This window comes from Lacrimispora indolis DSM 755, from assembly GCF_000526995.1.
In the GTDB taxonomy this organism is placed as follows: Bacteria; Bacillota; Clostridia; order Lachnospirales; family Lachnospiraceae; genus Lacrimispora; species Lacrimispora indolis.
The window spans coordinates 461372-519042 of sequence record NZ_AZUI01000001.1 but is presented as its reverse complement, the minus strand read 5'-3'; the positions used below and the strand labels follow the sequence as shown (position 1 = coordinate 519042).

General features: G+C 46.1%; 56 protein-coding genes and 1 riboswitch (2 of these 57 running past the window's edge). Of the genes, 43 read left to right on the top strand and 13 right to left on the bottom strand.

Annotated features, from left to right (window positions below; genetic code table 11):
- Window positions 1-283, top strand: partial view of an aspartate kinase gene (locus K401_RS0102485; protein ID WP_024291488.1) — the final stretch only. 1037 nt of this gene lie to the left of the window's left edge; only the last 283 of its 1320 coding nucleotides appear in the window; the start codon falls outside the window, past its left edge; the stop codon is at window positions 281-283.
- Between the two features lie 108 nt (window positions 284-391).
- Here the strand turns inward: K401_RS0102485 and K401_RS0102480 are convergent, their stop codons facing one another.
- The 6 genes from K401_RS0102480 to K401_RS0102455 all read right to left on the bottom strand — a co-directional run bounded on the left by K401_RS0102480 (window position 392) and on the right by K401_RS0102455 (window position 8503).
- Window positions 392-2014: an alpha,alpha-phosphotrehalase gene (locus K401_RS0102480; protein ID WP_024291487.1), complete on the bottom strand. Its 1623-nt coding sequence runs from the start codon at window positions 2012-2014 to the stop codon at window positions 392-394.
- A 16-nt stretch (window positions 2015-2030) separates the two neighbouring features.
- The gene (locus tag K401_RS0102475; protein ID WP_024291486.1) at window positions 2031-2861 is read right to left on the bottom strand and encodes a carbohydrate ABC transporter permease; all 831 of its coding nucleotides are present in this window, start codon (window positions 2859-2861) and stop codon (window positions 2031-2033) included.
- Entirely contained in the window at window positions 2861-3739 is an 879-nt protein-coding gene (locus K401_RS0102470) for a carbohydrate ABC transporter permease (protein ID WP_024291485.1), read from the bottom strand. Before K401_RS0102470 ends, K401_RS0102475 begins: the two co-directional genes overlap by 1 nt.
- A gap of 24 nt (window positions 3740-3763) precedes the next feature.
- Complete coding sequence (locus tag K401_RS0102465; protein WP_242837895.1) at window positions 3764-5041, bottom strand: ABC transporter substrate-binding protein; 1278 nt, start codon at window positions 5039-5041, stop codon at window positions 3764-3766.
- A 107-nt stretch (window positions 5042-5148) separates the two neighbouring features.
- Window positions 5149-6684, bottom strand: coding sequence for a helix-turn-helix domain-containing protein (locus tag K401_RS0102460; RefSeq protein WP_024291483.1), 1536 nt, complete (start codon window positions 6682-6684; stop codon window positions 5149-5151).
- A gap of 1 nt (window position 6685) precedes the next feature.
- Window positions 6686-8503: a sensor histidine kinase gene (locus tag K401_RS0102455; protein ID WP_024291482.1), complete on the bottom strand. Its 1818-nt coding sequence runs from the start codon at window positions 8501-8503 to the stop codon at window positions 6686-6688.
- 216 nt (window positions 8504-8719) lie between these two features.
- On the opposite strand from K401_RS0102455, the gene K401_RS0102450 reads away from it, so the two are divergent.
- The 24 genes from K401_RS0102450 to K401_RS0102330 all read left to right on the top strand — a co-directional run bounded on the left by K401_RS0102450 (window position 8720) and on the right by K401_RS0102330 (window position 32688).
- Window positions 8720-9634, top strand: coding sequence for a helix-turn-helix transcriptional regulator (locus K401_RS0102450; RefSeq protein WP_024291481.1), 915 nt, complete (start codon window positions 8720-8722; stop codon window positions 9632-9634).
- Window positions 9635-9719: 85 nt separating this feature from the next.
- The gene (locus K401_RS0102445; RefSeq protein WP_024291480.1) at window positions 9720-11384 is read left to right on the top strand and encodes an alpha-glucosidase; all 1665 of its coding nucleotides are present in this window, start codon (window positions 9720-9722) and stop codon (window positions 11382-11384) included.
- Window positions 11385-11433: 49 nt separating this feature from the next.
- The gene (locus K401_RS0102440) at window positions 11434-12045 is read left to right on the top strand and encodes a sugar O-acetyltransferase (RefSeq protein WP_024291479.1); all 612 of its coding nucleotides are present in this window, start codon (window positions 11434-11436) and stop codon (window positions 12043-12045) included.
- A 282-nt stretch (window positions 12046-12327) separates the two neighbouring features.
- Window positions 12328-13443: an aldo/keto reductase gene (locus tag K401_RS0102435; protein WP_024291478.1), complete on the top strand. Its 1116-nt coding sequence runs from the start codon at window positions 12328-12330 to the stop codon at window positions 13441-13443.
- Between the two features lie 32 nt (window positions 13444-13475).
- The gene (gene pap, locus K401_RS0102430) at window positions 13476-14972 is read left to right on the top strand and encodes a polyphosphate:AMP phosphotransferase (RefSeq protein WP_024291477.1); all 1497 of its coding nucleotides are present in this window, start codon (window positions 13476-13478) and stop codon (window positions 14970-14972) included.
- Between the two features lie 144 nt (window positions 14973-15116).
- Entirely contained in the window at window positions 15117-16373 is a 1257-nt protein-coding gene (locus tag K401_RS0102425; RefSeq protein ID WP_024291476.1) for a BaiN/RdsA family NAD(P)/FAD-dependent oxidoreductase, read from the top strand.
- Window positions 16370-17050, top strand: a complete 681-nt coding sequence (gene cmk / locus K401_RS0102420; protein WP_024291475.1) for a (d)CMP kinase — start codon at window positions 16370-16372, stop codon at window positions 17048-17050. Before K401_RS0102425 ends, cmk begins: the two co-directional genes overlap by 4 nt.
- A 49-nt stretch (window positions 17051-17099) precedes the next feature.
- Window positions 17100-17951, top strand: coding sequence for a 4-hydroxy-3-methylbut-2-enyl diphosphate reductase (gene ispH, locus K401_RS0102415; RefSeq protein ID WP_024291474.1), 852 nt, complete (start codon window positions 17100-17102; stop codon window positions 17949-17951).
- Window positions 17932-19032 carry a 30S ribosomal protein S1 gene (rpsA, locus tag K401_RS0102410; protein ID WP_024291473.1) on the top strand — a complete coding sequence of 367 codons (1101 nt, stop codon included), beginning with the start codon at window positions 17932-17934 and terminating at the stop codon, window positions 19030-19032. Before ispH ends, rpsA begins: the two co-directional genes overlap by 20 nt.
- A gap of 95 nt (window positions 19033-19127) precedes the next feature.
- Window positions 19128-21167, top strand: coding sequence for a M13 family metallopeptidase (locus K401_RS0102405; RefSeq protein ID WP_024291472.1), 2040 nt, complete (start codon window positions 19128-19130; stop codon window positions 21165-21167).
- 254 nt (window positions 21168-21421) lie between these two features.
- A complete protein-coding gene (locus K401_RS0102395; protein WP_024291471.1) occupies window positions 21422-21637 on the top strand; it encodes a FeoA family protein in 216 nt (71 codons plus the stop codon).
- A gap of 17 nt (window positions 21638-21654) precedes the next feature.
- The gene (locus K401_RS0102390; RefSeq protein WP_024291470.1) at window positions 21655-21873 is read left to right on the top strand and encodes a FeoA family protein; all 219 of its coding nucleotides are present in this window, start codon (window positions 21655-21657) and stop codon (window positions 21871-21873) included.
- A gap of 69 nt (window positions 21874-21942) precedes the next feature.
- Window positions 21943-24126, top strand: coding sequence for a ferrous iron transport protein B (gene feoB / locus K401_RS0102385; RefSeq protein ID WP_024291469.1), 2184 nt, complete (start codon window positions 21943-21945; stop codon window positions 24124-24126).
- Between the two features lie 62 nt (window positions 24127-24188).
- Window positions 24189-24326: a FeoB-associated Cys-rich membrane protein gene (locus K401_RS30935; RefSeq protein ID WP_034620006.1), complete on the top strand. Its 138-nt coding sequence runs from the start codon at window positions 24189-24191 to the stop codon at window positions 24324-24326.
- A 151-nt stretch (window positions 24327-24477) separates the two neighbouring features.
- Window positions 24478-24933: a transcriptional repressor gene (locus K401_RS0102375; protein WP_027352209.1), complete on the top strand. Its 456-nt coding sequence runs from the start codon at window positions 24478-24480 to the stop codon at window positions 24931-24933.
- 44 nt (window positions 24934-24977) lie between these two features.
- On the top strand, window positions 24978-25592 hold the full coding sequence (locus K401_RS0102370; RefSeq protein WP_024291467.1) for an HD-GYP domain-containing protein: 615 nt from the start codon (window positions 24978-24980) through the stop codon (window positions 25590-25592).
- 104 nt (window positions 25593-25696) lie between these two features.
- Window positions 25697-25987 carry a DUF6110 family protein gene (locus K401_RS0102365; RefSeq protein WP_024291466.1) on the top strand — a complete coding sequence of 97 codons (291 nt, stop codon included), beginning with the start codon at window positions 25697-25699 and terminating at the stop codon, window positions 25985-25987.
- Between the two features lie 73 nt (window positions 25988-26060).
- Window positions 26061-28136 carry a heavy metal translocating P-type ATPase gene (locus K401_RS0102360; protein WP_024291465.1) on the top strand — a complete coding sequence of 692 codons (2076 nt, stop codon included), beginning with the start codon at window positions 26061-26063 and terminating at the stop codon, window positions 28134-28136.
- Window positions 28137-28181: 45 nt separating this feature from the next.
- Window positions 28182-28292: riboswitch (TPP riboswitch) on the top strand.
- Window positions 28293-28357: 65 nt separating this feature from the next.
- A complete protein-coding gene (locus K401_RS0102355; protein ID WP_024291464.1) occupies window positions 28358-28654 on the top strand; it encodes a thiamine-binding protein in 297 nt (98 codons plus the stop codon).
- A complete protein-coding gene (locus K401_RS0102350) occupies window positions 28623-29381 on the top strand; it encodes an ABC transporter permease (protein WP_024291463.1) in 759 nt (252 codons plus the stop codon). The genes K401_RS0102355 and K401_RS0102350 overlap by 32 nt, the downstream gene beginning before the upstream one ends.
- 67 nt (window positions 29382-29448) lie before the next feature.
- On the top strand, window positions 29449-30459 hold the full coding sequence (locus K401_RS0102345; RefSeq protein WP_024291462.1) for an ABC transporter substrate-binding protein: 1011 nt from the start codon (window positions 29449-29451) through the stop codon (window positions 30457-30459).
- Between the two features lie 107 nt (window positions 30460-30566).
- Window positions 30567-31310 (top strand): ABC transporter ATP-binding protein, encoded by a 744-nt coding sequence (locus tag K401_RS0102340; protein ID WP_024291461.1) that lies wholly within the window; start codon window positions 30567-30569, stop codon window positions 31308-31310.
- A gap of 210 nt (window positions 31311-31520) precedes the next feature.
- The gene (locus K401_RS0102335) at window positions 31521-31841 is read left to right on the top strand and encodes a hypothetical protein (RefSeq protein ID WP_024291460.1); all 321 of its coding nucleotides are present in this window, start codon (window positions 31521-31523) and stop codon (window positions 31839-31841) included.
- A 124-nt stretch (window positions 31842-31965) separates the two neighbouring features.
- Window positions 31966-32688, top strand: coding sequence for a DUF5131 family protein (locus K401_RS0102330; protein ID WP_024291459.1), 723 nt, complete (start codon window positions 31966-31968; stop codon window positions 32686-32688).
- Window positions 32689-32840: 152 nt separating this feature from the next.
- On the opposite strand, the gene K401_RS0102325 is transcribed toward K401_RS0102330, so the two are convergent.
- Both K401_RS0102325 and K401_RS0102320 read right to left on the bottom strand, forming a co-directional pair.
- Window positions 32841-34328, bottom strand: coding sequence for a HAMP domain-containing sensor histidine kinase (locus K401_RS0102325; protein WP_024291458.1), 1488 nt, complete (start codon window positions 34326-34328; stop codon window positions 32841-32843).
- Between the two features lie 4 nt (window positions 34329-34332).
- The gene (locus K401_RS0102320) at window positions 34333-35031 is read right to left on the bottom strand and encodes a response regulator transcription factor (protein WP_024291457.1); all 699 of its coding nucleotides are present in this window, start codon (window positions 35029-35031) and stop codon (window positions 34333-34335) included.
- A 205-nt stretch (window positions 35032-35236) separates the two neighbouring features.
- Between K401_RS0102320 and K401_RS0102315 the strand changes: the two genes are divergently transcribed.
- From K401_RS0102315 to K401_RS0102235, 15 genes are all read left to right on the top strand, one after another.
- Window positions 35237-36775 carry an ABC transporter substrate-binding protein gene (locus K401_RS0102315; RefSeq protein ID WP_024291456.1) on the top strand — a complete coding sequence of 513 codons (1539 nt, stop codon included), beginning with the start codon at window positions 35237-35239 and terminating at the stop codon, window positions 36773-36775.
- A gap of 13 nt (window positions 36776-36788) precedes the next feature.
- Window positions 36789-37724, top strand: a complete 936-nt coding sequence (locus K401_RS0102310) for an ABC transporter permease (RefSeq protein ID WP_024291455.1) — start codon at window positions 36789-36791, stop codon at window positions 37722-37724.
- Window positions 37725-37728: 4 nt separating this feature from the next.
- Complete coding sequence (locus tag K401_RS33365; protein ID WP_024291454.1) at window positions 37729-38598, top strand: ABC transporter permease; 870 nt, start codon at window positions 37729-37731, stop codon at window positions 38596-38598.
- Window positions 38599-38601: 3 nt separating this feature from the next.
- On the top strand, window positions 38602-39612 hold the full coding sequence (locus tag K401_RS33360) for an ABC transporter ATP-binding protein (protein WP_024291453.1): 1011 nt from the start codon (window positions 38602-38604) through the stop codon (window positions 39610-39612).
- Window positions 39599-40564: an ABC transporter ATP-binding protein gene (locus K401_RS0102295; RefSeq protein ID WP_024291452.1), complete on the top strand. Its 966-nt coding sequence runs from the start codon at window positions 39599-39601 to the stop codon at window positions 40562-40564. Before K401_RS33360 ends, K401_RS0102295 begins: the two co-directional genes overlap by 14 nt.
- A gap of 182 nt (window positions 40565-40746) precedes the next feature.
- Window positions 40747-41601 (top strand): MerR family transcriptional regulator, encoded by an 855-nt coding sequence (locus tag K401_RS0102290; protein WP_024291451.1) that lies wholly within the window; start codon window positions 40747-40749, stop codon window positions 41599-41601.
- Between the two features lie 107 nt (window positions 41602-41708).
- Entirely contained in the window at window positions 41709-42749 is a 1041-nt protein-coding gene (locus tag K401_RS0102285) for an NAD(P)H-dependent amine dehydrogenase family protein (RefSeq protein ID WP_024291450.1), read from the top strand.
- 238 nt (window positions 42750-42987) lie between these two features.
- Window positions 42988-43185, top strand: a complete 198-nt coding sequence (locus K401_RS0102275) for a DUF4177 domain-containing protein (RefSeq protein ID WP_024291449.1) — start codon at window positions 42988-42990, stop codon at window positions 43183-43185.
- Window positions 43186-43441: 256 nt separating this feature from the next.
- Window positions 43442-44326, top strand: a complete 885-nt coding sequence (locus K401_RS0102270; protein WP_024291448.1) for a DMT family transporter — start codon at window positions 43442-43444, stop codon at window positions 44324-44326.
- 82 nt (window positions 44327-44408) lie between these two features.
- On the top strand, window positions 44409-45818 hold the full coding sequence (locus tag K401_RS0102265; protein WP_024291447.1) for a L,D-transpeptidase family protein: 1410 nt from the start codon (window positions 44409-44411) through the stop codon (window positions 45816-45818).
- Between the two features lie 258 nt (window positions 45819-46076).
- Complete coding sequence (locus tag K401_RS0102255) at window positions 46077-46517, top strand: ASCH domain-containing protein (RefSeq protein WP_024291446.1); 441 nt, start codon at window positions 46077-46079, stop codon at window positions 46515-46517.
- Between the two features lie 115 nt (window positions 46518-46632).
- Window positions 46633-47115, top strand: coding sequence for a MarR family transcriptional regulator (locus K401_RS0102250; protein ID WP_024291445.1), 483 nt, complete (start codon window positions 46633-46635; stop codon window positions 47113-47115).
- Between the two features lie 146 nt (window positions 47116-47261).
- Window positions 47262-48506: an MFS transporter gene (locus K401_RS0102245; protein ID WP_024291444.1), complete on the top strand. Its 1245-nt coding sequence runs from the start codon at window positions 47262-47264 to the stop codon at window positions 48504-48506.
- Between the two features lie 131 nt (window positions 48507-48637).
- Window positions 48638-48952, top strand: a complete 315-nt coding sequence (locus tag K401_RS0102240) for an SRPBCC family protein (protein ID WP_084492768.1) — start codon at window positions 48638-48640, stop codon at window positions 48950-48952.
- Between the two features lie 82 nt (window positions 48953-49034).
- Window positions 49035-49481 (top strand): VOC family protein, encoded by a 447-nt coding sequence (locus K401_RS0102235; RefSeq protein ID WP_024291442.1) that lies wholly within the window; start codon window positions 49035-49037, stop codon window positions 49479-49481.
- A 134-nt stretch (window positions 49482-49615) separates the two neighbouring features.
- Here K401_RS0102235 and K401_RS0102230 read toward each other — a convergent pair whose 3' ends face one another.
- The 3 genes from K401_RS0102230 to K401_RS0102220 form a co-directional block, all read right to left on the bottom strand.
- Entirely contained in the window at window positions 49616-50353 is a 738-nt protein-coding gene (locus tag K401_RS0102230) for a MerR family transcriptional regulator (protein ID WP_024291441.1), read from the bottom strand.
- Window positions 50354-50522: 169 nt separating this feature from the next.
- The gene (locus K401_RS0102225; RefSeq protein ID WP_024291440.1) at window positions 50523-50975 is read right to left on the bottom strand and encodes a GyrI-like domain-containing protein; all 453 of its coding nucleotides are present in this window, start codon (window positions 50973-50975) and stop codon (window positions 50523-50525) included.
- 38 nt (window positions 50976-51013) lie between these two features.
- Window positions 51014-51847 carry a MerR family transcriptional regulator gene (locus tag K401_RS0102220; protein ID WP_024291439.1) on the bottom strand — a complete coding sequence of 278 codons (834 nt, stop codon included), beginning with the start codon at window positions 51845-51847 and terminating at the stop codon, window positions 51014-51016.
- Window positions 51848-52141: 294 nt separating this feature from the next.
- Here K401_RS0102220 and K401_RS0102215 point away from each other — a divergent pair, with 294 nt between their 5' ends.
- Together K401_RS0102215 and K401_RS0102210 are read left to right on the top strand one after the other, a co-directional pair.
- Window positions 52142-53467 carry a 6-phospho-alpha-glucosidase gene (locus K401_RS0102215; RefSeq protein WP_024291438.1) on the top strand — a complete coding sequence of 442 codons (1326 nt, stop codon included), beginning with the start codon at window positions 52142-52144 and terminating at the stop codon, window positions 53465-53467.
- A 120-nt stretch (window positions 53468-53587) separates the two neighbouring features.
- Window positions 53588-55111: a PTS transporter subunit EIIC gene (locus K401_RS0102210; protein WP_029695336.1), complete on the top strand. Its 1524-nt coding sequence runs from the start codon at window positions 53588-53590 to the stop codon at window positions 55109-55111.
- Window positions 55112-55165: 54 nt separating this feature from the next.
- On the opposite strand, the gene K401_RS0102205 is transcribed toward K401_RS0102210, so the two are convergent.
- Both K401_RS0102205 and K401_RS0102200 read right to left on the bottom strand, forming a co-directional pair.
- A complete protein-coding gene (locus K401_RS0102205; protein ID WP_024291436.1) occupies window positions 55166-55951 on the bottom strand; it encodes a MurR/RpiR family transcriptional regulator in 786 nt (261 codons plus the stop codon).
- Window positions 55935-56759 (bottom strand): MurR/RpiR family transcriptional regulator, encoded by an 825-nt coding sequence (locus K401_RS0102200; RefSeq protein WP_024291435.1) that lies wholly within the window; start codon window positions 56757-56759, stop codon window positions 55935-55937. The genes K401_RS0102205 and K401_RS0102200 overlap by 17 nt, the downstream gene beginning before the upstream one ends.
- 186 nt (window positions 56760-56945) lie before the next feature.
- Between K401_RS0102200 and K401_RS0102190 the strand changes: the two genes are divergently transcribed.
- Window positions 56946-57671 carry the 5' portion of a nucleoside phosphorylase gene (locus tag K401_RS0102190; protein WP_024291434.1) on the top strand. It continues 15 nt past the right edge of the window, so the window shows 726 of its 741 coding nt (coding positions 1-726); it begins with the start codon at window positions 56946-56948; its stop codon lies beyond the right edge, outside the window.

Here is a 57671-nt window from a genome sequence, read left to right as displayed (position 1 = left end):
AGAGTATGAGCAGTCCGTTATAGCAGGGATCCACAGGGCGGTAGAGCCTGATTTCCTTGAGATGGAATCAGACCTTGCGTTGGTTGCAGTGGTGGGCCGGGGCATGAAGGCCACCAGAGGGACTGCCGGAAGAATCTTTTCTGCCCTTGCCCATGCCAGGGTAAACGTGAAGATGATCGACCAGGGCTCCAGTGAGCTTAATATCATCATTGGTGTGAAAAACGCAGACTTTGAAGAAGCCATTAAGGCGATTTATGATATATTTATTACCACCGAGGTTTAAGACAGAAAGACAGGCTGAAAGGAAGTACTTAACAGCCTGTCTTTTTCTCTTCTGTTCCCCTGGCAGAGCTGCAGAAAAATGGGGAAATTGCTCTATCTCTTTATTTTCCTATGGCCGGATCAGATACATCCTGGCTTCATATGGCTTAAGCACATCTGCCGGGCCTTCATCCCTATAAGAACTGGCCAGCAGCTTTTTCTCACGGTCAAATTCTTCAGGAAGCTGCAGCCGCACCGTATTGCCATAAAAGTTGCAAATGACAAGCAAGACTGTTTCTTTCCGTGTGCGGGTATAGGCAAAGATGTCAGGATCCTCCGGCAGCAGGAGCCGGTATTTTCCGTCTGCGAATACATCATAGGTTTTCCTTAGCTCAATCAGCTTCTGGTAAAGGTAAAAAACAGAAGTTTCATCTGCAAGTGCAGCCTCTGCATTAATTTCCTTATAGTTTGGATTCACCTTGATCCAGGGAGAACCCTCCGTAAATCCAGCTTCCCTGCCTTTTGTCCACTGCATGGGCGTTCTGGCGTTGTCCCTGCCTTTTGCATAGACAGACTCCATAATATCCTCTTCTTTGTATCCTGCCCCAATTCTTTCCCGGTACATATTTAAAATCTCTATATCCCGGTAGTCTTCCATGTCATACCTTACATTGGTCATTCCAAGTTCTTCACCCTGATAGATATAAGGGGTGCCTTGCATTCCGTGAAGGAGTATTGCAAGCATCTTGGCCGATTCCACCCGGTATTCCTTGTCATTTCCCCATCGGGATACAATTCTCGGCAGATCATGGTTGTTCCAGAACAGGCTGTTCCAGCCCTTGCAGAAAAGTGCTTCCTGCCAGGTGGATAAGACACGTTTTAATTCCAGGAATGGGAGAGGAGCTAAGTCCCATTTTTCACCGCCTCTTTTCTGGTCAAGGCAGATGTGCTCAAACTGGAATACCATGGAAAGCTCCCTTCCATCCGGGCTGCTGTAAAGCAGGGCATTTTCCGGATTTGCACTCCATGCTTCACCTACTGTGACAAGATCCCCTTTCTGAAAGGTTTCTCTGCTTAACTCCTGTATAAAGTCATGGAGCATTGGCCCATCCGCCGTGATCAGCCGGTCCGGATCCTTTGCCACACAGTCGATGACATCCAGCCGGAATCCGCCTGCCCCTTTCTCCATCCACCAAAGGATCATATCCCGGATTTCCCGGCGCACCTTTGGGTTTTCCCAGTTAAGGTCCGGCTGCTTCACTGAAAACTGATGGAAATAGTATTGTCCCAGTTCCGGAACCCACTGCCAGGCAGGGCCACCAAAAGCAGCCCTTAATCCATTTGGAACGATTCCTTCCACCCCATCCCTCCACACATAATAATCATGATAAGGGTTTTCCTTGCTTTTTATCGCTTCTTTAAACCATGGATGTTCATCGGAAGTATGATTTAAAACAAGATCCATGATGATGCGGATTCCCCGTTTGCCTGCTTTTTCAATCAGTTCCTCCATGTCTTCCAGGTTTCCGAACATGGGATCAATATCCTGATAATCGGATATATCATACCCATTGTCATCCTGAGGGGAACAATATACGGGGGAAAGCCAGAGAGCATCTGCCCCCAGCTTTTCCAGATAATCAAGCCTGGAAATAATCCCCTGAAGGTCTCCGATCCCGTCACCGTTGCTGTCCTGAAAGCTTTTGGGATAAATCTGATATATGACTGCTTGTTTCCACCATTTTCTGTCCATTTTCTTTTTCCTTCCGTCAAGCTTTTACAGAACCGCTGGTCACTCCTGCGATGATCCATTTCTGACAAAAAACATATACCGCTAAAATTGGCAGCAGAACCATTAAATACGAGGCAAAGGCAAGATTATACTGGGTGGAGAACTGGCCTTTAAACACATACTGGGCAAGCTGCAGGGTCTGCTGGCTGGCATCGCTCAGCAAAACCAGGGGCATGAGAAAATCATTCCAGGTCCACATAAAGGACAGGATCGCCACTGTAGCGCTCATTGGCTTAAGCAGGGGAAATATAATCCGCCAAAAGGTCTGGAACGTATTTGCCCCGTCAATCCTTGCCGCCTCCTCCAATGCATGGGGCAGGGATTTGATGTACCCTGAATAAAGAAATGTATTCATGGGAAGTCCGAAAATAATATAAATCAGTGTGATGCCGTAAATGTTATCCAAATGAAAAGAGGAGGCCTGTTTGACCAGGGGAAGCATAATCACATTAAAAGGGATAAACATGGCGCTGATAAAATAATAATACATGAGATTGAAAAACCTGCTTTTATCCTTGTTTCGTATAATGGCATAGGCTGCCATGGAATTGGTCAGGATGGTAAACACCAGATTAATGTCTGTGATAAAAAATGTATTGAGGAATTTCCTTGGATAATCGGTCAGCTCCCATGCCTTTGAAAAATTCTCAAAGTGAAGGGAAGACGGAAGCGCCAGTATATGTTCCATATCTGACGGTGATTTCAAGGCAATCACAACAGTAATATAAAGGGGGCCCAGGATAACTAAAACAGCGATTGCGGCCAAAAGGACTGTCAGGGGCCAATTGATCTTTTCTTTTCCTGTCATCAGTTTATTTTCGCCTCCCTTTTTTCCAATATCTTCAGCTGGAGTACGGAAATCGCCGCCACAACCAGAAATAAAATAACAGCATTGGCTGACTGGTAGGCAAACTGTCCGCCGTCAAATCCCCTCTTATAGATCAGCATGGAAATCGTAGTGGTTGCGGTTCCTGGCCCTCCCCCTGTCATTGCCATGATCTGGTCAAAGGCCATGAGAAAGCTTTTGACGCTTAATACCATATTTATGGTAAAGAAGGGGGCGATCAATGGGAAAGTGATCCAAACAAACCGCTGGAGGCCAACGGCACCGTCTACGGATGCTGCGTCATAAATATCCTTATCCACTGTCTGAAGGCCGGAGAGATATATCATGGTGTTAAAGGCCATGGCCTGCCAGACAGTAACAAATAAAACACCCAGCCATGCTTTGCCGGTTCCAAGGATATTTACGCTTAAGCCGGGGATTCCTGCCATTTTCCCAAACCCTGGAAGGATATTGCCGAAGATAAAGTTAAATACAAAGCCAATGATTAAGGTTCCCAGCATATACGGCAGGAAATAGAGTGCCTTTAAAAGATTCTTACCCAGAATTTTTCCATTGAGCCCGCATGCCAGAGCCAGGCTTAAAACGTTGACAAGGACTGTAGCGGAAAGTGCAAACTGAAAGGTAAAGCCATAGGCCTGCTTAATGGAAGGATCCGTAAAAAACTGCAGGAAGTTTTTAAACCCGATAAATTCCCAGCTCCCGTAGCCCTTCCAGTTGGTAAAGCTGTAAAAAATACCCTTTAAAAAGGGGACCGTATGGAATAGAAAGAATAGTACTGCCATGGGAACTACCATAAGATAGAACGCCGGGCTGATATGGTTATTTCTATGTTTTTTCAACGTCTTATCCTCCTTTTGCCTGGTTTACCGGGTATTGAGGATATCGTATTGTTCATCGCATTTTTTCAGTGTTGCGGCAATATTTTCGCTTTCATCCATACCGTTTGCCCTGTTTAAAAAGAACTCAGATAAAATTGCTGACAGATTATAGCCGTTGGGGTAATAATGGTCTACAAAATCCGTAACCTTTCCATCGGCAATGTCCTTGGCCAGACCGGCAACGGAAGGTTCCTTTTGCACAACGCCTTCCACCGGAGAGAATGCAAACTGCTCATCTATGTATAGCTGGCTGTTTTCCGGCTCCAGCAAAAATGCCACAAAACGTTTGGCTGCTTCCGGGTTTTTGCACTGGTTTGTCACCATAAGCATAACGTCAATGCCGGATACAACCTTGTTTTTACTCTTATCATTGGTTGCGGGATAAGCAAACATATCCAGATTAATGGATTCATTGGTTTTCTTGATTTCCGGTACGGTCCACACGCCGTTGATCAGCATGGCGGCTTCCCCATTGGCAAAGCTGCGGTTGCCGTCATCATAGGAAGTTCCCATAAAATCCGTCTGGGCATAATCCACCAGCTTGCTGTATTTTTCCAAAACTTCCTCGTGGGTGCCCAAAAAGGTTGCTGTTCCTTCTTTCTTTGCATCTAAAAACCCATCAGGCTGTGTTGCCGGTGCCAGGGAGTTCCAGGAGGGAAGGATGGTCCAGTTGTCTTTAAAGCTTAATTCAAAGGGCTGGATTCCGGCTGCAGACAGCTTTTCACATGCCTCCATCAGCTCATCCCAGGTTTCAGGAACCGATATGCCTGCTTTCTGAAACAGATCTGTATTGCAGATAATTCCGGAAGCATTGGCAGCAAATGGGATGCCGTATGCCTTTTCTTCTTTATCCCCATTGATATCATAAACCATCTGCATGTAAGAACTGTTTATGGTCTTTAAAACCTCCTGGTCGCTTAAATCCAGTAAGATTCCAGCCTCTGTAAGCTCCGTATAGGTGTTGTCACCGCCATAGGCGATGAGATCCGGCAAATCATCTTTGGTCATCCTGGTCTTTAATACGGTTCCTGCATCTGCCGGGGAATTGAGGGTAACCTGGACATCGGTGTTTTGTGAGTTGAATTTGTCTACAAGCTTTTGCATGGTGGATACATTTTCCATTTTTGAAGAAAAAAATTCCAGCTGTGTCACTCCGGAATCAGAACTTTTGCCTGAGGTTTTGCCTGCCTCGCTGCATCCTGCAGCCATCACCGCTGCTAAGGAGCAGGTTAAACCAACTGCCAACATTCTTTTCATTTTCATATACATCATCTCGCCCTTTCTGTTTCCTTGTTATTTGGTAGTACCAGTATACAAAACAAATTACAGCCTTCTGTATAAGGTATCTGAGATGTTTTGTAAAACTTTTTTTACCTTTTTTCTTCCTGGGCGCGATATTGCTCGGGGGTCATCTGGTAAAGGCGTTTGAAGGTGTGGATAAAATAGGAGGTGTCATTATAGCCTACATAACCGGCAATTTCGTTTATTTTAAAAACCGTATTCTTTAAAAGCTCCTTTGCCCGTTCCATGCGGCAGTTGATTAAGTATTTGGAAAAATTCATCCCTGTCTCTGATTTAAACAGACGGCTTAAATAGCTGGAATTCATAAAATACTTGTGGGCCGCCAATTCATTTAAGGAGATTTCGTACCGGAAGTTAAGGGATACGTAATTTTTGATTTCCTCAATGATGCTTCCTTTTTCCTCCTGAGAACCGCAGGTGTTTTCCAGGATTTTAAACATATACCGCTCAAGCTCCTGTCTGGTCCGGAACTGATAAAGGTCAGATTTAAAGGAAAATAAAAGATACCGGTTTACCTCTTCTGATTCAGAAGAGGCCTCCCTGCTGCAATAGGCCCTGCTGATAACAGAAAAGATCTGCATGATACCGCTGTATAGGGAATATACATTCCAACTGGCCTTTTCACATTTTTCAAAAAACTGACGGAGGGCAGACTCTGCCTGTGGGCAGCTGCCTTTTATCACGCTTTCGTAAATAGCCAGTTCCTCCTGCTGGGTCAGGATCTGTTCCATGGTAAGCTCCGGTTCGTATTCAAACACTCTGGTCTTTTCGTCAAGCAATCTTCCGTTGATGGCATAGACACAGTCCCTGTAAGCGTCTCCAAGCTGCTCTTCCTCTTTATAAACTCTGCTGATTCCACAGGTGATTTCCACATCCCATTGAGACAGCGCCTGTTTTAACCGGCGTATAAGCCTTTGATCCGGAAGCTCCTCCTGATTGTCAAACTTCATGGCAATCATCTCGTCCGGCTGCTGGAAATAAAAGACCTGGATATTTCCGTAATCAGATGAGGTTTCCAGGAATTCTGACAGCTTTTTTGCTTCCTCCCTGCTCATGCGCTGCTTTCCCTGAAATAAGAACATCTGATAGGAGCGTTCCTTTAGCTGTCCGCCGCATAAATCACGGAAGGTATCCATCAAAGCCCTGTTTGCCAGAAGGCCGGAGATATTCACATATTGGAGGGATTCCTGCAGCAGCCTCCGGTCCACCTGCTTCTCAAGCAGCCTTTTCTTCTCTTCTCTGGCCTTTGTAATATCCCATATGGCCTTTTCCAGCTCCTCCGGTTTTACCGGCTTGGTAAGGTAATACCGGACTCCATATTTCATGGCTTCCCTGGCGTAATTAAAATCCGAATAGCCGCTTACTATTATTACATCCGTTGCCGGACAGTTTTCTTCCGCATATTTTGCAAGGGACAGTCCGTCCATCTCCGGCATGCGGATATCGGTGATCACAAGATCTGCGTCCCCGGCGGCAAGATAATCTGCCGCCTGTTTTCCTGTTTCGGCTTCCAGACAAACGGTTATATCCATATTGATGCTGGTTAAAAGTTTAACGAGCATTTTCTTTGCATAATATTCATCTTCCGCAATGATGACCTTCATTTTATCTCTCCTTATTTCGCCTGATCCGCATATGAATGCAGGTAAAGCTTCCGTACCGGCTTTCCACCACAATTCCGCAATCTTCCCCATAATAGTTTTTAAGCCTTGCATTTACATTGGCTAACCCGATGCCTGATCCGTCTTCCCCCAGCAGGGCGTTGGCTTTTGTACTCCGTAACGTCTGGTTTAATTCCGCTATCTTCTCATCCGTCATGCCGCATCCGTCATCGTACACGGAGATCATAAGATAATCTTCTAAATACGGTGATAGGGAGATCTTTAAACAGTCCTTGTCCCGTTTTGCCTTAAATGCATGTTGAATGGAGTTTTCCACAATGGGCTGAAGGATGAATTTGATCACTCCATTATTTTCGTATTGGACGGGAATATCATATTCCACCGCAAAACGCCCAGGAAACCGGATGGACTGGATGCGGATATAGTTCTTTACCTGAATCACTTCATCCTTTATGGTTACAAAGTCAGTCCCTTTGATGTTATAGCGGAACATATCTGACAGACTTTCCGTGATTGCCGGGATTTCTTCAATATCTTCCAGACGGGCTATGGCTGTGACCGTGTTTAAGGCATTGTATAGAAAATGGGGATTGATCTGGAACTGAAGCATTTTAAGCTCTGCCTGCTTTTGGTTTAACTGCATAATATACAGCTTGGTAATGCTGTCATTGATCCTCTTTCCCATTTCATTGTAGATTTCAATCAGGTTGCCGATCTCATCCTCCCTTGGCTTTAATCCATGTAAAAGCTTTACTTCTCCCTGCCTCGCCTGGCTCATGGTTTGTGCCAGGGCCTTAATGGGCCGGCTGACCTGCTTGGATAATATGAAGCTTAAGATCCCGGCTGCAGTCAGGATCAGCATCACCCATGCCATGACATTGAGCATACTTTCCATGCTGGTGTTGATCAGCAGGTGTTTTGGGATATACTGGACCAGATACCAGCCGGTGGATTCATTTTTTAAGACAGCGGCAATGCAGAGGGTATCATGAAGATAAAGCTCCCCGGATCTCTTTCCCGAAGCCTCGATCTGTTCCAGCTGAGGGAAGGCTTCCTGTTTTTCCTTTTCTGAAAGGCCGGTCTCCAGATTGATGTGAGCGTTTCTGGAGTTATAGATGACCTGGTTTTTGTATACAATGGCAAAGGAGGAGGCCAGACCGTCGGCTGCATCCGTGGAATTAAAATCTTTTGCAATGGATCCGAAATCTAAATCTGCCAGGAGATATCCATAGGCTCTGTACTGGCCGATATCTGAAAGCTGGTGGCAGACTGTTACCAGGGAATAGCCGGTATTACCTATTTTCTGGGGATAAGGGATTGTGTAGTATTTCTGGCTCTTGGTTTTCCAATCAACACCTTTGATTGTTTTCCAAGCGCTTTCTATGTAATCCTCTGATATGTTGTTGATGCTGCAATAGATGTCTCCTGAAGCGGTCAGTATGGTGGTTCTTTGAACATGGGGGTTGATGACCGTGAGCATTTTAAGAACGGTCTGCATGTAATAGTCTCTTTCATAACGGTCTTTTGGAGACATATTGCTGGCTTTTTCATGGAGTATGACATTGACCTTGGGATCGATCAGATGAAGAAGGTTTAAGGAGCTGTTATTTCCCATGGCAATATCTAAGTTCATGTTTTTTTGCTGGTTGGACTGTTTCATGTATTCAATATTGTAGGTAAGAGCCGAAGAGACTCCTTGTATATAGCAGATGGCGAAAATAACAACAGTAAAAAGAAGTAATAGTAAATAAGTAAGAAGTATTTTGAACTGAAAGGATAATCTTCGGAAACGTCTGAGCATAGTATTCCTCCTGATATTCTGGCTTGGGTTACGTTTCTAAGTGTACTATAAACACAACCGCTTGAACAGTATGCTTTTACTTGAATCCCCTTACCTCCCTGTGTTATGATACACGTAAAATACCGTATTTTTAACCGAATCAAGTAAGCAGCGAAGCGGATTGAGAATATCCGCTTGACTTCAAGGCGTAAAAGCAGCCGGGAAATGAGGATAATCATGAATCCAGAGATAAAATCCAGATTAAAAGAGGGACGTCCCCACGGCACCAGTTCCTTCCCCTGCGGGATCTACCGGACACAGTCAGTTCAAAAGGGTATGATAGTAAAGCATCACTGGCACGAGGAAATTGAAATGATCCACTTTATTAAGGGACATTTTCGTTTACTGGTCAATATGGAATCCTATGAAATCCATGATGAATGTATTTTTTTTATCAATCCAGGGGAGCTTCATGGGATCATCAGCGAATCCAAAAGTTTTAATGAGGAGCACGCCATCGTGTTCCAGCCGGGACTTCTCAGCTTTGAAGCTTATGACTCCGCTCAGATGTACTTGATCAATCCTTTAAAAAACCAGGAGCTGTCCTTTCCAAGATGCCTTTACCCGGATCATCCGTCTTATGCTTCCATCCTGGATTGTTTTACCGATGTGACTGATTCCTTTGGAGGAGAGGAAGGCTTAGAGCAGCAGGGAGATGTTGCAGGTGCGGTTATCTCCCAGCTTCAGATAAAGGCCGCCCTTCTTAAAATGCTTGCTACGCTGTTCCGATTCCACCTTTATTCCGATTCTCACCGCAGCACAGACACGAGGGTAGAACTGATCAAAGCCTCCATTACCTTTATCAGAAACCATTACAGAGAAAAGATCTATATCCGTGATCTCGCTTCCCTTGCCAATATGAACGAACAGTATTTCTGCCGTTTTTTTAAAAGGGCTATTGGCAGGACGCCCACGGAATACATCAATGATTACCGGATCCGGAAGGCAATTTCCCTTCTGGAAACCACGAATCTCCCGGTCATGAGCATATGCCTGGACTCCGGTTTTTTTAACCTTGGAAACTTCTTGAAAATATTTCGAAGGTATACCGGGACGACTCCCTTACAATATCGCAAGGAAAAGTCAAAATAGTGAATTTTTTAATCATAGAAGCGTAAGACAAATCTCTTTCTTCGAGGTAGAATAAGGCTACTACAGAAAAGAGAGGTTGCATACGATGATTAAGAAATGGTGGCATGATAAAACAGCTTATCAGATTTATCCAAAGAGCTTTCTGGATTCCAATGGAGACGGCATAGGAGATTTAAGAGGGATCATCCGTAAATTAGATTATTTGAAGGATTTGGGTGTGGATATCCTGTGGCTTTCCCCGATCTACGTTTCACCCCTTGCAGACCAGGGATATGATATAGCTGATTATTACAACATAGACCCCAGGTTCGGGACCATGGAGGACATGGAGGAACTCATTGAAAAAGCGAAAAAAAGAGAGATGTATATTGTCATGGATCTGGTGGTAAACCACTGCTCCGACGAGCATGAATGGTTTAAAAAAGCGTGTGCCGATCCGGATGGCGAATATGGAAACTACTTTTATATCCGTGAGAAAAAAGACGGAAAATCTCCTACTAACTGGCGTTCATACTTCGGGAATTCCGTGTGGAGCGATATTCCCGGTACCAATAAACAGTATCTTCACTCCTTCCATAAAAAACAGCCGGACTTAAACTGGGAAAATCCGGTTGTCCGGGAGGAAATTTATAAAAATATCAACTGGTGGCTGGATAAAGGCTTAGGAGGTTTCCGGATCGATGCGATCATTAACATAAAAAAGGCCCTTCCTTTCCAGGATTACCAGCCGGACCGGGCAGATGGTTTATGCAGCATCCAGACAATGCTGGCCCATGCCCATGGGATCGGTGAGTTTTTAAGCGAGATGCGGGACCGGTGCTTTAAGCCCCATGATGCTTTTACCGTTGGAGAGGTCTTTGATGAAAAACCGGAGGAATTAGAATCCTTTATCGGTGAAAATGGTTACTTTTCCAGCAAATTTGATTTTAATGAAACCGTATTCGGCGGAAGTGAAAAGGGCTGGTATGATGCCAGGGCGATTACTGCGGAAGATTATAAGCATTGCTGTTTTGCTGCCCAAAAGCATGTAGGTACCACCGGCTTTTTATCCAATATCATAGAAAATCACGATGAGCCAAGAGGGGTCAGCCATTACCTTCCCGCAGGGGAATGTGCTCCGGAAGCAAAAAAGATGCTGGGCGGCTTAAACTTTATGCTCCGTGGTATTCCCTTTATTTATCAGGGACAGGAAATCGGAATGGAAAACACTGTTTTTTCCGGCATTGACGAAGTGGATGATATTGCCACCCTGGACCAGTACCAGACCGCCCTTGAGGCAGGATATGGGCCGAAAGAAGCGCTGGATATTGTAAGCCGCTACAGCAGGGATAATGCCAGAACTCCCATGCAGTGGGAGGCGTCGGCCAATGCAGGCTTTACGGAAGGAACTCCCTGGCTGAAGGTGAACCCGAATTATAAGAATATCAATGCGGCTGACCAGATTTCCCGTAATAATTCTGTTTTCATGTTCTATAAAGAGCTGATCCGGTTAAGGAAACATCCCCAGTGGAAGGAAACCATAATCTATGGAACCCTGGAACCTGTTCTTGAGGATGAAAAGAATCTTATGGCTTACTGCCGGAAAGGGCCAAGAACACTTCTTATCATTGGAAATTTTCAAAAAGATGCACGGGAAATTATCCTTCCACGGATACCAGAGGCAGTTTTGATCAATAACTATGAGGAAGTAAGTCTTGATGAGGACAAAGTAACTTTAAAGGGCTGGCAGTTCCTTGTGATGGAAATTTGAAACAAGTGAGAAGCTAGCGGCAGGATTACTTAGTTAGAAAGGAAATACCATGAATCAAAAAGAAAGAATGCTCGCAGGGCTGCCCTATAAGGCATGGCTGGATGGACTGCCTGAGGATCGGCTGGAAAATAAAAAGAAGCTGTATGCGTACAATTCATTAAGCCCGGAAGAAGAAAATAAAATGGACGGACTGATCCGGCTGATCCTTGGCAAAGCAGGGGGAAATGCACACATTGAACCGCCTTTTTACTGTGACTATGGAAAAAACATTGAGGTAGGAAAGAATTTCTTTGCCAATTATAACTGTACCATTCTTGATGTGGGCAAGGTGGTGATCGGTGACAACGTAATGTTTGCTCCAAACGTATCCATTTACACTGCGGGTCACCCGGTTCATCCGGACTCCAGAAATTCAGGCTATGAATATGGAATATCCATTACCATTGGAAATCAAGTATGGATCGGCGGAAATACAGTCATCAATCCAGGTGTGACGATCGGCAGCAATGTGGTTATTGGGGCGGGAAGTGTGGTGACAAGGAACATACCGGATAATACAATTGCCGTGGGAAACCCCTGTAAGGTGCTTCGGGAAATCAGCGAGGACGACCGGAAATACTATTTTAAGGACAGAGAATTTGATGTAGAGGATTACCGGTAAGGTGAAGATTCCCATTAAGAAGGAATCTGCCGGGGATAAGAGATAAGAAGCAGATCGGCGTTGATACTCATGATAAGAAATGGGAATCAACGCTTTTTAATATCATTGACTTCCGGGGGATACCCTGGGGTTCGCCCCCCAACCGGATAATTTGCCGTCTGAGCATGGTAATTTATTACCCCAATTAAGAAAAAAGTCTTTGGCAGGAATGTGAATTATGGTACAATAAAGATAGAAACGGCCGCAGGAAAGACCGCAAAACATAGTATGGGGAGGAAGATTATGCAGTATCGTAATTTTGGAAAAACAGGAATAAAAGTATCGGCTCTTGGATTTGGAGCCATGAGGCTTCCGATCCTTCAGGAGGAACAGGTAGATGAAAAGCGGGCGGTATCCATGATCCGCCATGCCATTGATGAAGGGGTGAACTACATTGATACGGCATATCCTTACCACCAGGGAGAGAGCGAAAAGATCGTGGGCAAGGCTTTAAAGGATGGCTACCGGGAAAAAACGTATCTGGCCACCAAATGTCCGGTATGGAAGCTTGAAAAGCCGGAGGACTTTGATGAGGTTCTGGATGAACAGCTTAGTAAGCTACAGACAGACCATGTTGATTTTTATCTGCTTCATGCCTTGAGCCGGGATCGTTTTGAAGACAAGGTGAAAAAATTTGATCTTGTAAAACGAATGGAAAAAGCCAGAGAGGACGGGAAAATAAAGTATCTTGGATTTTCCTTCCATGATTCATATGATGTATTTCAGGATATCCTAGATTATTATGATGGATGGGATTTTTGCCAGATTCAGTATAATTATGTGGACTTAGAGCATCAGGCCGGATTAAAGGGATTAAAGGCCGCGGCAAAAAAGGGACTTGCAGTGGTTGTCATGGAACCGCTTTTAGGAGGAAAGCTGGCGGATCCTGCGGACCATGTGAAAAAGTCATTCCCTGATGAAAAGTCACCTGTGGAATACGCCCTTGATTTTTTGTGGGATCAGTCTGAGGTGAGCCTTCTCTTAAGCGGAATGAGCGACGAAAGGCAGCTGGAAGAAAACCTTGTGTTTGCAGACCGCAGCCATGTGGGAATGGTTAAGTCAGAGGAAAAGAAGGCCTATAAAAAGGCAAAGGAGATATTTGATTCCATGGCCCTGGTGGGCTGCACCGGATGCCGTTACTGTCTTCCCTGTCCATTTGGCCTGGAGATCCCGGATATTTTTTCATTTTATAATATGACTGCTGCCCATAAAGAGAGGGAGGCAAAGGCCGGATACGAGGCCATGTCAGTAAAGGCAGAGGGCTGCCGGGCATGTCACCATTGTGAAAAGGAGTGTCCGCAGATGATAACCATCAGTCAGGTCATGCCCCAGGTGGCAAGTGTGTTTGCAAAGCTTTAAGCTTAACTGTATAGACAAAGGAGGGACGGTTTATGCTGGAGAAAATTGATTTATCGAAAAAAATTGACAAAAAAACCTATAAAAACACAATAAAGGAGCAAAGCGAAAGGCTGGGCCTCTTGCAGCGGGAATGCAAGGATTCCGGAATTCCTGTTATGATCGTGTTCGAGGGCATGGGAGCGTCTGGAAAAGGAACGCAGATCAACCGCCTGATTCAGGCCCTGGACCCCAGGGGCTTTGATGTATACGCCAACGATAGATCAACGGAAGAGGAGCGGATGCGCCCGTTTTTGTGGCGTTTCTGGACCAAGCTTCCGGCCCAGGGACGAATCGCCCTCTTTGACAGAAGCTGGTACCGGCAGGTGACCATTGAACGGTTTGAAGGAAAGATCCCGGAAACGGTCCTTCCGGAGACCTTTCATGATATCCAGAGCTTTGAGCGTCAGCTTACTGATGACGGCATGGTCATTATAAAACTGTTCCTTTATATTTCGAGAGAGGACCAGAAGAATCGGTTTAACAAGCTTGAAAGCTCCAAGGAGACAGAATGGCGGGTGACAAAGGAAGACTGGCGAAGAAATAAGGAGTATGGCCGTTATCTGGCAATCTGCGAGGAAATGCTTGAAAAGACGGATACAGACTATGCCCCGTGGACGATCATCGAAGCCACTGACAGGGATTTTGCCTCCGCAAAGATCATGACCCAGGTGGCGGACTGCTTAGAGGATGCCTTAAGGCAGCGGGAGTTAAGGGGAGAGAGAAAGGAAAAGGAAGTGCCGGTCCGCTCTGAGAAATACCAGAACGGAGTCTTATCCGGTGTGGATTTGACAAAGACCATCACAAAGGAAGATTATAAGAAGGAGATGGAACGGCTTTGGGAAAAGCTGGAATCCCTGCACAGCCAGATATACCGGTTGAGAATTCCCGTAGTATTAGGCTTTGAGGGCTGGGATGCGGCCGGTAAGGGCGGTGCCATCAAGCGTCTTACCAGCCATTTAGACCCAAGGGGCTATAAGGTGTATCCCACCTCGGCTCCCAATGATCTGGAACGGGTCCATCATTACCTGTGGCGTTTCTGGAACCATGTGCCAAAGGCAGGCCATATCGCCATTTTTGACCGGACCTGGTACGGCCGGGTCATGGTGGAGCGGATCGAGGGCTTTTGCAGTGAAAACGAGTGGAAGCAGGCTTACCAGGAAATCAACGAAATGGAAAACCACATGGCAAATGCCGGAGCAGTTGTGATTAAATTCTGGCTTCATATTGATAAGGCTGAACAGGAAAAACGCTTTAAGGAGCGCCAGGAAAACCCGTCAAAGCAGTGGAAGATCACGGAAGAGGACTGGAGAAACCGGGAAAAATGGGATCAGTATGAAGCTGCGGTCAATGAGATGCTGGTGCGCACCTCCACCACATATGCTCCCTGGGTGGTCGTAGAGGGAAACTGCAAGTATTATGCCAGAGTTAAGGTGCTGAAAACTGTTGTGGAAGCTTTGGAATTAAAGATAAAAGAAGTAAAAAATTCGTGACCGCTTGTTTTTTCACTCTTTTTCGTGTAAAGTAGAAAACGCCCACAGGAATGCTATTATGCCCTAAAAAGCGGGCAGAAAAGAGGAAACCCCTTTCAGGGATACCATTATGCCCTGAAAAGCGGGCAGAAAAGAGGAAACGGGATGAGTACGGTTTTGATCGTGGGCGGTGGCGCTGCAGGGATGCTGGCTGGGATAGCGGCAGCCATGAAGGGCAGTACCGTCCACATTTTTGAGAAAAATGAAAAACTTGGAAAAAAAGTCTATATCACCGGCAAGGGACGCTGTAATGTGACCAATGCCTGTGACACAGAAGAGCTGTTCGGCAACGTAGTGACCAATGCCAAATTCCTTTACAGCAGCTTTTACGGCTTTACCAATTTTGATATGATGGACCTATTGGAAGGACTTGGCTGTCCTTTAAAGACAGAGCGGGGCAACCGGGTGTTTCCGGCCTCGGACAAGTCTTCGGATGTAATAAAGGCTCTTACAAAAAGGCTTTTGGACCTTGGAGTTTCCATTCATTACCGCAAACAGGCGGAAACTCTTTTGATAGAGAATGGAGTCCTTTCAGGACTGGTTTTAAAGGATAACGGGAAAAAGACAAAGGTGTACGGGGATGCAGTGATCGTAGCCTGCGGCGGCCTGTCTTATCAGGCCACCGGTTCCACTGGAGACGGCTATGAGATGGCAAAGGAAGCAGGCCACCCGGTCACCTCTCTTTCCCCTGCCTTAGTTCCCTTTGTGGTAGAGGAACCCATGGTAAAGGAACTGCAGGGACTGTCTCTGCGCAATGTGGAGGCAACTGTATTAAAGGGGAAAAAGGTGGTTTATAAGGAGTTCGGGGAAATGCTGTTCACCCATTACGGGGTCAGCGGCCCGGTTCTTTTAAGCGCCAGCAGTTATGCGGTAAAGGAGTTAAAGAAAGGGCCGCTGACCCTTTCCATTGATTTAAAACCGGCTCTTACCGAAGAACAGCTTGACGCCAGGATCCTGCGGGACTTTGAAGAGGCTGCCAACAAACAGTTTAAAAATTCCCTGGATCATTTATACCCTTCCAAGCTGGTTCCGGTCATGGTGGATGTGAGCGGGATCTCACCAGAAAAAAGAGTCAATGAGATCACAAGGGAGGAACGCCAGAGACTGGTCCGGGCGACCAAAGGCTTTCTCTTAACGCTTACAGGACTTCGGGGCTACAATGAGGCCATCATCACCCAGGGAGGCGTTTCTGTAAAGGAGGTAAACCCCTCCACCCTGGAATCCAGGCTTCTTTCCGGTCTTTATTTTGCAGGGGAAGTGCTGGATCTTGATGCGGTGACCGGAGGCTTTAATTTACAGATCGCCTGGTCTACGGGATGGGCGGCCGGTAGTGCTGCCGGAGAGGAGAAATTCAAAGGATGAAAAGAGTTTATAATATAGCTGTGGACGGACCGGCAGGGGCGGGGAAGAGCACCATTGCCAAATCTGCTGCAGAAAAGCTTAACTTTGTTTATGTGGATACTGGAGCCATGTACCGGGCCATGGCCCTGCATTTTTTAAGAAATGGGATACCGGCAGGGGATGAGGCAGCTGTTTCTCAGTCAGCCAAAGAGGTGGATGTGACCATTTCCTACGAAAACGGGGTGCAGCAGGTGATTTTAAACGGGGAAAACGTTTCGGGACTTATCCGCAGTTCGGAGGTAAGCGCCATGGCTTCTGCTGCTTCCGTCTATATGCCGGTCCGGGAAAAGCTGGTAGAGCTTCAAAAGAATCTGGCTTTAAAGGAAAATGTCATTATGGATGGCCGGGACATCGGAACCTGTGTCCTTCCCCATGCGGATCTTAAAATATACTTAACGGCCAGCAGCCAGGTCCGGGCCCAGAGGCGGTACCAGGAGCTTGCGGCAAAGGGAGAGGAATGCAGCTTAGAAGAAATTGAAAAGGATATTATAGAACGGGATTACCGGGATATGAACCGGGAGAATTCTCCCTTAAAGCAGGCAGAGGATGCCGTTCTTGTGGATACTTCCCATATGACCGTTCCCCAGGTGGTGGACCGGATTCTGGAGTTGTTTCATGAAAAAAGGATGAAAGAATAGAGATTTTCCATCTTGATTCATTGGGAGGCAAAATGAAAGGAGGCAGCTTATGGAAGTGATCGTTGCCAAAACTGCCGGGTTCTGCTTTGGAGTAAAGCGGGCTGTGGAGCAGGTTTATGAACAGTTAAAAAGGGATGACAAGCCCATTTATACGTATGGTCCCATCATTCATAATGAAGAGGTGGTCCGCGATTTAGAGGAAAAGGGAGTAAAGGTCATCCATTCCGAGGAGGAGCTTGAAAAGGTCAGGGATGCAGTGGTTGTCATAAGGTCCCATGGGGTAGGAAAGCGGATTTATGAGATCCTTGAAAGAAACGGAGTCGAGATCGTGGATGCCACCTGCCCCTATGTGAGAAAGATCCACAGGATCGCCCAGGAGCAGAATCAGGAGGGAAGACGGCTTGTTATCATCGGCAATGAAACCCATCCCGAGGTAGAAGGTATTAAAGGCTGGGGAAATGACAATACTTTAGTGGTGGAAACACCCGAGCAAGTGGAAAGTCTGCCTTTATCGGAAGGAGAAAAGCTGTGTATTGTATCACAGACGACATTTAATTACAATAAATTTCAAGATTTAGTTGAAAAAATTTCGGAAACGAGGTATGATATACTTGTTTTAAATACGATTTGCAATGCAACACAGGAAAGACAGGTGGAAGCAAAGCGGATAGCTTCAGAAGTGGATGCCATGATTGTCATTGGCGGAAAAAGCAGTTCTAATACCCAGAAGCTGTACGATATATGCCGAAGGGAGTGTAAGAATACTTACTATATCCAGACACTAGGTGATTTAGATCCTGATTGTGGAAATTCTGTGCGCAGCGTAGGTATTACAGCCGGGGCTTCAACCCCGAATTATATTATCGAGGAGGTTCATACTAATGTCAGAGTTAAGTTTTGAACAAATGTTAGAAGAATCATTGAAAACTATACGTACAGGAGAGATCGTCACTGGTAAAGTCATCGACGTAAAAGAAGATGAAATCGTCTTGAATATAGGTTACAAGTCTGACGGCATCATTCCGCGTAGTGAGTACACGGATAACCAGAATTTAGATCTTACAACTGTTGTACAGGTTGGAGAAGAGATGGAAGCCAAAGTCATCAAGGTAAACGATGGCGAAGGTCAGGTAGCCCTGTCTTACAAGAGATTGGCAGCAGACAGAGGCAATAAGAGATTGGAAGAAGCATTTGAAAACCACGAGGTACTTACTGCAAAAGTTGCGCAGGTACTTGACGGTGGTTTAAGTGTGGTTGTAGAGGGTGCAAGAGTCTTCATTCCTGCAAGTCTGGTTTCTGATACTTATGAGAAGGATTTATCCAGATATGCAGATAAGGAGATTGAATTCATCATTACCGAATTCAACCCGAAGAGAAGAAGAATCATCGGCGACAGAAAGCAGATCATGGTTGCTAAGAGAGCTGAGCTGCAGAAGGAATTATTTGAAAGAATCCATACGGGTGATGTCGTAGAAGGTACCATTAAGAATGTAACCGATTTTGGCGCATTCATTGACCTTGGCGGCGCCGATGGCCTGCTTCATATTTCCGAGATGAGCTGGGGCAGAGTAGAAAGCCCGAAGAAAGCTTTCAAGGCCGGAGAGAAAATTAAAGTTCTTGTTAAGGATATTAACGGCGATAAGATCGCCCTTAGCTTAAAATTCCCGGAGACAAATCCGTGGAAGGATGCTTCATCAAAATATGCAGTAGGCAACGTAGTAAGCGGAAGAGTTGCACGTATGACGGATTTCGGCGCATTTGTTGAGCTGGAACCAGGCGTTGACGCACTGCTTCACGTATCCCAGATTTCTAAGGAGCATGTTGATAAGCCGGCAGATGTTCTTGCAATCGGTCAGGAGATCGAAGCCAGAGTCGTTGATTTCAACGAAGGCGATAAGAAGATCAGCTTAAGCATCAAGGCTCTTCAGTCACAGGATGATGCCTCAACAGAGGATGGCCCGGTATATTCTGACGAAGTTTAAGCATAATAGATAATAGATAAAACAAATGAGGAAGTGGAGAGATCCACTTCCTTTTTATGATGTTGGAAAACCTGTAGAAAGAAAAGAGGAACAATATGAAAAACAGGATCAATTTCTGTCTGGCGGCCATTGCAGTGCTGTCTTTTCTCATATCAGGGTGCGGGAAAAAAATGGAGACACAGCCGGAACAGACGGCAGCCCAGCCTGCCAATGTTACGGGGGAAGCGTCAGGCGGGGTGAGGCTGGAAGATGATTACTATGAGTATGTGAACCAGCATCTTCTGGACCAGGCGGAGATACCAAAGGATTCCAGCAGCTGGAGCTATTTTTATCAGCTGGACAAGGATGCCTACGAGGTTTTAAGCGAGGTGCTTAATGAGGCGGTGAAGGACCGGAAAGCGTCGGAGCCTGGTTCCCTGGAACAAAAGATCGCAGACTTATATTTAACAGCCATGGATATGGAAGGCCGGAGAACGGCCGGTTTTGGACAGCTTAAGCCTTATATGGATGAGATAAGGAATGCTTCCGGCATCAATGATTATTTAAAAAGTGTTGGAAACGCCTATAGAGATCTGGGGGTGGGCAGCATTATCACGGTGCAGTGGATGGAGGATATGAGTGATTCCAGCCGGTACGCCCTGTATGTGGATGGGGCCGATTTAGGGCCTGGGAAGGAAACCCTGGAGGACCAGACACAGGAAAAGCTCATGGACCAGTACAAAGAATATATAGGAAGGACCCTGGAGTATACGGGGCAGAGCCGTGAGGAGGCACAAAAAGCGGCTGCTGAAATTCTGGCTTTCCAGAAGGACCTGGCTGAAAGCGCCCTTTCTTTAAGCCAGCAAAATGACCCTGATATCATATACAATCCTTATTCCGTGGCAGCGCTAAAGCCTTTGTTTTCCCAAGGTACAGTGGATTCCTTTCTTACGTCAGCCGGGCTGGGGGATGTGGATTCCTTTGTGGTGACCCAGAAGGAGCAGATGAAAAAGATCGGCCAATATCTGACAGAGGAGCACCTTTCTCTTTTAAAGAATTATTCCGTATTCTGCCTGATCAATGATTTCGCGCCTTACCTCACTCCTGAGATCAGGAATAACTATCTGGATTGGAATAATGTACAAAGCGGCGTTAAGGAGAGAAAGACCGACGAGAAAATAGCCGGTGAAATGACCCAGAACATGCTTGGCTTTGAATTTGGAAAGCTTTATGTGGAAAAAAGTTTTTCCCAGGATGATAAGGCGGCCATTGAAGAAATGGCACGAAAAATCCTTGAGGCTTACAAAAATCAGATCATGACCCTTGACTGGATGGGAGATGAAACAAAGGCGGCTGCCGTCAAAAAGCTGGACAACATGGCCCTTAAGATCGGATATCCGGACAAGTGGCCCGATGATTATGGGAAGGCTTCCGTCATACCCGCTGAAAAAGGGGGAAACTTAATTGACAATATTCTGTCCCTTGTAAAGGCAAAAACCGATGTAAGCCGGGAAAAGGTCCGCCAGCCTGTGGACAAAGCGGAATGGGGGATGACGCCTCAGACGGTCAATGCCTATTATAACCCCACCGGCAATGAGATCGTATTTCCGGCCGCCATTTTGCAGGCTCCCTTTTATGACCCTTCCGCAGAATATGCCTCCAATCTGGGCGGGATCGGATCTGTCATTGCCCATGAAGTCAGCCATGCCTTTGATTCCTCTGGTTCTCTTTATGACGAAACAGGAAATTACCATGTATGGTGGACCAGTGAAGACAGGGCCAAATTTAAAGCATTAGCGGATGGCGTGGTGGCATACTATGACGGACAGGAGGGGTATAAGGGCCGTATGGTTAACGGAGCCCAGACTTTAAATGAGAATATTGCAGATCTGGGTTCCATGGCCTGCATCACTTCTATTTTAGGGGATGATGCGGAAAGTTTGCGGCTGGCCTTTCGTCAATATGCGACAATATGGGCGGCCAAGTATACTCCTGAAACCATGATCAAAAGGCTGAACACGGATGTTCATTCTCCGGCCAGGGTCAGGGTCAATGCAGTTCTTGGCGCCACCGACGCTTTTTATAAGGCTTATCCGGAAATTAAGGAGGGAGACGCCATGTATGTGGCCCCCAAAAAACGCGTGAAAATCTGGTAAAGCCATAAGAGAAAACCATGATATGCCCGGAGGGTTTCCGGTATGTCATGGTTTTTTGTTTTTTTTATAATATCGACAGAAAGATTTAATAAAAAACTTGACAACAGACGTAGGTTAGTGTATACTAACTTTTGAGTAATGGGAATGATTCTCATTAATAAAATGAAAGAATGCCTTACAGGTATCCCTTTACTCCCGGTAAAGCGGGAGCCCTGCCTGAAAAGCATGAACAATAAAAAGAAAGAAGATGATGGATGATGCCTTTGACAATGGTGAAAACAGGGGAACCCAACGTAATCCGTAAGGTGGGCGGCAAGGAAGAAACAAGACGTTTTTTGGAGAATCTGGGCTTTGTGTCCGGAGGAGTCGTAACTGTTGTTTCTGAAATGGGCGGAAATATGATCGTAAATGTAAAGGATTCCAGAGTGGCGATTGGAAAGGATATGGCCAATAAGATCCTGGTGGAATAGAGAAGGAGAAAAAGACAATGACATTAAAGGAAGTTCCATGCGGAAAAACAGTTAAGGTAACAAAGCTTAGCGGGGAAGGCCCGGTCAAGAGACGGATCATGGACATGGGAATCACAAAAGGAGTAGATGTTTTTGTGAGAAAGGTAGCTCCCCTTGGTGATCCGGTTGAAGTGACCGTAAGAGGATATGAGTTATCCCTGCGGAAAGCGGATGCGGAAATGATTCTTGTGGAGTAATTTTGCAAATGAGTTAGGTATGACTAATACCGGATAATTTAGGTGCTGACAGGCAGAAAGAGGTAGAGTATGTCAATTAAGATTGCATTAGCAGGTAATCCGAACTGCGGAAAGACAACGCTGTTTAACGCGCTAACCGGCTCCAATCAGTTTGTGGGGAACTGGCCGGGCGTAACGGTAGAGAAGAAAGAAGGAAAGCTGAAAGGCCATAAGGATGTGATCATCATGGACCTTCCCGGCATTTATTCCCTTTCTCCCTATACCCTGGAAGAAGTGGTGGCCAGAAATTATCTGATCACAGAGCGTCCGGATGCGATTTTGAACATCGTGGATGGAACCAACATTGAGCGTAACTTATATTTGTCCACTCAGCTTATGGAATTGGGTATTCCTGTGATCATGGCAGTCAACATGATGGATATTGTTGAGAAAAACGGAGACAAGATACATATCCAGAAGTTGAGCCAGAAGCTGGGCTGTGAAGTGGTGGAAATTTCCGCATTAAAGGGAACCGGAATCCAGGAGGCGGCAAAAAAGGCCGTAGCTTTGGCGAATCAGAAAAGCAAAGCGGTTCCAGTCCATAAATTCGCACAGGAAGTGGAATCTGTTCTGGATTCCATTGAAGATAAACTGGGAAATGAGATCCCGGAAGAGCAGAAGCGCTTCTTTGCCATCAAGCTTCTGGAAAAGGATAATAAGATCCAGACCCAGATGAAGCATGTGCCGGATGTATCGGAAGAGATCAGCCGGATCGAGAAGGAAATGGATGACGATACGGAAAGCATCATCACCAACGAGCGTTACGTATATATTTCCTCCATTATTCATGAATGCTTTACCCGCAATAAAACAGAAAAGCTGACGGTATCTGACAAGATCGACCGGATTGTTACAAACCGTTTTCTTGCTCTGCCTATCTTTGCGGTAGTTATGTACATCGTGTACTATGTTTCTGTTACAACCATTGGTACCTGGGCAACAGACTGGGCCAATGACGGAGTATTCGGCGAAGGCTTTTCCTTCTTTGGCTTAGACATTCCCGGCGTACCTGTAGTGGTAGAAGGAATCTTAACTGCTGTTGGCTGTGCAGACTGGCTCCAGGGGCTGATTCTTGACGGAATCGTGGCCGGTGTCGGCGCTGTTCTTGGTTTTGTGCCTCAGATGCTGGTGCTGTTCATCTTCCTGGCATTTTTGGAGTCTTGCGGCTATATGGCAAGAGTTGCCTTCATCATGGATCGTATTTTCCGTAAATTCGGTCTTTCCGGTAAATCCTTTATTCCGATGCTGATCGGAAGCGGCTGTGGCGTGCCAGGTATTATGGCTTCCCGTACCATTGAAAATGACCGTGACCGTAAAATGACCATCATGACAACCACCTTTATCCCCTGCGGTGCAAAGCTTCCCATCATCGCTTTGATCGCCGGTGCATTGTTCGGAGGAGCCTGGTGGGTAGCTCCCAGTTCTTATTTCGTAGGCGTGGCAGCTATCATCTGCTCCGGTATCATATTAAAGAAGACAAAGATGTTTGCAGGTGACCCGGCTCCCTTTGTTATGGAACTTCCTGCATACCATATGCCAACCGTTGGAAATATCTTAAGAAGTATGTGGGAAAGAGGCTGGTCCTTTATTAAGAAAGCAGGTACAATCATTTTGCTTTCCACCATCGTTGTATGGTTTGCTTCTTTCTTTGGCTGGATAGACGGACAGTTCCAGATGCTGGAGAGCGAGCAGCTTGATCACAGCATCCTGGCATTGCTGGGGAGCAGTATCAGCTGGATCTTTGCACCACTTGGCTGGGGTGACTGGAAATCTGCAGTAGCTGCCCTCACCGGATTGGTAGCCAAGGAAAACGTAGTGGGCACCTTCGGCATTCTTTTCGGATTTGCGGAAGTGGCTGAGGATGGCTCTGAAATCTGGGGAACCCTGGCAGGAAGCATGACATCTGTTGCCGCTTACTCCTTCCTGGTGTTTAACCTTTTGTGCGCTCCCTGCTTTGCTGCTATGGGCGCTATCAAGAGAGAGATGAACAATACTAAATGGTTCTGGTTTGCCGTTGGATATCAGACTCTTCTGGCTTATGTGGTATCCCTCTGTGTTTACCAGATCGGAACTCTGTTGACAACAGGAACTTTTGGAATCTTTACAGTCGTTGCCTTTGCCTTGATCGCAGGATTTATTTACCTGCTGGTAAGACCGTCAAAGGAAGAGAACACATCAAACATTCATTTAAGCAGTGTGGCAGGAGCGAAATAAGCTCCGGCCACAGCTGGGAGCCTGCAACTTACCTGCAGGCTCAAAATATAAGGAGGTACTTTATGGGAACACTGGTTGTTTTAGTTGTTGTTGCCGGAGCGGTGGCATTGGCAGTAAAAAGCATGATCCGTGACAAAAAGAGCGGGAAATCCATTCAGTGCGGCGGAGAATGCAAAAATTGCGGTGGACATTGCCATTAACCTGGGCGAGAGAAGGAAACACCCTTCGGGTATCCCTTTATGCCCAAAAAGCGTAGGCAATAATAAGGAAAAAGCTGTATAAGTCTTAAAAATACCTGTAAACGGAGGCGCGCAAGTGGAGAAACAAACGAACATCAATGAGAAAAGAAAAATGCCTGACGCCAGAAGCTATCACAGGACAAAAATGCAGAAAGAGCTGATCATTGAGAAGTTAAAGGAAAGAGGATGCAGGATCACAAAGCAGCGCTGTACGCTGCTGGATGTCATACTGGAGCATGAATGTTCCAGCTGTAAGGAGATTTATTATAAAGCATCAGGTGTGGATGAAACCATCGGCGCTGCGACCGTCTACCGGATGGTCAACATCCTGGAAGAAATCGGGGCCATCAGCCGGAAAAACATGTATAAGATCGTTTATTCGGATACCTGTCCCATGGAGGAGGCGTGTACAGTGGTTTTAGACGATGAGACCACTTATCAGCTTTCCGCCAAGAACTGGAACCAGGTGGTTCAGGCAGGGCTTACTGCCTGCGGATATTTAGATGGTCAGAAAATATCTTCTATTATAGTAAGGCCCTGTGAATGTGAGAATGCTGATTGCATTTAATATGGAGTTAGCATTGACTAACTAAAGGAACGAGTATAGAGAGTATGGATAGCGGACCAGAATTAGAATTATGTTCAGGCAGCGTTGATTATCATGAAATCATCGAATGCATTGTGAGTGCATTGGATGCCAAAGACCCCTATACCGCGGGGCATTCTCAAAGGGTGAGCGATATGGCGCTGGCCCTTTCTGAGTTTTTAGGGCTTGATAAAAAGGAAATAGAGAAGATACATATAGCCGCCCACCTTCATGACATTGGAAAAATCGGGATTCCTGATTGCGTTTTAAATAAGCCGGAAAAGCTTTCCGAAGAAGAGTGGGCGGCCATGAAAAGGCATCCCGGAATAGGAGCTGATATTTTAAGCAAGTCCCGTCATTTAAAGGAACTGAAGGATATTGTCCTGTATCATCATGAACGCTTTGACGGAAAAGGATATCCGGAAGGTCTTAAGGGAGAGGAGATCCCTTTGGGAGCAAGGATTATAGCCATCTGCGATTCCATTGATGCCATGACATCGGACCGGGGATACCGGAGCGCTTATTCCATGGATCACTGCTATGAAGAAATTGAAAAGAATCTGGGAGTGATGTACGATCCGGTGATCGGGGCGTTGGCATTAAAACATTGGGATCAGGTGACAAAAACCGTCGATAATTGATAAATTTTATCAATAAATGGAATTATGTTTGACTGGCGAAAGCATGCTTGATATGATGAAACTACAAAAGGGAAAATCTGGAAGTACAGAGGAGGATACGAGAGATGTGGGATATTTTAAAGCTTAAAAAGGCAGGAATCTTTGCCGGAGGCGTGCTCTTTGGAACAGCGGGAGTCAAGCTTCTTTCCAGTAAGGATGCGAAAAAGGTCTACACTAATTGCACAGCAGCTGTTTTGCGGGCAAAGGACTGTGTGATGAAAACGGCCACCCTGGTTCAGGAAAACGCAGAGGATATCCTTGCGGAAGCAAAGCAGATCAATGAAGAGCGGACCGCAAAGGAAGCTGAGGCTGCAGAGGAAGCGGAAACTGCAGGAGATAGCAGTGGCGAGGATTAATAGAGAACAAAAGAAAATGGGAGAGCGGGGCCGAAGAAGAGAAGGGCCCCGTTTTCTGTAGGGAGGATCAGATGTGAAATTTATCATTAAACATGAAATATCAGGAAGGCTCCGGGTCCGCCTTTCCCAGCCGCGAATGACCTGCCGGGAAGCCGATACTTTGTTGTATTACCTTCACAGCTTGAAAAATGTGACCGGAGTGAAAGTCTATGAGCGCACCGGAGATGCGGTCATCTCCTACGCTGGCACCAGAGCGGAAATTCTGGAAGCCTTAAAATGTTTTCAATATGATTCTGTCAAAGTGCCTGCAGGAGTGATCGAACATTCCGGACGTGAGCTGAATGCCATGTATCAGGAGAAGCTTGTGGGCAGAGTGGTGATGCGCGTGGCAAGGAAGCTTTTCATTCCCGGACCCTTAAGGATGTTCCATATCGGGTTCCAGTCCTTGAAATATATTATCAGGGGAATCAAGTCCCTTCTAAAAAGAAAGCTTGAAGTGGCGGTCTTAGATGCCGTTGCCATCGGTGTATCTGTGGTGCGGGGAGAATTGGAAACAGCAGGTTCTGTCATGTTCCTGCTTGGGATCGGGGAGCTTTTAGAGGAATGGACCCATAAAAAATCCGTTGGAGATCTGGCCAGAAGCATGTCTTTAAATGTGGGCAGGGTCTGGCTTTTAAGCGGCGGACAGGAAGTTCTGGTGGAAGCCGCCTCCATTGTACCTGGGGATGAGGTAGTGGTGCATATGGGAAATGTCATTCCCTTTGACGGAGCCGTGGTTTCCGGGGAAGCCATGGTGAATCAGGCTTCCTTAACAGGGGAAGCTCTTCCGGTGAAAAAGGAGGAGGACGGATATGTGTATGCCGGGACCGTGGTGGAGGAAGGAGAACTGACCATTAAGGTCCGGGAGGTTTCCGGTTCCACCCGGTTTGAAAAGATCGTTACCATGATTGAAGAATCAGAAAAGCTGAAATCTTCCCTGGAAAGCAAGGCCGGTCATCTGGCTGATAAACTGGTGCCTTATACTCTTATGGGGACGGGCCTTACCTGGCTGTTTACTGGAAACGTGACAAGGGCACTTTCCGTACTGATGGTGGACTTTTCCTGTGCGTTAAAGCTGGCCATGCCCATCTCTGTCCTCTCAGCCATCCGGGAGGCAGGAATGTACCACATTACCGTTAAGGGAGGAAAATATTTGGAGGCAGTGGCAGAGGCTGTGACCATTGTCTTTGATAAAACCGGAACTCTTACAAAAGCAAGGCCGACAGTGAAGGAAGTGGTGACCTTTGGAGAAGAGAGTCCGGAGGAAATGCTCCGGATCGCAGCCTGCTTAGAAGAACATTTTCCCCACTCCATGGCAAAGGCAGTGGTGACGGCTGCCAGAAACAAAGGGCTGGAGCATGAGGAAATGCATTCCAAGGTGGAGTATATCGTGGCACACGGCATTGCTTCGTCCATAAACGGCAGAAAGGTGGTCATTGGAAGCCATCATTTTATCTTTGAGGATGAAGGCTGCAAGGTGGATGAGGCTTATCAGGAAAAATTTGAAAGCCTGCCAGAGGATTGCTCTCACCTTTATCTTGCTGTTGACCAGAAGCTTTCGGCAGTGATCTGCATTGAAGATCCACTTCGGGAGGAGGCCGCGGCAGTGGTAAATTCTCTTAAAAAGGCAGGGATATGGAAAACGGTCATGATGACGGGAGACAGCGAGCGGACCGCAGCGGCGGTTGCCGCCAGAGTAGGCGTGGATGAATATTATTCAGAGGTCCTCCCTGAGGAAAAAGCCCGTTTTATAGAGCGGGAAAAGGAATCAGGAAATGTGGTTATCATGGTGGGGGACGGGATCAATGATTCGCCTGCCCTTTCTGCAGCGGATGTGGGGATTGCCATCAGTGACGGTGCTGAGATCGCCAGGGAAATTGCGGATATCACCATTGCGGCGGACAATCTTTATGAAATCGTTACCTTGAAGCTGTTAAGCGACAGCTTAATGAAGCGGATCCATAAAAATTACCGGAGCATTGTGGGCTTTAATACGGGCCTTATTCTTCTGGGAGTGGGAGGGGTCATGCCCCCAACCGTATCGGCGCTGCTTCATAATACCTCCACTCTGGGGATCAGTTTAAGCAGCATGCAGAATCTGCTGTCTTAGGAAGCCGGGATTGACATTCACGTTTCCCTGATGTATACTTGCAATGAAAACTGAAAGGGGTGCTGGAGAAAGTCCGGCTGAGATAAAGCAGAATTGCTTGAAACCCTGTAACCTGATCTGGATAATGCCAGCGTAGGAAGCCTTCAGGCCATGCCTGTTCACCCGCCCGGATATCCGGACGGGTTTTTGGTTTCTATAAACGATAAAAGGAGAGAAAAGACATGAATGCAAGCGTAGCAATCCAGACATTGCCTGAGGCAAAGAATGATGAGGAGCTGATCCGCATTGTTGACCAGGTGATCGATTATATCAAAAGCACAGGACTGAACTATTATGTAGGACCTTTTGAAACCGCCATTGAAGGGGATTATGATGAACTGATGGACATTGTTAAGGAATGTCAGCACATCGCCGTCAAGGCAGGTGCTCCCTCTGTTGCCGCGTATATCAAAGTCACCTACCGGCCGGAAGGGGAGGTACTTACCATTGAAAAGAAAGTCACAAAACATCACAAGTAGGCTCTGGTCCTGGTCAGCGGTCCTCGGGCTTTTGATTTTGTGGCAGCTGATAACCGCTCTTGGTCTTGTGGACGGTTATCTCCTTCCCTCTCCCATAAGCGTTGGAAGGGCCTTTATAACGGAATTTCCGGTTCTGGCCTTCCATGGGGGGATCACCCTTCTTGAGGCATTTTTAGGGCTTTTTCTGGGAGTGGGGACCGGCTTTGTGATCGCAGTGATCATGGATCACTTTACCGGACTTTATCAGGCCTTTTATCCCCTGATCGTCCTGACCCAGACAGTTCCGACGGTGGCCATTGCACCTCTTCTGGTGTTGTGGTTCGGCTATGGAACGGCTCCAAAGGTGATCCTGATCGTGCTGACCACATTTTTTCCAATTACAGTGGGCCTGCTTACAGGATTTAAATCGGTAAATCCTGATGCAGTAAACCTTTTAAGATCCATGGGAGCGGGAAGACTGAAGATATTCTGCTATATCAAGCTTCCTGGGGCCATGGGGCAGTTTTTTGCCAGCCTCAGAATATCAGTCTCCTACGCGGTGGTGGGAGCTGTCATCTCTGAATGGCTGGGAGGCTTTGGCGGACTGGGTGTTTATATGACCAGGGTGAAAAAATCTTTTGCTTTTGATAAGATGTTTGCGGTCATCTTTCTCATATCCGCAGTCAGCCTTCTTCTCATGAAAGGCGTGGACATGCTTTCAAAGAAATGCATGCCATGGGAAGAGTGAAAGGAAAGAGGAAACACCCTTCGGGTATACCTTTATGCCCAAATAACAGGGCAGGAAAGAGGAAATGATGAAAAAAACAGGTTTGATGATTTTTATGGCAGCAATTTTAGCGGCATCCCTTACTGCCTGTGGAGGAAAGGGTAAACAGGCGGTGAATGAAGAAACACCGAATTTGAAAAAGGTGACCTTTGTTCTGGATTGGACTCCAAACACCAATCATACCGGGCTTTATGTGGCACAGGAAAAGGGATACTTTAAAGACGCAGGACTTGAGGTGGAAATCGTCCAGCCGCCGGAGGATGGGGCTGAGGTGCTGGTGGCCTCAGGAAAGGCCCAGTTTGGTATGTCCTTCCAGGACTCCATGGCTCCGGCTCTGGTGGGGGAAAATGCCCTTCCCATCACAGCGGTGGCAGCTGTTATCCAGCATAATACCTCCGGCATTATTTCCAGAAAAGGAGAGGGAATGGAATCTCCGAAAGGAATGGAAGGAAAGAAATACGCCACCTGGGATCTTCCCGTGGAAAAAGCCATGATCAAGGACGTGGCAGAGGCTGACGGAGGAGACTTTTCCAAGGTGCAGCTGGTTCCAAGTACCGTTACGGATGAAGTTTCCGCGTTAAAGTCAAAGACAGTGGATGCCATATGGATATTTTATGCATGGGCTGGCGTAAAGATGGAAGTGGAAGGCCTTGATACAAATTACTTTGAGTTTGCAGATTTGAATCCGGTGTTTGATTATTATACGCCGGTGGTAATAGCCGGAAATGAATTCCTAAAGGAAGAGCCGGAGACTGCAAGGGCCTTTTTAAACGCTTTAAGCAAGGGATATGAGGACGCGCAAAAGGATCCGGAAGAGGCAGCCGGCATCTTGCTTAAGGCAGCGCCGGAGCTTGATGAAAAGCTGGTGATGGAAAGCCAGAAATACTTAGCGGACCGGTATCAGGCTGATGTGGATGTATGGGGATATATTGATCCGGTGCGGTGGAACCGGTTTTATAACTGGCTGAATGAAAACGGCCTTTCAGATCCTCAGCTTCCGGAAAATACCGGATTTACAAACGATTATCTGCCCCAGTAAGCTGCGGGTGATTTGACTTTTGCGGAATCCATTCGCCAGATGCAGGAATGGATTCATCCCTGCATCCGGCTCATTGCTTTCAGAAATAAAACGTTCAGGAGGGCCTCATGGCACAGTTAAAGGCGGAAGGCATAACAAAATCCTTTGATAGCAAGACTGTTTTAAAAGGAGTATCCTTAGAGCTTAAGGAAGGGGAGCTGGTATCCCTTCTGGGAGTCAGCGGAGGGGGGAAGACCACCCTGTTTCACATCATTGCCGGTCTTTCCCTGCCCGATGAGGGGCATGTGTATCTGGATGGAGAAGAGATCACCGGAAAGCCGGGACTTGTCAGCTATATGCTGCAAAAGGACCTTTTGCTGCCTTACCGTACCATTGTGGACAATGTGGCCCTTCCCCTTCTCATTAAAGGTATGAAGAAAAAGGAAGCCAGAGAAAAGGCAGGAGAATATTTTAAGCTGTTTGGCTTAGAGGGGACGGAAAGGCAGTATCCCTCCCAGCTGTCCGGCGGCATGAGGCAGAGGGCGGCTCTTCTAAGAACTTACTTGTTTTCTAATTCCGTGGCTCTTCTTGATGAGCCTTTTTCCGCTCTTGACATGCTGACAAAGCGGGGAGTGCATGAATGGTATTTAAAGGTGATGGAAGACATTCACCTTTCCACTCTTTTTATCACTCACGATATTGACGAAGCGATCCTTCTGTCAGACCGCATATGCCTTCTGACCGGATCTCCGGGACGGATCACGAAAGAGATCATCATCAGGGAACCGAAACCAAGGAGAAAGGATTTTAATATTTCAGAGGAATTCTTTGGATATAAGAAGGAGATTATAAGGCATTTGGAAGGGGGATGAAACTTTGCGGGCTTTTGAAACGACCGCTCAGACTGTAAAAAAGCAGGAAAGACGGAAAATGCATTTTGAACAGCGCCCTTGATGTGTTTAACAACTGGTCATATAATATAAACAGCGTGGATTTAATATTAAAAAATCGATTAAAAAAACACAGGCAGAAATAGTTACCAACAACGTTATATCCGCTATAAAAAATGAGGGGGAAATGATTTGATTATCAATAATAACAAGCAATTCAATATGTTTCCCTCACATATAAGTATGAGAAAATATATTCTCTATTACAACATTGTTTTTCCAGAGAGAGATACATTTATAGATCAATATACGCTCATGCCTGATGCTTGCGGAACATTGTCGCTTGCATTTGATGGAAACGCTGTAATTGCGGAGCTTTGGGGAGCCTCTATGACACCTGTTTTGTTAGGAATGGAATCCAATCACTATGGGATTCTGCTGCTTATTCAGCTTTCGTCCTGTGGTTTATATCAAATAACGCGCCTGAGTCAGGAAGAGCTTGCAAACAGTTGAAGCTGTGAAACAGTATGAATTGTGCTTTGATATATAAATACATGGCGGATTTGGTAAAATAAAGCCGTCGTTTTAATTGCCTAGAATATATGGGATGACAGGAACATTTGTAAGGAGGAAATCTATGAATTGGGAACCATGGACAGGCTGTTATAAAATAAGTGATGGCTGTACACATTGTTATTTCTATGGACCGCACGCAAAACGCTACGGCCAAAGCAGTATTCAAAAGACAGATAAATTCGATTGGCCTTTAAAGACAAATGCAAAAGGCGAATATAGAATAAAAGGAGACAAAATTCTTGCAACTTGTTTTGCAACTGATTTCTTCCTTCCTGAGGCTGATGAATGGCGGAAAGAAGTTTGGGCTATGATTCGGGAAAGAGCAGATATAGAATTTTTGATTCTAACAAAACGAATTGACCGATTCCTTGTGTCGCTTCCGTTGGATTGGGGAGCAGGATATGACAATGTAAATATCGGGTGTACTGTGGAAAGTCAAGAACTGGCGGACTATAGACTTCCATTATTTTTATCCTATCCCATAAAACGGCGCTTTATAGCCTGTGCGCCACTTTTAGAAGCCATAGATTTAACACCTTATCTTCATGGAGTAGATCATGTTACAGTTGGTGGTGAAACAGGGCGAGAAGCCCGTGTATGTGATTATGATTGGATACTTAATATCCGTGACCAATGCGTAAAAGCAAATATAACATTTTGGTTTAAAAACACAGGCTCATTATTTAGACATGACGGAGTGGTGGATCAGATAAATCCATATAAGCAAACCAGTGTGGCGAATGGATTTGATATAAATATTTCAGATGGTAAAAGGTTATTTTAATGGAAAACACTCCAATGCGCAGATTAATTTGTCCGGTTTTAGAATCATACTAAATTAGATATGATGTAACAGGGCCAAAGTCCCTTAAAAGATGGAGCGTCAGTTCCTTTCCAGCCGGCCTAATGCCGGCTTTTTTGTATGATGGAATCAGATTATTTCTGCCAGGGGATCCGGAAGATAAAAGAAGTTTTCTCACCGGGCACTGAAGTAACCTGGATGTTGATGTTATGGCGGTCTGCGATCCGTTTCGCAATTGCCAGACCAAGACCGGTTCCCGTCCGGTTGTTTTCCCCAATGGACATATAATACTCCTCAAACACATGAGGCAGATCCTTTTCCTGTATGCCGATCCCTCTGTTGCTGATGATTGCAGTGCAGTTATTGGCGTCAATGGTGACTGACACTCCAATTGACTCTCCTGGCAGCGAAAACTTGACGGCGTTATCCAACACGGTTACCAGCATCTGACGCAATCTGCCATAATCCCCCCAGAAAGGAAATATTTCACCGTCCTGTGTATTTAATTCTATGATATGTCCCCCATTATGTGCGATGTGCCTTAAGGTACGGACCGCATCCTCTACGACCATCATAAAGTCAATTTGCTGTTTTTCTATATGATAGCTGGGATTTTGCAATCGGGACAGTTCCAAAAGGTCATTGACCATCCGGTTCATATGAACGCTTTCTGTCAGCATCTCCTTATAGTATTTCTGTACCTGCTCCTGTCCTGTCACAATCCCATCACAGAGCGCTTCCAAAGAACTGCGGATCACCGCAACCGGGGTACGTAATTCATGGGAGATATTGGAAATATAAGTCTTGCGCAATTGTTCCAGCTCCGCCTGCTGCCTGTCCGCTTCTTTAAGCCGTACCGAAAGTATGTCCATGTTATTGGCAAGGATTCCAAGCTCATCCTGGCGTTTTACACCGGTCTTTGCCGTATAATCGCCTTTGGTCATCCTTACGGTAATTTCTACCATACATTTCAGCGGATTTACAATGGTACGTGAGAACTTGAGACACGGTATGATCAGCACCAGCAGAGCGATGAGCATACTCCCGGCCAGCACCCAGCCGGCTTCCAGAATTGTGGAAAACATGTCTCCGGTGCGGGCATGGATGACCACCACCGCTACTGTCCTGCCATCAGAGAACTTCACTGGGGAAGCAATAATGAAGTTTTTCTCCAGCATCCGATCGGACCACCGTTCACTGACAGAGGTTTCTCCCTTCATGGCCTGGTCAATGAGTGACCGCACTTCTGCGGGAATGGAGGAATAGGTAATATTGTATTTGCCAAATTCCACGTGGATCGTCTGTGTGGCGCTGTCCACGATCCAAAGGTTGCTTAGGGCAATGTTATCTATGAAATCCAGATAAATTCCAAGTCTTAAGTTGTTCTGCTTCATCTGCTCTTTAAGCCCCGTCTCAATCGGATAATTCTCCGGTAACTCCTGCTCAAAATACACGCATAGGGAATGCGCGATGGCCTCTGTTTTCTGTATAAAGCCTGACCGATAATTAAGCACTGTAGTTCTGGTATAAATAATCAGAAAAATGCCTCCTACCGTACTGCACATCAGAACAAGTGCTGCGGTAAAATAGAGAAGGATCTGGGCGGTTAGTTTTTGTTTCATTTTATCACCGGTCCTGCCTGATCTCAAATTTATAGCCGGAGCCCCAGACCGTCTTGATCTGCCAGTTGGGATGGCTGATATCAGACAGCTTGTAACGGAGCCGCTTAATATGGGTATCTATGGTGCGCGGGTCACCAAAGTAATCCACGCCCCACACCAGATCCAACAGATTGTTTCGGGTATATACCCTGTTACGGTGGGTGGCCATCAGCCAGAGAAGTTCAATCTCCTTCTTTGTCAGGTTGACAGGGAATTCATTTACCGTCACCGTAAGGTTGTCCAAGGAGATCTTTAAATTGTCATACATGAATAACTGCTTCTGCTGCAGATTTCCCGAAGCCTGATCAATACGCCGCATAATGGCACGTATCCTGGCCATCACCTCGCCCGGTGAAAAGGGCTTTACAATATAATCGTCGGCACCGATATCCAGTCCCATGATCTTCTCAAAGTCCTCTCCCCGTGCCGTGATCATGATAATGGGGATAGTGGAACTGCTGCGGATCTGCCGGCACACTTCAAAACCATCCTTGATCGGCATCATGATGTCCAAAAGAACCAGATCAATATCCTCTCTTTCATATATTTCAAGGGCCTGCTGTCCATCATGAGCCCTGTGTACTGTGTAACCCTCCCTGACACAGTACTCGGTCAGAACGGAAACAAGTTGCCGGTTATCGTCACAGATCAGTATTGTTGTCATTCATGTACCTCCCTTTCTATTACCACTATAATATGAATTTATGGCATTTTCATGTCTTTTTTGACATAAAGTTCACAAATTTGAACGTAAAATGCCACATGATCGCCATAAATTTATTTTATTATAAAGTCAACAATAAAATCAACATATGTGATAGAATTTTGTAGAATATACACATATGTAAAAGGAATAACAGGAGGAAAAAATGAAAAAATGGATTAATTTACTGTTTACTGTAAGTCTTACAATGTTTGTTCTTACAGGCTGCGGAGAAAGCGCCAATACCAGCAAGACAGAGAGCCAGGCCCAGTCTGAGGCCGGTGCCCCTGCCCGAAAAGAGGAACTGATTATCGGAACCGCCGCCGATATCAACAACCTGGATTTACAGAAACAGCAGGATGCTACCAACAACATTGTATTGAAGCTCACTCACGAAACTCTGATTTTCTTCACAAATGAAGGTACGATTGAGCCGCGTCTGTGCACAGGCTGGGAGTTTAAAGACGACACCCACATCGAGTTTAAACTATATGATAACATGTGCTTCTCCGACGGCTCCCCGCTGACCGCGGAGGATGTTAAGTTCACTTATGATATGGGCCTTCAAAATGGGCTCAGCGTATTAAAGGGACTTGTTGAAGTCAATGTTATCGACTCACTGACCGTTGAGTTGGTTATTGACAGTTACTCAAACGAGTTCTTACAGTCTCTTGCCTCTGTTCCTGTGAGCATTCAGTCCAAAGCAGCTTATGAGAGCGGTATGGACGAGCCCTACTTAATCGGTTCCGGTCCGTACAAACTGGATAAGTGGGAACCAGATGAGCAAGTAACCTTCGTAAGGAATGAGAACTATTGGGGGGACAAGAAAGGGGGGTCCGACCGCATTACCTTCCGTCCGATCAAGGAAGCTTCTACCAGGGCCATTGCCCTTCAAAACGGTGAAATTGATGTCTGTATCGATCCGTCCATGGACAACCTGCCGGATCTGGAAGCTGATGAAAACGTAACCGTATTTGAGAGACCCGGTACCCGTCTGTTCTATCTTGGCTTCAACGTAACAAGGCTTCCGTGGGACAACTTAAAAGTAAGACAGGCGGTGGCACATGCGATTGACCGGGAATCTATCATTGATGTGGTTCTGATGGGGAAGGGACAGTCTCAGACTACTATTTTAAACCGTGGCCTGTGGAGCTTTTTTGATGACATGGAAGGTCATCCCTATGATGTGAATGCTGCAAAGGCCGCATTGGCTGAGAGCGGCTATACCCCAGGCGGCAAAATACCATTACTTATCTCCAACGAGAGCGATTACGGCCAGGTAGCTCAGTTGATTCAGGCGAACCTAAAAGTAATCGGTATGGATATTGAAATCCAGACCGTGGAGCCGGCCACACTGAAGACCGAGTGTGTAAATGGTAGCCAAGGCCTGTATTTGTGGAGATGGAACGAGGACAGCAAGGTTGATTTCGTATATCGGGACTTATACTACACCGGTTCCGGCAGCAATTATCATCATTACTCCGATCCGAGGGCTGATGAGCTGACCGACTTAATTCTGACTGAAAAAGATCAGGATAAGCGCCTGGAATACTCCAAAGAGCTGCAGAAATACCTGGTTGAAGCAGTCCCGCAGGTTCCGCTGTACATTAAGAATTTAATCATTGCCTACAATAAGAATCTGCAGGACACCTGCCTATATGGCGGCGGAAACCACGATTGGAGATTCGCTTACGTGACAGAATAGAAGAGGTTTGCTTATGGGACGATATTTATTAAACAGACTGCTTCTCATGATCCCGGTGATCCTGATAACGTCGTTTCTGATCTACTCCGCCATGAACATGACGGGAGGAGATCCGGTCCTCGCTCTGGCCCCTGACAATGCGTCAGAGGCTCAGATCGAGATGATCCGGGAAGAACTGGGGCTTAATGATCCGTTTGTTATTCGCTATTTTAAGTACATGGGCGGAATGCTGAAGGGCGATCTGGGCACCTCCTATGTAACAAAAAAGGATGTTTTCCAGGCTTACATACAAAGGCTGCCGGCCACCATGCAGCTGGCCTGCGCCTCTGTTTTCGTGTCAGTGCTGATCGCAATCCCTCTTGGCATTTATACTGCCATACGCCAGAATACCTGGAAGGATAATCTTGGGATGGTGTTTGCACTTTTCGGTGTTTCCATGCCAAACTTCTGGCTTGGGCTCATGCTCATGCTTTTGTTTTCACTAAAGCTGGGCTGGCTGCCATCCAGCGGCCGTAGTGGTCCGCTGTCCCTGATTCTCCCTGCCGTGACAGTTGGCATGGGACTTGCAGCACTGATTACCCGGACCACACGCTCTTCCATGCTGGACGTGCTCCGTCAGGATTATATGCGCACTGCCAGGGCGAAAGGGGCGGATGAGAAACGGGTGATCCTCAGACACGGTTTGAAAAATGCCCTGATCCCGATTATCACCGTAGTGGGTATGCAGCTGAGCAACGTTTTGACCGGATCTGTACTGGCTGAGACTGTATTTGCATGGCCTGGGGTCGGAAGGCTGATTTTTGATTCTATTTCCAAACGTGACACGCCGATGGTAACCGGGGCTATTATCATGTCCTGCGTCCTCATGAGTATCGTAAACGTACTGGTGGACGTAGTATATGCATTTTTTGACCCGCGTATCAAGGCGCAGTATATAAAAAAGAGGTGATATCATGGCAGCAGAGACTGTAAAAAGCCGTTCCCAGGCCCAGGAGGTCTGGAGGCGGCTTAAGAAAAACAAAGGTGCCATGATCGGTCTTGGTTTTCTGGTGCTGCTGGTCGGGGTTGCCATTGCCAGCGGTTTTATCTTTGATTATGACACGGAAGTGATTGGAATTAACCCCGCATTAAAGCTTCAGCCGGCCAATGCGCAGCACTGGTTCGGCACCGACAACCTGGGACGTGACATTTTCGCCAGAGTTTTGTACGGAGCCCGCTACAGCCTGGTAATTGGTGTTGGCAGCGTGGCCATCGGTCTGGTGGTGGGTGTGATCTGCGGCGCTTTAGCCGGATATTACGGCGGCATGATCGATCAGGTAGTTATGAGAACAAACGATATTCTGTATGCAGTGCCAAATATTATGATTGCAGTTGTTATTGTGTCCCTGTTCGGAACCAGTACGGTGAATCTGTTGCTGGCTCTGTGTGTGACGGTTGCCACGGCATTCACAAGAATCGCCCGTGCTTCCGTTATGACCATCCGGGGACAGGAATATGTGGAGGCAGCCTATGCTATGGGGCTTCCCACCTGGAAGGTTATCGCAAAGCACATCCTTCCCAACTGTCTTTCCCCTATCATTGTTCAGATTACCCTTTCCATCGGAACTACCATCATAGCCGCCTCTTCCTTAAGCTTCCTGGGTATCGGCATTCCAAGCCCGGCACCGGAGTGGGGAGCAATGCTTTCCGAGGGGCGTAACTTTATCCGAAATTCCAGTTATATCTGTGTAATACCGGGGCTTGCCATTATGTTTACGGTACTGGCTTTAAATCTTTTAGGCGACGGGCTGCGGGATGCGCTGGATCCAAAACTGAAAAAGTAGGTGATGAGTATGAACGATATTATATTAGATATTAAGAACCTGGTTATCAATTATGAAACAGATGACGGCTGTGTACGGGCGGTAAGCGGCCTTGATCTGCAGCTTGGCAAGAAAAAAACCCTGGGTCTGGTGGGTGAGACCGGCGCGGGAAAGACTACTACCGCTCTTTCTATTTTAAATCTGGTGCCGAATCCGCCGGGGGTTATTCGGGACGGTGTCATTATGCTGGATGGTGATGATGTGCTGAAGAAGAGTCCCAAGGAGCTGGAAAAAATGCGGGGCAACGATGTTGCCATGATCTTCCAGGATCCTATGACTGCCTTGAATCCGGTTATGACCATTGGTGAGCAGATCGCAGAGAGTATTATACTGCATGAAAACATCTCCGAAGAAGGAGCCATGGAGCGGGCGAAAGAAATGCTTAAGATGGTCGGCATTGCAGAGAGCCGCGCCTGTGACTATCCCCATCAGTTCTCGGGAGGTATGAGGCAGCGTGTGGTCATCGCAATTGCCCTGGCTTGTAATCCGAAACTGTTGATTGCCGATGAGCCGACTACAGCCCTGGATGTGACGATCCAGGCACAGGTACTGGAACTGATGAAGGGGCTGATCAGACAATACGAGATGTCTATGCTGTTAATCACTCACGATCTTGGCGTTGTGGCCGAAATCTGTGATGAAGTGGCGGTTATCTACGCAGGAAAGGTGGTGGAAAAAGGCACTGCCGATGAAATTTTCAATCATACCCTTCATCCATATACGGAAGGATTATTTAACTCCATGCCGAACTTAAAAAAGCGGGGCGAGGAACTGGAGCCCATTCAGGGTATGATGCCTGATCCCATGAACTTACCGGAAGGCTGCTCTTTCGCAGAGCGCTGTCCTTATATGGCAGAGCATTGCCTACAGGTACAGCCGGAGTTGAAACCGGCTGGCGACACCCATTTTGTGGCATGCCTGGCTTATGAGGATAAAAATTTCAAGCTCAGGAGGTATGAGGATGCCGGGAAGTAAATATGTATTGGAAATTGAAAATCTGACAAAATATTTTAATACACCGGCCGGACAGCTTCATGCCGTAGACGGTGTCAGCTTTAAGCTGGAGTATGGAAAGACTTTGGGAATTGTAGGGGAATCCGGCTGCGGCAAGTCCACCACAGGACGGACCCTGTTAAAGCTGACCCCGCCATCCTCCGGTAAGATTACCTTTGAAGGCCAGGACATCACCTCTTACGGCGCTGCAAAGATGCGTAAGCTGCGTACGGAAATGCAGATAATCTTTCAGGATCCCTTTTCGTCTCTGGATCCCAGACAGAGCGTCATACAGCTCATCAGTGAGCCAATGATCCAACATAAACTGGTTTGCGGCAAAGCGGCCATTGAGAAAAATACACGGGAGCTGATGGAGATTGTTGGCCTCTCATCCCGATACGTTAATTCCTATCCTCATGAGCTGGATGGCGGAAGACGCCAGAGGATCGGTATTGCCCGTGCTCTGGCTGTAAATCCCAAACTCATTGTCTGTGATGAGCCTGTATCCGCCCTGGATGTATCAATTCAGGCACAGATACTGAACCTTTTAAAGCAGCTTCAGAGGGACCGTGGCCTTTCCTACATCTTCATTACCCATGATTTGTCCGTAGTAAAATACTTTTCCGATGATATCGCAGTCATGTATCTGGGGCAGATGGTGGAGAAGGCAAGCTCTGATGATTTGTTTGCAGAACCGATTCACCCCTACACCAAAGCACTGCTGGCAGCAGTCCCACACCCGGTAGTGGGAAAGGACCGTCCGCAGCGACAGCTGATTAAGGGAGAGATCACCTCCCCGGTAAACTTACCCGATGAGTGCCGGTTCTCCAAGCGCTGTGACTTCACCTGTGACCTTTGTCTGCAGAAGAACCCTGAGCTTAAGGAGCTGCGTCCGGATCACTTTGTGGCGTGTACGCTGGCAGATGCAATTTAACCAAATCAAGTAGCGAAGCGGATTGCGAATATCCGTTTGACCATTTATGAGGGCTTGTTTTAAGCCCTCTGTTTTTATCTAAACTATGTGAAGAAAATATCAGAAACATTATTGTAAGTATCAAGTTTATTTTGTATAATAAAGACAGTAACCACCACGATTTTCTGCGGAGATTGATGGATATGATAAAATTGACAAATTTTAATGTTAAAAAAATGACAATTGGAGAAATGGCTAAGATCAACCGCATATCAGAACAAACACTGAGGCTGTATGACCGGGAAGGGCTGTTTTCTCCCCTGTACCGGGATGAGAACACCGGATACCGCTACTACGACATCCGCCAAAGCGCCCAGTTAGACATGATCCGGTACATGAAAGCCCTTGGGATGCCCCTAAAGGAGATCCGTATCCATATGAAAAAATGGGATATGGGGCGGGTGAAGCAGCTTCTTATAGAAAACCGGGATGCCATTGATCAGAAGATTGTGGAGCTTAATCTGCAAAAGCGGGCCATTGAACGGACTCTTGACAGCTATGAACGCTATGAGGCGGCTCCTCCGGACGGGGCCATTGTGCTGGAATACATACCAAAGCGCCGGATGTACGTAAAAGAGACGAAAACAAATTTTTATGATTATGAAATCGATGAGTACGAGCGCCTTCTGCGCAGTTTAAAGGAGGATATGGCATCCCGCAACATCTCTCCGTTTTACTTTGCCAATGCCGGGACCATTTTAAAGCGTGAGAACTTTATGAAACGAAACCTGTATTCCACCCAGGTGTTCGTGTTTGTGGACCAGGAATATGTTGATGAAGAACTGATAACCATCATACCGTCAGGTTCCTATCTTTGTATATACTGTGACCGCTTTTCCAAGGAAAAGGAATACGTGGACCGCCTGCTTGCGGCAATAGAAGAAAATCATTACAGGGTGACAGGGGATTACATATGCGAAGTCATTGTGGAAATGCCTCTTGATTATAAGGAAAGGGGCATGTTCCTGCGCCTTCAGGTACCGGTCCGCATGTCCTGATATTTGGTGATTTTGCTCCATTGACCTGATACCGTCTATAACCTTTATAATGAAGTCATCAGGAGCAAAACTCCAAAACAAGTTCTTATAAGGAAAGGATGACGATGATGATGAATTACGAAAAGATCCGGGTGGTACAGTATGGCTGCGGTAAAATGGCAAAGTATATCTTAAGATACTTATATGAAAAAGGTGCTGAAATCGTAGGTGCCATTGATGTGAACCCTGATGTGGTAGGCATGGATGTGGGCGAATTTGCCGGCCTTGGATTTAAGATCGGCGTTCCCATCCGCAGTGATGCTGACGCGGTTCTTGATGAATGCGATGCAGATATCGCCGTAGTGACTCTGTTCAGCTTCATGGATGACGTATATCCTCATTTTGAGAAATGCGTTTCCAGAGGGGTCAATGTGGTGACAACCTGTGAGGAAGCCATTTATCCATGGACAACCGCTTCTGCCATTACCAACCGCTTAGACCTTCTGGCAAAAGAAAACGGCTGTACCATCGTGGGTGCCGGAATGCAGGATATTTACTGGATCAACATGATCGGCTGTGTGGCAGGCGGCGTTCACCGGATCGACCGCATAGAAGGCGCGGTCAGCTATAATGTGGAAGACTATGGCCTTGCCCTTGCAGAAGCTCACGGTGCAGGCCTTACCCCTGAGGAATTTGAGGAGAAGATCGCCCATCCAACTACCCTGGAGCCTTCCTATGTATGGAACTCCAATGAAGCGCTGTGCAGCAAAATGGGCTGGACCATCAAATCCCAGACACAGAAATGCGTTCCTTATTACTATGATAAAGACTTATATTCCGAAACTCTTGGAGCTGCCATTCCCAAAGGCAACTGCATTGGCATGAGCGCGGTTGTGACCACGGAAACCTTCCAGGGTCCGGTCATTGAGACCCAGTGCATCGGCAAGGTTTATGGCCCTGATGACGGAGACATGTGCGACTGGAAGATCATCGGAGAGCCTGATACAACCTTCTTCGTTCAGAAACCGGCTACAGTAGAGCATACCTGTGCGACCATTGTAAACCGCATTCCAACCATACTGAACGCCCCTGCAGGATTTGTAACGGTTGAAAAGCTTGACGATGTCCGGTACCTGTCTTATCCCATTCATTTATATCTGGAAGGCTAAGAATGAAGATCAATCAGTAAGAAGATAAAAATCCGCAGAGAAAGGAGACTCTGCGGATTTTTTGTGTGACAGGAAACGGAATGATTAAAAACCTGATATCCCTTTTTTTGTTTTGAAGAACATGATATTATATAAAAAAGCTGCTGTTCCATGCAGGCGTCAGATACCCGCCGGGTTCTTGGGCGGACTGTATAAAACGTTTGCAGGGCAAAAGAAGAAAATAACAGGAGGTAAGAATATGGATGGATTTGAATATAAAACTCTGTTCACTGATGCCAAAGGGATGTTGGGAGGTAAAGTTGACCAGGGTGCATTCCAAAGGGAATTGAATGAATTAGGCCGTCAGGGCTGGGAATTGGTAAGCACGGTTGCTGCCGCTCAAAGCTATGGAAGTACAAGGTGGATCATTTCAACATTTAAGCGAAAAATAGAGTAAATCTGCAAAACCATAAATGAAAACTAATGATAATGCGTCAAATTATAACATATATCGCATGATAGGAGGAAAACGCTCTTAATATTCCGCAAAAAACCATAGTAATACCGAATGAACGACAAATAAAGCATAACAAAAGTGACATGAACCCGGAAGCTAGGTTTTTCTTTATTTCCCATAATGCTTTGACAATACCCGAAGTGATGCTATAATCAGAGGGCATGTATTGAGACAAGGATAACAAAGGAGAAGAAAAATGAAAGTTCTTGAAAAGCATCCCATGGTCATGATCGTGATCGGAATTATAGGAATTTCCCTTTCTGCGATTTTTGTCAAATATTCCCAGGCGCCTTCTGTGGTTACGGCCGCATACCGGCTTTTGTGGACAGTGGGACTTATGACCCCGGTGGTATTTTGGAAAGCCCAGGTCAGGGAGGAGCTGAAGCGGACGGATAGAAAGACCATGGCATTGTGTGCAGTAAGCGGGATATTTCTGGCCCTTCATTTTACTGCCTGGTTTGAGTCTTTAAAGCAGACTTCTGTGGCAAGCTCAACGGCAATTGTCTGTACCGAGGTCATTTGGGTGGCTTTGGGATTTGTGGTGTTCTTAAAAGGCAGGATTGGAAAGGCAGCCCTTGGAAGCATTGCCGTCACCGTACTTGGCAGCCTGCTTATCGCCTTTTCTGATTATTCGGCAGGAGGGGACCATTTGTCAGGGGATGGGCTTGCACTGGCAGCGGCCATATTTTCAGCTGTTTATACCCTTATCGGTCGGGAAGTGCGAAAGGGAATGTCGACAACATCCTACACTTATATCGTTTATGCCTTTTGTGCATTGGTGCTCTGTATTTTTACAGCAGGGGCAGGGATTCCTTTTTTTGGATATGGGATCAGCTCCGCGGTGGTTGGGCTTCTTCTGGCCGTATTCTCTACCCTGCTTGGACACAGCATTTTCAGCTGGTGCTTAAAATATTTATCCCCCTCCTTTGTATCGGCTTCCAAGCTTTGTGAGCCGGTAGTGGCAGCTGTATTTGCCGTCTTCCTTTTTGCCGAGTTTCCGGCCATTTTACAGGTTGCAGGAGGCCTGATCACCATTGGCGGTGTGTTTCTTTACTCCAAAGTTGAGAAAAATGGGGAATGATTTTTCTTGAGATTCCCTTAAAATCGTGTTACCCTAGAAAACGTGGAATTACTTCCATAATATTTAGAAAAGGATTTAAGGAATGATCAGGAAAAGAAATCATGCGGGTACGATGGGAAAGAGCGTTCTCCTGGCAGTTTTGTTTATGCTGGCAGGGACGACAGTTGCACTGGCAGATGACGCTTCAAAATTTGTTCCGGGGACCAGGATCAACGGTGTCCTTGTGGGAGGAATGACGGTTGAAGAAGCGAAGATACAGATAGAAGGCTTTTATGGCAGGGAATATAAGCTCTCCATTCAGGAGAAGGACGGCGTAACTGAGGTTATCAGCGGCCCTGAAATCGGCTATCAGGTGGTTCTTACAGAAGGGCTGCAGACGGTACTGGAGGAACAGAATGCCACGGGGCGGGTGGCAGGACCTGCCGCCGACAATTCCCATACCCAAAAGGGAGCGGTCAGCTATGACGAAGGAAGGTTAAAAGAAAAGCTGAATTCGCTCTCCTGCATAAGCGGAGAGGGTATTACGGTTACGAGGAATGCCCGGATCTCTGACTGGCAGCAGGGAATTCCCTTTGCCATCCTTCCGGAAATGCAGGGAAACAGCGTGAACCTTGAAAAACTGGAAGCAGTGGTCAAGGCTGCGTTAAATGAGGAGCTTACCCAAATAAACATAGAAGAATCAGGCTGTTATGATACCGTAACCGTCACCTCAGAGGATGCCGGAGTGATTGCCCAGCGGGATGCTCTTAACCGCGTAAGGGAAATGGAAATCACTTATACCTTTGGAGATAAATCGGAGGTCTTAAAAGGAGAGGAAATCTGTTCCTGGATATCGGGGATGACGGGAGAAGTGATAAACGTAAGAGAAGATAAGACCTCTGCTTACATAAAGTCTCTGGCAGATAAGTATGATACAGCAGGAAAGGAACGGGCATTTCGCGTCACAGGTGGAAAAGCCTATCTTCTTCCTGGTTCCTATGGCCAAAAGGTGGATCAGGCTGGAGAAACAGCTGCTTTGTCTTCTCTCATTCAGTCCGGGCAAAGCCAGAAAAGGGAACCAAAGTATGTTCAGACAGTAGCTGAACGGAGCAAAGCCTGGGGCGGGAATTTTGTTGAAATAGATCTGGCAGCCCAGCATGTTTACATGTATAAGGATGGTGTTTTGGCATGGGATTCCCCCTGTGTGACAGGAAATGTTTCCAAAGACCACACAACTCCGGAAGGTATTTTCACCCTCTCCTACAAGGAGACAGACCGGATCCTGCGGGGAGCGAAACAAGCGGATGGCACCTACGAATATGAAAGCCATGTGAATTACTGGATGCCGTTTAACGGAGGAATCGGTCTTCATGACGCCAACTGGAGAAACAGGTTCGGCGGGGATATCTATCAGACAAAGGGAAGCCATGGCTGTATCAACCTTCCGCCGGATAAAGCAAAGGCCTTATACGGCCTGGTTTACTCAGGGATTCCTGTTATATGCCATTATTAATCAGGTGAATAATAAGAAAAGCAATACTACCCTGTTGTCAAGAGCAATATAAATGAGGCGGGCCGCTGCAAAAATAGGTAAGCAATCACTTATTTTTGCAGCGGTCTTTTTTGCAAAGGCTTTTGCAGGTTCCCAGCATAAAGCGATTATTTAAATATATCCGGTCAGTCAACCAGAATGTATGTCTGAAAAGAAACTATTTTAACCGAATCAAATAGTGAAGCAGATTGCAAATATCCGCTTGACAGGAGTAAACCTATGACAGATCAAGAGATGTGGAAATTATTTATGAGTAAAGAACATTTACAAGATGTAAAATATGAGGCATGGGCTTTTGGAGGCGATCCGGATGGACTGGCTCAATTGGTATTAGATGGAATCAAGACTGGAACAGCTTCCGCTTATCCGCTTTACGAATTGAAAAATGAGCCGCTGCCTGAAGCCGGAAGTTACAGTGTGATCCTTGATTCAAAGGATGAGGCAGTCTGTATGATACAAACAACAAAAGTTTATGTTGTTCCGTTTAACCAGGTGAGCAAAGAACATGCCTATAAGGAAGGGGAAGGCGACCGTTCCCTCAGTTATTGGGCAAGAGTACACGAAGATTTTTTCAGTACCTGTATGTCAGAAGCCGGTAAATCATTTGAAAAAAATATGTTGGTTGTGTGCGAGGAATTTAAAGTTGTATTCCGGGAATAAATGCCGGTTGCCGGCAATCCGTCTTAATTCCTGAAAGAATATATGAATATCGTTGAAATAGAAACAAAAATTTAATATAATATTGTTAATGCACCAACAGGTAGGAGGACTGGCTATGAATAAGGAAGAACAGATCATGATGGGGTTCAGAGACGTATTTAACAAGATGGCCTGGCTAAATAAATCTAAGATGGAAGACAGGCTTAAGGAGTATAAGCCCTCTGAAGTACATTGCATCCAATATATTGGAAAAAATGCAGATCCCAACGTGACAAAACTTGCGGAGTCCTTTTATATGACCAACGGTGCCATAAGCAAAATGACCAAAAAACTTATAAAAAAAGGGATTATCGAAAGCTATCAAAAGCCGGATAACAAGAAAGAAATCTATTTTAGGCTCACTGACCAAGGAAAAGAAGTTTATAATATTCATGAGGAATTGCATAAAGAATTTCAAGATAGGGATAAAGCCGTATTTGAACAGGTGACAGAGGAACAATTTGACTGTATGCTTAAGCTGGTGGAAAGATATAACAGGCATCTGGATGAAGAGATAAAGAAGCGGGGGATCGATGTAAACCGGAACAAATTTGAATAATGGATATGATATCACAGGCAGCCCAACTCTATTGAGAATGGGCTGCATTTTTATTTTTTAACATTTTGTTGACAAGGAAACAAAACTGAGATATGATAAATATGTTTCCTAGGAAACAAAAATATGATTTTTGAGAGGAGTATTAAATGTTTAGATTTAGATCACACAAGGAACAGAGCGCAGAACAAACCGTAGATAAAAAGGCATTAATCTTCGGTCTTATGTCTGTGTTTCTTTGCGGAATAGGCTTCAGTATCATATCACCTGTTGTTCCATACTTAGTCCAGCCTTATACAAGCAGCCCCGGAGAGCAGGCCATAGTTGTTACGATGCTGACCTCTGTTTATGCAGTCTGCGTGTTTTTTGCAGCCCCCGGACTTGGAGCTTTGAGCGACAAATATGGCAGACGTCCTTTGCTCTTAGTATGCCTCCTGGGTTCTGCAATCGGGTACACGATTTTTGGCATTGGAGGAGCTCTGTGGATTCTGTTTGCCGGGCGCATAATAGAAGGAATAACAGGCGGGAGCATAAGCACTATCTTCGCCTATTTTGCAGACATCACACCAAGAGACCAGCGAGTCAAATATTTTGGCTGGGTAAGTGCGTTTTCAGGTGCAGGCGTTGTCATCGGCCCGACTGTGGGGGGATTACTTGCCAGGTTCGGTTATTCTGTACCAATGTATTTTGGTGCAGTCATCACATTATTAAATGTTGCTTTTGGAATCTTGTATATGCCTGAAAGCCTTCATAAGAATAACAGATTGAAAGAGATCACCCTTGTAAGACTGAATCCATTTACGCAGCTTATAAATGTCCTTTCCATAAAGAATTTAAAAAGGCTGCTTGTCTCAGCGTTCTTGCTTTGGATACCCAACGGATCTTTACAGGCAGTTTTTTCACAATTTACGGTGGATACTTTCAATTGGCAGCCTGCGGTCATCGGGCTCATGTATTCCATTATGGGCATACAGGACATCGTTTCGCAAGGGCTCATAATGCCAAGACTTTTAATAAAGCTCAGTGATGCACAGATCGCAATTCTTGGTATGGTTTCAGAGATTATAGGCTACAGTTTTATTGCAGCGTCGGCTTTGGTTTCATTCTATCCCCTTCTGATTGCCGGTATGTTTATCTTTGGCTTTGGTGATTCGATTTTTGGTCCTTCATTCAATGGAATGGTTTCCAAGTCAGCCGATCCCAGTGAACAAGGACGGATCCAGGGAGGCAGCCAGTCGATTCAGGCTTTGGCAAGGATCATTGGTCCTGTCATTGGAGGGCAGATTTACGTATCACTTGGTCATGCAGCACCTGCCTTTATGGGTATGGTCCTGATAGCGGCTGCAATACCGGTTTTGTATAAAGATACCCATGTAAACGTACAAACGGCCTGATCTGTCAGCGGGCTCTCCAATATGATAATATAAAGGAGAAATCCGAGGGGCAAAGCCGAAGAAAATGCGGTGTAATTACGGCTATATATTTCTTTGTAATAGTTGTATAATACACATATGTAAAATGAACAATTAAATTTAAAGGAGAAGTCAATACTGCTTTTTATTTTGAAACAGCCTTTGAAGGGAGCCGTCATCCTCATTATGGACGTTTTCTCAGACTTGTGCCTGACCAGCTGGTTGAACTAACATGGCTGACGGGAGCTGACGGAACCAAAGGTGCTGAAACGGTTGTTACCGTGGAATTAAAAGAAGCTGAGAGAGAGACAGTATTACGGTTAAATCATGCAGGGTTTTCTGATGAAGAATCAAGGGACAAGCATGAACAGGCATGGCCGCTGGTTCTGGATCAACTGGAGGATCGGCTGGTGAAGTTTTATTCATAGCTGATGTGCAGGATTCATATAGCACGCAGATAGACTGGAATCATCTGTTATCCATGTCATTACGAAAAGGAGCGCAAAAAATATGGGCAGTAAATTAACATTGAATATGGTTGTAGTCAATGCAATGGAGGCAATGGAATTTTACGAAAAGGTGTTTGATGCCAAACGGGGCGATGTATTTCACTTTCCGGACAAAAAGGGTGTAAATGAGGCAAATGTTATCGTAGGTGACGTTGAATTACGGCTCATCGATGAGAATGCATCTTATAGCTGTTATCCCCCGAAGAAAGGTGAAATTGACTCCATATGGCTTCAGTTGATCGTGGATGACACGGAAGCAGTTTTAAAAAGAGCTGTGGAGAATGGTGCTGTTGTGGGGCAGGAGGTATCCGAGTTCATGGGTACAAAATATGCAGAAATCACAGACCCTTTCGGCTACACTTGGACAATTAACCAGATTGTTCGGGAGATATCCTATGAAGAGCGCTACCAGTTTTATGTGGAGCAACAGGAGAATGCAGAAAATTAAGCTTGTTTTATATTTCTCCTAATTATGCATCAAAGCGGATTGAGAATTTCCCATTGATTCGGACATGAGGACATGAAATCGTCTCCGGGACCACATTTTTTGCAGTCCCGGAGACGATTGTTTCTTTGAGTGTTTTATTTTGCAGCGTAGCTTTCAGCCGCAAAACAAATATAATAGCTTAAACCGGTCTGCTGTTTTTCGAGCATTTGCCGGTGAAACTCATCCGTCATTAAAAATTTCGATTGGGCAGCAAAACCTTGTGCATCAATGTCCATATCTTGCCGCATAAACTGAATATGCTTTTTGATGGCAGATTGAACCTCATCGGCATTGACACTGACACCCTTTCTAATGGCATCTGCCATGAAATTCATAAACTCTGAGGCTTCATCAGCCTTTTCATTCATTGCTTCCGGATCGATGACACCGGTGTCAATGGTATAACCGTAATTTTCATTCAGATACTCGTTCTGTGGTTCTAATGCAGCCTCCCATTCTTGTTTGTTCAGACCTGCAAACATCTTTTCTTTACTCATATTAGCTCCTTTCTCCGCACAGATGATTGTTTCTTCAAGCGTATGCAACATGCTGCTGATCCTTTGCCGGCGCGCCATCAACAAAGTTTTTTGCTCACATAAGCACCGCAGGCGGGAGGGGCCGTTTTGCATGACAGCTTTGATTTTTTTCAGGGGAAAATCAAGTTCACGGTAAAACAGGATTTGCTGGAGCTGTTCAAGCTCCTTGTCGCCATAGTACCTGTATCCATTTTCTGCAATACTTTCCGGCATAAGCAGCCCGATCTTCTGATAATGATATAAGGTCTTTATTGTTACACCAGATATATCTGCCACTTCGTGTACTGTGTATGACATGCAATTTCACCTCCCAAAAGCAACTATAAGGTCTGACCTGAGGTTGGAGTCAAGTGCTTTTTATAAGTTTTTTTAATGCTGAATATTGATATATTCCGCTCTGTTGTGCAGCTTTATCACAGGAGTAAATAACTATATCAACTTTCTGCCGAAATATCGCTTGCCCCTATCAAAGAATTGGTACACAAAACTCACAAAATCCTTTTTCAACCAGCTCAGTTTTATATCGTTCCAAGACCGGACGGCTTTCATCAATCTGCTGTTTTTCCTGTGCCATAATCTCACTGATTGTTTCCCAGAAAAGTGTTACCTCGTTAACAGTATGTAAAACTTCAAAGACAAGATACATACCGGACGGCAATGTACCGTGATGGATCCAGTTATCCCGGAACTTGATTTCAGAAACAAAGCAGACATCATATCGGCATTGTCCGAGAGGAGTGACTGCGGCATTATCCCGTGGGATTCCATATATGATACCGGTATCATTCCACAGGTTGTGATTGCGTATCCATTGTTTCATGTTTTCCATGAGCTGAAAATTCTGTGCTCCGCCGTATGGTCCGGTCTGACGCATGTAAACAATCGGTTGGGCCGTAATATTTTCCACATTAACTTTCATAAATATTTTCCTTTCAAATGGACAGGTTTTCCCTGCACTTATTTTTTCTTAACAGGATAATAAAACTCGGTGATGCTGTCTTCCGGTGAGGAGCGCTCTTCCCGGTTTTCCGGGCTTTTCCTGTATATTTCAAAGGGCGGTTTAATAAATTCATATCCTTCTGATTCTGCCCATTCACGTTGTCTGGCATGGACAGACGTTAATTCTGAAAATTCTCCTCTTATTACGGACTTTACGCACAGACCGGCTTTAAAATCCCTTGTTCCGGTTACAAATTCTTTAACAGGGACAGCAAATTCAATATCATATTCCATGGGGTTATATTCCGGATTATGGTACATTGTCATGGGAATTCCCGTTATAGTAAGGTTTTCAGCAGCAATTTTTTCAAAGAGCTTACTAAAAAATCCCACATATCCCTTTGAACATTCTTCTATGCTTAACACTTTGCGGATAGAAAGAATGTTCATGGACTGTACGTCGGCAAGTTCCACATCAATCGCATCAAGATATGACATCACGGAATTTCCGTTTTCCAGACATGACATATCATTATGGACCATTTGCAATGCAGCCTCTAAAGAAGCAGCACGATCCTGAAGATCACGTTTCTTTTTACTCAAAGAGGAATAAAGCATACGATCCCTGTCTGCTTCCTCTGTCTCCATGATGGACTTGATTTCTTCCAGTGAAAAATGCTGTGATTTTAACCGGTTGATGAACAGCATGTTTTTTAGCTGTTCAATGGAATAATATCGATACCCGTTTTCAGGATTTACTTCGCTTGGTATGATCAATCCTATTTCAGCATAATAACGAAGTGTTTTTGCCGATACTTCACATATTTTTGAAAATTCTCCTATTGATAGCACGAGCTGCCTCCTGATATAATATATAAATTTATGTTGCTTTTTCATATACCCCCCTGGATCAAGTATAAGCTTTGCCCCAGGGGTAAAGTCAACTGTTATTTGGCTGTTTTGTATGCCACTGCATTTGAAGAAAAAACGTTTTTAAGACAATGAAAAATATTACTACAAGAGTAATAAATATTAAAATATGGCATGGTATCCTTATGTGGACGAAACTATTTACATGTTAAATAAAATAAAGTATCATAAGGCCATCAGAAAAGGACAACCAAAACGTTGAAAAGGAGAAAAGCAATGAGAACGTTTCATGTATGTATCGTTGGAGGCGGAAGCACCTTTACACTTGGATTCTTAAAGTCATTTGTCAGGCTGAGAGAGGAGTTTCCCTTAAAGAAGCTGGTGCTCTTTGACATTGACGGGGACCGCCAGGAGCCTATTGGAAAGTATGGTGAGATTCTCTTTAAGGAGAGGTTTCCGGAGCTGGATTTCTCTTATACCACCGATATCAGGGAAGCCTATGAGGGGATGGATTTTATATTCATGCAGATGCGTGCCGGAGGGCTGTCCATGCGCGCAAAGGATGAGCACATTCCCTTAAGCATGGGGCTGGTGGGGCAGGAAACCTGCGGGGCAGGCGGTATGGCCTATGGCCTTCGGTCCTGTGTGGATATGATCAAGGCCGTACACGATATCCGGACCTATGCGCCGGAGGCATGGATCTTAAATTACTCCAACCCTGCTGCTATCGTTGCGGAAGCGCTCCGCAGGGAATTCCCGGAGGACAAGAAGATCTTAAACATCTGTGACCAGCCGGAAAACGTGGTCCGCTCCTGCAGCAGGCTTTTAAAATGCAGCTGGGAGGATTTGGATCCGGTTTACTTCGGACTGAATCACTATGGCTGGTTTACTCATATGTATGACGTTCATACAGGAGAAGACCTGCTTCCAAAGATCAGGGAAATGGTTGCCCAGAACGGCTTCCTTCCCCAGGATGCGGAGCAAAGGGACAAATCCTGGCTGGACACTTACGGAATGGTAAAGACGCTCATGGAAGATTTTCCGGATTTCCTGCCTAACACCTATGACCAGTATTACCTGTATCCGGAATACAAGGCCAGCCATCTGAATCCTGAATTTACACGTGCCGATGAGGTCATGGCAGGAAGAGAAAGGAGGGTATTCGGTGAGTGTGCAGAGGTGATCAGGGAAGGAAAGCTGGGAGATAAGTTCGATGAAATTTCTGATGCCCATGCGGAAATGATGATCAAGGTTGCGGAATCCATTGCCCACAATAAAAATGACAGGCATATCATGATCATTGAAAACAACGGAGCCATTGCCAATATGCAGAATGATGCCATGGTAGAGGTGGTGTGCGAGCTTGGAGCAAATGGCCCCCGCCCCATGAGAGTGGGAAATATTCCACAGTTTTATCTGGGACTTCTGGTAAACCAGGTATCCTGTGAAAAGCTGATCGTAGATGCGTATTTTGAGAACTCTTATCAGAAAGCTCTGGAGGCATTTACCCTTAACAGGCTGATCAATGATGCAAAGAAGGCCAGAAAAGTGCTGGATGCCTTGATCGAGGCTAATAAAGGCATGTGGCCGGAGTTAAAATAAGGGGATACGGCAAAAAGGAATTGGGGGGAGTGATATGAAATATGCTCCCCCGGGAAATCATAAGAAAATAAGATGTAACGCCGCAGGGAAAGGGTGCCTGCGGCGGGAGAGGATATTATCATGAAGAAAAACAGGGTCATGGACTTTTTCTCGGCTTTGGGGCGCAGTTTGCTGATGCCAATTGCAGCTTTGGCCGCATGTGGAATTGTTCTGGGGTTGACTTCCGCGCTCATGAAGGCGCAGGTACAGGCGGCAGCTCCGTTTTTGCAGCAGGGGCTTGTCTATTTCATTATTTTTACTTTAAATAAGGTATCAAGTGTTGTATTTACATTGATTCCGGTGCTGTTTTCCATTTCCATTTCCTTTGGTCTGGCAAAAGAAGAAAAGGAAATAGCGGCATTTGCAGGCTTTATCGGGTATTATACATTTTTGGTGGCATCGTCATGTATGATCAATTCCGGCTTTATGAATTTCGGAGCCTTGAAGATATCCACCATTCTGGGCGTAGAGACATTGGATATGGGTGCTGTAGCAGGTATACTTTCCGGTATCATAACTGCCTCACTTCATAACCGGTATCATAAAGTCACCTTTCCAGTGGCCATCTCCTTTTACGGAGGCAAGCGTTTTGTGGCCATTGTGGTCATTATGGCCATGGCGGTCGTGGGTCTGTCAGCACCTATCATATGGTCACCCGTATCCATGGTCATTGACGGCATGGGAGGACTGATATCTGCAACAGGGCTGGCCGGAGTATTCGGCTATGGATTCCTGGAGCGTCTGCTGATCCCCACCGGACTGCACCATGTTTTAAACGGCATTTTCCGCACCACCTCCATCGGAGGGACTTATGAAGGCGTGGAAGGGTGTCTGAATATTTTCTTACAGTTTGTGGACAAGGTAGACATTTCAGAGCTTAGGCCGTTTACGGTATTTTTAGGGCAGGGCAAGATGCCCATGATGATGTTCGGCCTTCCGGCAGCGGCTTTGGCCATTTATAAGACTTCTCCTCCTGAGAAGAAGAACAGGGTAAAGGCCCTTATGATCGCAGGCGTTGCAGCCAGTATTGTATCCGGAATTACGGAACCTTTGGAATTCTCATTTATGTTCATTGCACCTCCGCTGTTTTTGTTCCATGCGGTTATGGGAGGTCTGTCCTTTATGCTCATGGCAGCATTTAAGGTGGTTATCGGAAACACAGGCGGCGGCCTGATCGATTTCCTGATCTGGGGCGTGTTCCAGCCGGGATCCCGGTGGTACTGGGTGATCATCACGGGACCCTTCTTCTCCCTGATCTACTATTACGTATTCAAAAGTTATCTGACGAAAAAGCAGCTTTCCGTTGATGTATCTGACGAAGAACCAGAGACAGACATTCAGGAAAGCACCATGGAGGACAAGCAGCATGCGCTGGCATTCAGGATCATAGAAGGGCTTGGAGGACAGGACAATATCTCAGCGGTGAACAACTGTCTGACCAGACTCCGTGTGGATATAAAGGATATGGGACTGGTGAATGAAGAGCTTTTAAAGAAAACAGGAGCAATGGGTTTTGTCCGCTCCAGCGATATTCACATTCAGGTGATTTATGGGCCAAAGGTTGAAGGGATCGCATCAAATGTGAGGGAAGTATTAAAATATTAAAACCAAAAGCTGTCTGACCGTGCAAGTCATGGTCAGGCAGCTTCTTTGTTTAGGTTAAGGCAGAGCGGAGGAGCCGCCTCCATCTGTCTGGGGATTCTGTTTGATCCTGGCAGCCAGCTCAATGAGGATCTGGACAATGGTAAAGATTCCAAGCCTTGGATTGATGTCTACATGGCGGTATTCCTCATTCCGGTCATTGGTGCAGAGAGCGATGGTGCTGTAGGGGATCAGAGGGCTGTCCTTTTCGCAGGTGAGCAGGACCGTGATGGCGCCCCGGGCCTTTGCCTTTCGGAATACGGAGAGATAACGCCTGGCATCTCCATGGGCCGTGATGATGAAAAGGACGGCATTGCTGCTGATCTCGTGTATAAGCCCATTCAACAGGCGCTGCCACTCGATCAGAATGCAGGGATAGTCAAGGGTGGTTAAAACGGTCTGAAGGTATTTGGCCGCCAGGGAGCTTAAATTGGAGCCGTAGATATAGATGGGCCGGTCGCTGGTCAAAAGCCCTGCGATCTCTTCCAGCTTTTCTTCATCCACCTGCTCTAAATTGTCCTTAAATAAGGCGAGGGAGTGGTGGATTAAGTCGTCTGCACGGAAGGTCTGGGGATGAAGCTGCTTTAATTCCTTGCGCACCTGGTACTTGAATTCATTATAGCCCTTTAACCCAAGCTTCTGGCAGAAACGGACAATGGTGGCGTTGGAAGTATATAAGCCGGCGCTTAAATCGTTTAAATTGGCATAAACAGCTGAGGGAAGATTGGATTCAAAATACTTAAGGATCTCTTCTTCCGTATCCGTAAGCGTAAGCTGATGTGCTTTTTCAAATAAAGGAATCATGGTTTCCTCCCTGCTCCGCCTGTTCCCTGCCGGACAGCTTGTAGTGCAGATAACTGCGTATGATCACGTTGATCACATAAAATACCGGAAGCCTGGAGGTGAATTCTGCTCCCCTGTTTTCACGCTGGTCGGTGAAGAAGCGGAAGTTGACTGTGGCCAGATTGGCAACTGCATTGTTGGTATATGGGGTGATGGAGAGAATGGGGACATTGTTCATCCGGGCGATTTTACCAAGGCGAACGGTGGGGCCGAAATCGCCGGTGGTGCTGATTAAGATCAGCAGGGACTTCGTATGAATATTGCTCAAAATGTGCTCTCCCATTTTTCCGGATTCGATCTTATACACATTCTGGCGTCCGATGGAGAACAGAAGCTTTTCAAAATAGTCGCTCAGAATGGAAGTGATCCCTCCGGGAGCCCATAAGTAAATGGGACAGTCGCTGTCAAAATACCGGAAGGCATGGCTGAGCTGGTCCTCGGATATAAGATTGGAGGTCCCTTCCACATTGGAGCACAGGCTGTCGATCATGATCCGGGTGGTAAAATCCTGGGCCTTTGAAGACGGAGGCTGGGGGTTTTCCTTTCTTCCTTCAGCCCGCAGGGCATATTTGAACTCCGCAAAGCCGGAATACCCAAGCTTCTTACAGAAACGCAGGATGGTGGCGGAGGAATAGGCTGTTTGGGAAGCCAGTGACTGTATGCTCATATCCAGAACCTCTTCCGTGTGTTCATAGACATATTTCAGGATGTTCAGCTCATTGCTGCTCAAGCTTTTGATAACAGCGTCATCCAGATGAAGTGTGACCATGGGAAACCTCCTTGCAAATCTCTTTCGTCCATTTTATCACGAATACATGATAAGTCAATGCGGCCGGTGGGAAAACTATGGGGGAAAGATGTCCTGCAATCAGGAATCAGTTTCTGGCAATTATTGACAGGGTGGCCTCTTTGTGCTACATTCAGGACATAGAAAGGGTGAAAGGAGATGATATCTATGGCTGAGATCATGCCTCATATCAAGCTGTCGGAGGAACAGGCCGTTCCCTATGGACTGCTGCCGGGAGATCCGAAACGTCTCGATCGGATCGCATCCTGCCTCACGGATGTGGAGGAACTGGCTTATAACAGGGAATTCCGAAGTCTTAAGGGAAAATACAGGGGAGTTCCTGTCATGGCAGTATCCACAGGGATCGGAGGAGCGTCCGCTGCCATTGCAGTGGAGGAACTGGCGAGAATCGGAGTGAAGGCCATGATCCGGATCGGAAGCTGCGGAGCACTTCAAAAGGGGATCCGTCTTGGGGATTTGATTCTGGTAAATGGGGCCGTCCGTGACGATGGAGCCTCGTCCTCTTATGTGGACTCCATCTATCCGGCCGTACCGGATACGGAGCTTTTGTTATCCTGCATGAAAAGTGCCGGAGAATTAGGCGCAAGAGTTCATGTGGGTATTGCCAGAAGCCACGACAGCTTTTACATTGATGAGGAAAAAGAAGTCTGTGCTTATTGGGCAGGAAAAGGAGTGATGGGCTCTGATATGGAAACCGCGGCGTTATTTGTGGCGGGCGGACTGCGGGGAGTGAAAACCGCCTCCATTTTAAATGTTGTGGTTGAGCATGAGGAACCCATAGAAGACAACATCAACAGCTATACGGGCGGAGAGTCCGCCATGATGAGGGGAGAGCATTTGGAGATCCTGACGGCTTTGGAGGCCTTTGTCCGG

What these genes read in the sequence shown, in the direction of transcription:
- K401_RS0102480 (WP_024291487.1), bottom strand. Translation starts at nt 2,014, where the DNA reads ATGGACAGAAAATGGTGGAAACAAGCAGTCATATATCAGATTTATCCC.
- K401_RS0102475 (WP_024291486.1), bottom strand. Translation starts at nt 2,861, where the DNA reads ATGACAGGAAAAGAAAAGATCAATTGGCCCCTGACAGTCCTTTTGGCC.
- K401_RS0102465 (WP_242837895.1), bottom strand. Translation starts at nt 5,041, where the DNA reads ATGAAAATGAAAAGAATGTTGGCAGTTGGTTTAACCTGCTCCTTAGCA.
- K401_RS0102460 (WP_024291483.1), bottom strand. Translation starts at nt 6,684, where the DNA reads ATGAAGGTCATCATTGCGGAAGATGAATATTATGCAAAGAAAATGCTC.
- K401_RS0102455 (WP_024291482.1), bottom strand. Translation starts at nt 8,503, where the DNA reads ATGCTCAGACGTTTCCGAAGATTATCCTTTCAGTTCAAAATACTTCTT.
- K401_RS0102450 (WP_024291481.1), top strand. Translation starts at nt 8,720, where the DNA reads ATGAATCCAGAGATAAAATCCAGATTAAAAGAGGGACGTCCCCACGGC.
- K401_RS0102445 (WP_024291480.1), top strand. Translation starts at nt 9,720, where the DNA reads ATGATTAAGAAATGGTGGCATGATAAAACAGCTTATCAGATTTATCCA.
- K401_RS0102440 (WP_024291479.1), top strand. Translation starts at nt 11,434, where the DNA reads ATGAATCAAAAAGAAAGAATGCTCGCAGGGCTGCCCTATAAGGCATGG.
- K401_RS0102435 (WP_024291478.1), top strand. Translation starts at nt 12,328, where the DNA reads ATGCAGTATCGTAATTTTGGAAAAACAGGAATAAAAGTATCGGCTCTT.
- pap (WP_024291477.1), top strand. Translation starts at nt 13,476, where the DNA reads ATGCTGGAGAAAATTGATTTATCGAAAAAAATTGACAAAAAAACCTAT.
- K401_RS0102425 (WP_024291476.1), top strand. Translation starts at nt 15,117, where the DNA reads ATGAGTACGGTTTTGATCGTGGGCGGTGGCGCTGCAGGGATGCTGGCT.
- cmk (WP_024291475.1), top strand. Translation starts at nt 16,370, where the DNA reads ATGAAAAGAGTTTATAATATAGCTGTGGACGGACCGGCAGGGGCGGGG.
- ispH (WP_024291474.1), top strand. Translation starts at nt 17,100, where the DNA reads ATGGAAGTGATCGTTGCCAAAACTGCCGGGTTCTGCTTTGGAGTAAAG.
- rpsA (WP_024291473.1), top strand. Translation starts at nt 17,932, where the DNA reads ATGTCAGAGTTAAGTTTTGAACAAATGTTAGAAGAATCATTGAAAACT.
- K401_RS0102405 (WP_024291472.1), top strand. Translation starts at nt 19,128, where the DNA reads ATGAAAAACAGGATCAATTTCTGTCTGGCGGCCATTGCAGTGCTGTCT.
- K401_RS0102395 (WP_024291471.1), top strand. Translation starts at nt 21,422, where the DNA reads ATGATGCCTTTGACAATGGTGAAAACAGGGGAACCCAACGTAATCCGT.
- K401_RS0102390 (WP_024291470.1), top strand. Translation starts at nt 21,655, where the DNA reads ATGACATTAAAGGAAGTTCCATGCGGAAAAACAGTTAAGGTAACAAAG.
- feoB (WP_024291469.1), top strand. Translation starts at nt 21,943, where the DNA reads ATGTCAATTAAGATTGCATTAGCAGGTAATCCGAACTGCGGAAAGACA.
- K401_RS30935 (WP_034620006.1), top strand. Translation starts at nt 24,189, where the DNA reads ATGGGAACACTGGTTGTTTTAGTTGTTGTTGCCGGAGCGGTGGCATTG.
- K401_RS0102375 (WP_027352209.1), top strand. Translation starts at nt 24,478, where the DNA reads ATGCCTGACGCCAGAAGCTATCACAGGACAAAAATGCAGAAAGAGCTG.
- K401_RS0102370 (WP_024291467.1), top strand. Translation starts at nt 24,978, where the DNA reads ATGGATAGCGGACCAGAATTAGAATTATGTTCAGGCAGCGTTGATTAT.
- K401_RS0102365 (WP_024291466.1), top strand. Translation starts at nt 25,697, where the DNA reads ATGTGGGATATTTTAAAGCTTAAAAAGGCAGGAATCTTTGCCGGAGGC.
- K401_RS0102355 (WP_024291464.1), top strand. Translation starts at nt 28,358, where the DNA reads ATGAATGCAAGCGTAGCAATCCAGACATTGCCTGAGGCAAAGAATGAT.
- K401_RS0102345 (WP_024291462.1), top strand. Translation starts at nt 29,449, where the DNA reads ATGAAAAAAACAGGTTTGATGATTTTTATGGCAGCAATTTTAGCGGCA.
- K401_RS0102340 (WP_024291461.1), top strand. Translation starts at nt 30,567, where the DNA reads ATGGCACAGTTAAAGGCGGAAGGCATAACAAAATCCTTTGATAGCAAG.
- K401_RS0102330 (WP_024291459.1), top strand. Translation starts at nt 31,966, where the DNA reads ATGAATTGGGAACCATGGACAGGCTGTTATAAAATAAGTGATGGCTGT.
- K401_RS0102325 (WP_024291458.1), bottom strand. Translation starts at nt 34,328, where the DNA reads ATGAAACAAAAACTAACCGCCCAGATCCTTCTCTATTTTACCGCAGCA.
- K401_RS0102320 (WP_024291457.1), bottom strand. Translation starts at nt 35,031, where the DNA reads ATGACAACAATACTGATCTGTGACGATAACCGGCAACTTGTTTCCGTT.
- K401_RS0102315 (WP_024291456.1), top strand. Translation starts at nt 35,237, where the DNA reads ATGAAAAAATGGATTAATTTACTGTTTACTGTAAGTCTTACAATGTTT.
- K401_RS0102310 (WP_024291455.1), top strand. Translation starts at nt 36,789, where the DNA reads ATGGGACGATATTTATTAAACAGACTGCTTCTCATGATCCCGGTGATC.
- K401_RS33365 (WP_024291454.1), top strand. Translation starts at nt 37,729, where the DNA reads ATGGCAGCAGAGACTGTAAAAAGCCGTTCCCAGGCCCAGGAGGTCTGG.
- K401_RS33360 (WP_024291453.1), top strand. Translation starts at nt 38,602, where the DNA reads ATGAGTATGAACGATATTATATTAGATATTAAGAACCTGGTTATCAAT.
- K401_RS0102295 (WP_024291452.1), top strand. Translation starts at nt 39,599, where the DNA reads ATGCCGGGAAGTAAATATGTATTGGAAATTGAAAATCTGACAAAATAT.
- K401_RS0102290 (WP_024291451.1), top strand. Translation starts at nt 40,747, where the DNA reads ATGATAAAATTGACAAATTTTAATGTTAAAAAAATGACAATTGGAGAA.
- K401_RS0102285 (WP_024291450.1), top strand. Translation starts at nt 41,709, where the DNA reads ATGATGAATTACGAAAAGATCCGGGTGGTACAGTATGGCTGCGGTAAA.
- K401_RS0102275 (WP_024291449.1), top strand. Translation starts at nt 42,988, where the DNA reads ATGGATGGATTTGAATATAAAACTCTGTTCACTGATGCCAAAGGGATG.
- K401_RS0102270 (WP_024291448.1), top strand. Translation starts at nt 43,442, where the DNA reads ATGAAAGTTCTTGAAAAGCATCCCATGGTCATGATCGTGATCGGAATT.
- K401_RS0102265 (WP_024291447.1), top strand. Translation starts at nt 44,409, where the DNA reads ATGATCAGGAAAAGAAATCATGCGGGTACGATGGGAAAGAGCGTTCTC.
- K401_RS0102255 (WP_024291446.1), top strand. Translation starts at nt 46,077, where the DNA reads ATGACAGATCAAGAGATGTGGAAATTATTTATGAGTAAAGAACATTTA.
- K401_RS0102250 (WP_024291445.1), top strand. Translation starts at nt 46,633, where the DNA reads ATGAATAAGGAAGAACAGATCATGATGGGGTTCAGAGACGTATTTAAC.
- K401_RS0102245 (WP_024291444.1), top strand. Translation starts at nt 47,262, where the DNA reads ATGTTTAGATTTAGATCACACAAGGAACAGAGCGCAGAACAAACCGTA.
- K401_RS0102235 (WP_024291442.1), top strand. Translation starts at nt 49,035, where the DNA reads ATGGGCAGTAAATTAACATTGAATATGGTTGTAGTCAATGCAATGGAG.
- K401_RS0102230 (WP_024291441.1), bottom strand. Translation starts at nt 50,353, where the DNA reads ATGTCATACACAGTACACGAAGTGGCAGATATATCTGGTGTAACAATA.
- K401_RS0102225 (WP_024291440.1), bottom strand. Translation starts at nt 50,975, where the DNA reads ATGAAAGTTAATGTGGAAAATATTACGGCCCAACCGATTGTTTACATG.
- K401_RS0102215 (WP_024291438.1), top strand. Translation starts at nt 52,142, where the DNA reads ATGAGAACGTTTCATGTATGTATCGTTGGAGGCGGAAGCACCTTTACA.
- K401_RS0102210 (WP_029695336.1), top strand. Translation starts at nt 53,588, where the DNA reads ATGAAGAAAAACAGGGTCATGGACTTTTTCTCGGCTTTGGGGCGCAGT.
- K401_RS0102205 (WP_024291436.1), bottom strand. Translation starts at nt 55,951, where the DNA reads ATGATTCCTTTATTTGAAAAAGCACATCAGCTTACGCTTACGGATACG.
- K401_RS0102200 (WP_024291435.1), bottom strand. Translation starts at nt 56,759, where the DNA reads ATGGTCACACTTCATCTGGATGACGCTGTTATCAAAAGCTTGAGCAGC.